47 protein-coding genes and 1 pseudogene (1 of these 48 running past the window's edge) are annotated in these 57,671 nt (G+C 71.3%); 22 read left to right on the top strand and 26 right to left on the bottom strand.

Annotated features, from left to right (window positions below; all coding sequences use genetic code 11):
• Nucleotides 1-957, bottom strand: partial view of a polyribonucleotide nucleotidyltransferase gene (locus ACF1AG_RS33355; protein ID WP_359601182.1) — the start only. The gene continues 1,257 nt to the left of window position 1, outside the view; the window shows 957 of its 2,214 coding nt (coding positions 1-957); it begins with the start codon at nt 955-957; its stop codon lies off the left edge, out of view.
• A 435-nt stretch (nt 958-1,392) separates the two neighbouring features.
• Nucleotides 1,393-1,680: a 30S ribosomal protein S15 gene (gene rpsO, locus ACF1AG_RS33350; protein WP_006130415.1), complete on the bottom strand. Its 288-nt coding sequence runs from the start codon at nt 1,678-1,680 to the stop codon at nt 1,393-1,395.
• A 267-nt stretch (nt 1,681-1,947) separates the two neighbouring features.
• Between rpsO and ACF1AG_RS33345 the strand changes: the two genes are divergently transcribed.
• Nucleotides 1,948-2,226 carry a DUF397 domain-containing protein gene (locus ACF1AG_RS33345; protein WP_359601183.1) on the top strand — a complete coding sequence of 93 codons (279 nt, stop codon included), beginning with the start codon at nt 1,948-1,950 and terminating at the stop codon, nt 2,224-2,226.
• Nucleotides 2,227-2,281: 55 nt separating this feature from the next.
• On the opposite strand, the gene eccD is transcribed toward ACF1AG_RS33345, so the two are convergent.
• On the bottom strand, nt 2,282-3,796 hold the full coding sequence (gene eccD / locus ACF1AG_RS33340; protein WP_391810935.1) for a type VII secretion integral membrane protein EccD: 1,515 nt from the start codon (nt 3,794-3,796) through the stop codon (nt 2,282-2,284).
• Between the two features lie 301 nt (nt 3,797-4,097).
• On the opposite strand from eccD, the gene eccCa reads away from it, so the two are divergent.
• The 8 genes from eccCa (at nt 4,098) to ACF1AG_RS33300 (ending at nt 16,434) form a co-directional block, all read left to right on the top strand.
• Nucleotides 4,098-8,075: a type VII secretion protein EccCa gene (gene eccCa, locus ACF1AG_RS33335; RefSeq protein WP_391810934.1), complete on the top strand. Its 3,978-nt coding sequence runs from the start codon at nt 4,098-4,100 to the stop codon at nt 8,073-8,075.
• 91 nt (nt 8,076-8,166) lie between these two features.
• Nucleotides 8,167-8,640, top strand: coding sequence for a hypothetical protein (locus ACF1AG_RS33330; RefSeq protein ID WP_359601186.1), 474 nt, complete (start codon nt 8,167-8,169; stop codon nt 8,638-8,640).
• A 17-nt stretch (nt 8,641-8,657) separates the two neighbouring features.
• Complete coding sequence (locus ACF1AG_RS33325; RefSeq protein ID WP_359601187.1) at nt 8,658-10,994, top strand: DUF6571 family protein; 2,337 nt, start codon at nt 8,658-8,660, stop codon at nt 10,992-10,994.
• 14 nt (nt 10,995-11,008) lie between these two features.
• Nucleotides 11,009-11,533, top strand: coding sequence for a hypothetical protein (locus ACF1AG_RS33320; protein ID WP_359601188.1), 525 nt, complete (start codon nt 11,009-11,011; stop codon nt 11,531-11,533).
• Nucleotides 11,534-11,776: 243 nt separating this feature from the next.
• Nucleotides 11,777-12,121: a hypothetical protein gene (locus ACF1AG_RS33315; protein ID WP_391810933.1), complete on the top strand. Its 345-nt coding sequence runs from the start codon at nt 11,777-11,779 to the stop codon at nt 12,119-12,121.
• 73 nt (nt 12,122-12,194) lie between these two features.
• Nucleotides 12,195-14,438 (top strand): hypothetical protein, encoded by a 2,244-nt coding sequence (locus ACF1AG_RS33310; RefSeq protein ID WP_391810932.1) that lies wholly within the window; start codon nt 12,195-12,197, stop codon nt 14,436-14,438.
• 358 nt (nt 14,439-14,796) lie between these two features.
• Entirely contained in the window at nt 14,797-15,459 is a 663-nt protein-coding gene (locus tag ACF1AG_RS33305; protein WP_391810931.1) for a hypothetical protein, read from the top strand.
• A gap of 330 nt (nt 15,460-15,789) precedes the next feature.
• Nucleotides 15,790-16,434 (top strand): hypothetical protein, encoded by a 645-nt coding sequence (locus tag ACF1AG_RS33300; RefSeq protein ID WP_359601192.1) that lies wholly within the window; start codon nt 15,790-15,792, stop codon nt 16,432-16,434.
• Nucleotides 16,435-16,524: 90 nt separating this feature from the next.
• Here ACF1AG_RS33300 and ACF1AG_RS33295 read toward each other — a convergent pair whose 3' ends face one another.
• The 7 genes from ACF1AG_RS33295 to eccB form a co-directional block, all read right to left on the bottom strand.
• Complete coding sequence (locus ACF1AG_RS33295; RefSeq protein ID WP_033277429.1) at nt 16,525-16,827, bottom strand: WXG100 family type VII secretion target; 303 nt, start codon at nt 16,825-16,827, stop codon at nt 16,525-16,527.
• Nucleotides 16,828-16,872: 45 nt separating this feature from the next.
• Nucleotides 16,873-17,214 (bottom strand): WXG100 family type VII secretion target, encoded by a 342-nt coding sequence (locus ACF1AG_RS33290; protein ID WP_359601193.1) that lies wholly within the window; start codon nt 17,212-17,214, stop codon nt 16,873-16,875.
• Between the two features lie 87 nt (nt 17,215-17,301).
• Nucleotides 17,302-18,420, bottom strand: coding sequence for a S8 family serine peptidase (locus ACF1AG_RS33285; protein ID WP_391810930.1), 1,119 nt, complete (start codon nt 18,418-18,420; stop codon nt 17,302-17,304).
• 198 nt (nt 18,421-18,618) lie between these two features.
• Nucleotides 18,619-20,262: a hypothetical protein gene (locus ACF1AG_RS33280; protein ID WP_391810929.1), complete on the bottom strand. Its 1,644-nt coding sequence runs from the start codon at nt 20,260-20,262 to the stop codon at nt 18,619-18,621.
• Nucleotides 20,262-20,645, bottom strand: a complete 384-nt coding sequence (locus tag ACF1AG_RS33275) for a hypothetical protein (protein ID WP_359601196.1) — start codon at nt 20,643-20,645, stop codon at nt 20,262-20,264. The genes ACF1AG_RS33280 and ACF1AG_RS33275 overlap by 1 nt, the downstream gene beginning before the upstream one ends.
• Nucleotides 20,646-20,921: 276 nt before the next feature.
• Nucleotides 20,922-22,190, bottom strand: coding sequence for a type VII secretion-associated serine protease mycosin (mycP, locus tag ACF1AG_RS33270; RefSeq protein WP_391810928.1), 1,269 nt, complete (start codon nt 22,188-22,190; stop codon nt 20,922-20,924).
• A 14-nt stretch (nt 22,191-22,204) separates the two neighbouring features.
• Entirely contained in the window at nt 22,205-23,740 is a 1,536-nt protein-coding gene (gene eccB / locus ACF1AG_RS33265; protein ID WP_391810927.1) for a type VII secretion protein EccB, read from the bottom strand.
• A 204-nt stretch (nt 23,741-23,944) separates the two neighbouring features.
• On the opposite strand from eccB, the gene eccE reads away from it, so the two are divergent.
• From eccE to ACF1AG_RS33225, 8 genes are all read left to right on the top strand, one after another.
• Nucleotides 23,945-25,261 carry a type VII secretion protein EccE gene (gene eccE, locus ACF1AG_RS33260; protein WP_359601199.1) on the top strand — a complete coding sequence of 439 codons (1,317 nt, stop codon included), beginning with the start codon at nt 23,945-23,947 and terminating at the stop codon, nt 25,259-25,261.
• The gene (locus tag ACF1AG_RS33255; RefSeq protein WP_359601200.1) at nt 25,258-26,082 is read left to right on the top strand and encodes a hypothetical protein; all 825 of its coding nucleotides are present in this window, start codon (nt 25,258-25,260) and stop codon (nt 26,080-26,082) included. Before eccE ends, ACF1AG_RS33255 begins: the two co-directional genes overlap by 4 nt.
• Nucleotides 26,083-26,350: 268 nt before the next feature.
• A complete protein-coding gene (locus ACF1AG_RS33250) occupies nt 26,351-29,821 on the top strand; it encodes an SCO5717 family growth-regulating ATPase (protein ID WP_391810926.1) in 3,471 nt (1,156 codons plus the stop codon).
• 390 nt (nt 29,822-30,211) lie between these two features.
• Complete coding sequence (locus ACF1AG_RS33245) at nt 30,212-32,185, top strand: ABC transporter substrate-binding protein (protein ID WP_391810925.1); 1,974 nt, start codon at nt 30,212-30,214, stop codon at nt 32,183-32,185.
• A gap of 15 nt (nt 32,186-32,200) precedes the next feature.
• The gene (locus ACF1AG_RS33240) at nt 32,201-33,277 is read left to right on the top strand and encodes an ABC transporter permease (RefSeq protein ID WP_359750030.1); all 1,077 of its coding nucleotides are present in this window, start codon (nt 32,201-32,203) and stop codon (nt 33,275-33,277) included.
• Nucleotides 33,274-34,212 (top strand): ABC transporter permease, encoded by a 939-nt coding sequence (locus tag ACF1AG_RS33235; RefSeq protein WP_359750032.1) that lies wholly within the window; start codon nt 33,274-33,276, stop codon nt 34,210-34,212. Before ACF1AG_RS33240 ends, ACF1AG_RS33235 begins: the two co-directional genes overlap by 4 nt.
• A complete protein-coding gene (locus ACF1AG_RS33230; protein WP_359601205.1) occupies nt 34,209-35,240 on the top strand; it encodes an ABC transporter ATP-binding protein in 1,032 nt (343 codons plus the stop codon). Before ACF1AG_RS33235 ends, ACF1AG_RS33230 begins: the two co-directional genes overlap by 4 nt.
• Nucleotides 35,237-36,220 (top strand): ABC transporter ATP-binding protein, encoded by a 984-nt coding sequence (locus ACF1AG_RS33225; protein WP_359601206.1) that lies wholly within the window; start codon nt 35,237-35,239, stop codon nt 36,218-36,220. The genes ACF1AG_RS33230 and ACF1AG_RS33225 overlap by 4 nt, the downstream gene beginning before the upstream one ends.
• A gap of 15 nt (nt 36,221-36,235) precedes the next feature.
• Here the strand turns inward: ACF1AG_RS33225 and ACF1AG_RS33220 are convergent, their stop codons facing one another.
• The 9 genes from ACF1AG_RS33220 to rimP form a co-directional block, all read right to left on the bottom strand.
• Entirely contained in the window at nt 36,236-37,198 is a 963-nt protein-coding gene (locus ACF1AG_RS33220; RefSeq protein WP_359601207.1) for a bifunctional riboflavin kinase/FAD synthetase, read from the bottom strand.
• A gap of 141 nt (nt 37,199-37,339) precedes the next feature.
• Complete coding sequence (locus ACF1AG_RS33215; RefSeq protein ID WP_391810924.1) at nt 37,340-40,747, bottom strand: trypsin-like peptidase domain-containing protein; 3,408 nt, start codon at nt 40,745-40,747, stop codon at nt 37,340-37,342.
• Between the two features lie 593 nt (nt 40,748-41,340).
• Entirely contained in the window at nt 41,341-42,249 is a 909-nt protein-coding gene (gene truB / locus ACF1AG_RS33210; RefSeq protein WP_359601209.1) for a tRNA pseudouridine(55) synthase TruB, read from the bottom strand.
• Nucleotides 42,246-42,695 carry a 30S ribosome-binding factor RbfA gene (gene rbfA, locus ACF1AG_RS33205; protein WP_191883324.1) on the bottom strand — a complete coding sequence of 150 codons (450 nt, stop codon included), beginning with the start codon at nt 42,693-42,695 and terminating at the stop codon, nt 42,246-42,248. Before rbfA ends, truB begins: the two co-directional genes overlap by 4 nt.
• 33 nt (nt 42,696-42,728) lie before the next feature.
• The gene (locus tag ACF1AG_RS33200; RefSeq protein ID WP_359601210.1) at nt 42,729-43,022 is read right to left on the bottom strand and encodes a DUF503 domain-containing protein; all 294 of its coding nucleotides are present in this window, start codon (nt 43,020-43,022) and stop codon (nt 42,729-42,731) included.
• A gap of 175 nt (nt 43,023-43,197) precedes the next feature.
• Complete coding sequence (gene infB, locus ACF1AG_RS33195; protein WP_359601211.1) at nt 43,198-46,218, bottom strand: translation initiation factor IF-2; 3,021 nt, start codon at nt 46,216-46,218, stop codon at nt 43,198-43,200.
• 184 nt (nt 46,219-46,402) lie between these two features.
• On the bottom strand, nt 46,403-46,684 hold the full coding sequence (locus tag ACF1AG_RS33190; protein WP_078541316.1) for a YlxR family protein: 282 nt from the start codon (nt 46,682-46,684) through the stop codon (nt 46,403-46,405).
• Nucleotides 46,685-46,785: 101 nt separating this feature from the next.
• On the bottom strand, nt 46,786-47,772 hold the full coding sequence (gene nusA / locus ACF1AG_RS33185) for a transcription termination factor NusA (RefSeq protein WP_359601212.1): 987 nt from the start codon (nt 47,770-47,772) through the stop codon (nt 46,786-46,788).
• A 2-nt stretch (nt 47,773-47,774) separates the two neighbouring features.
• Nucleotides 47,775-48,293, bottom strand: coding sequence for a ribosome maturation factor RimP (rimP, locus tag ACF1AG_RS33180; protein WP_359601213.1), 519 nt, complete (start codon nt 48,291-48,293; stop codon nt 47,775-47,777).
• Nucleotides 48,294-48,514: 221 nt separating this feature from the next.
• On the opposite strand from rimP, the gene ACF1AG_RS33175 reads away from it, so the two are divergent.
• The 3 genes from ACF1AG_RS33175 to ACF1AG_RS33165 are packed head-to-tail and all read left to right on the top strand — an operon-like array spanning nt 48,515 to nt 50,523.
• Nucleotides 48,515-49,105, top strand: coding sequence for a hypothetical protein (locus ACF1AG_RS33175; protein ID WP_359601214.1), 591 nt, complete (start codon nt 48,515-48,517; stop codon nt 49,103-49,105).
• Nucleotides 49,102-49,566, top strand: coding sequence for a ferritin-like domain-containing protein (locus ACF1AG_RS33170; RefSeq protein WP_359601215.1), 465 nt, complete (start codon nt 49,102-49,104; stop codon nt 49,564-49,566). The genes ACF1AG_RS33175 and ACF1AG_RS33170 overlap by 4 nt, the downstream gene beginning before the upstream one ends.
• Before the next feature lie 51 nt (nt 49,567-49,617).
• Entirely contained in the window at nt 49,618-50,523 is a 906-nt protein-coding gene (locus ACF1AG_RS33165; protein WP_359750054.1) for an aminoglycoside phosphotransferase family protein, read from the top strand.
• A 262-nt stretch (nt 50,524-50,785) separates the two neighbouring features.
• On the opposite strand, the gene ACF1AG_RS33160 is transcribed toward ACF1AG_RS33165, so the two are convergent.
• The 3 genes from ACF1AG_RS33160 to ACF1AG_RS33150 are packed head-to-tail and all read right to left on the bottom strand — an operon-like array spanning nt 50,786 to nt 52,745.
• Nucleotides 50,786-51,268 (bottom strand): hypothetical protein, encoded by a 483-nt coding sequence (locus ACF1AG_RS33160; RefSeq protein ID WP_391810923.1) that lies wholly within the window; start codon nt 51,266-51,268, stop codon nt 50,786-50,788.
• Nucleotides 51,265-52,146: a BN159_2729 family protein gene (locus ACF1AG_RS33155; protein ID WP_391810922.1), complete on the bottom strand. Its 882-nt coding sequence runs from the start codon at nt 52,144-52,146 to the stop codon at nt 51,265-51,267. The genes ACF1AG_RS33160 and ACF1AG_RS33155 overlap by 4 nt, the downstream gene beginning before the upstream one ends.
• Nucleotides 52,143-52,745 carry a sigma-70 family RNA polymerase sigma factor gene (locus ACF1AG_RS33150; protein ID WP_359607629.1) on the bottom strand — a complete coding sequence of 201 codons (603 nt, stop codon included), beginning with the start codon at nt 52,743-52,745 and terminating at the stop codon, nt 52,143-52,145. The genes ACF1AG_RS33155 and ACF1AG_RS33150 overlap by 4 nt, the downstream gene beginning before the upstream one ends.
• A gap of 412 nt (nt 52,746-53,157) precedes the next feature.
• On the opposite strand from ACF1AG_RS33150, the gene ACF1AG_RS33145 reads away from it, so the two are divergent.
• Entirely contained in the window at nt 53,158-53,583 is a 426-nt protein-coding gene (locus ACF1AG_RS33145; RefSeq protein WP_359607631.1) for a helix-turn-helix transcriptional regulator, read from the top strand.
• Nucleotides 53,584-53,726: 143 nt separating this feature from the next.
• A complete protein-coding gene (locus tag ACF1AG_RS33140) occupies nt 53,727-53,972 on the top strand; it encodes a hypothetical protein (RefSeq protein ID WP_033277405.1) in 246 nt (81 codons plus the stop codon).
• A gap of 243 nt (nt 53,973-54,215) precedes the next feature.
• Here the strand turns inward: ACF1AG_RS33140 and ACF1AG_RS33135 are convergent, their stop codons facing one another.
• The 4 genes and pseudogenes from ACF1AG_RS33135 to ACF1AG_RS33120 all read right to left on the bottom strand — a co-directional run.
• Nucleotides 54,216-55,919 (bottom strand): proline--tRNA ligase, encoded by a 1,704-nt coding sequence (locus ACF1AG_RS33135; protein ID WP_359607633.1) that lies wholly within the window; start codon nt 55,917-55,919, stop codon nt 54,216-54,218.
• A 73-nt stretch (nt 55,920-55,992) separates the two neighbouring features.
• Complete coding sequence (locus tag ACF1AG_RS33130; protein WP_359607635.1) at nt 55,993-56,559, bottom strand: GNAT family N-acetyltransferase; 567 nt, start codon at nt 56,557-56,559, stop codon at nt 55,993-55,995.
• A 27-nt stretch (nt 56,560-56,586) separates the two neighbouring features.
• The gene (locus ACF1AG_RS33125; RefSeq protein WP_359607637.1) at nt 56,587-57,435 is read right to left on the bottom strand and encodes a GNAT family N-acetyltransferase; all 849 of its coding nucleotides are present in this window, start codon (nt 57,433-57,435) and stop codon (nt 56,587-56,589) included.
• 102 nt (nt 57,436-57,537) lie between these two features.
• Nucleotides 57,538-57,671: pseudogene (locus ACF1AG_RS33120) on the bottom strand (4-hydroxy-3-methylbut-2-en-1-yl diphosphate synthase); the annotation flags it as partial.

Below are 57,671 nucleotides of genomic sequence, written 5' to 3'. Positions count from 1 at the left end.
GGCGGAGATCTCCTTCTCGCGGCCCTCGAACTCCGGCAGGAGCTTCTCGGCGGCGAGACCCTTGACGCGGTCCAGCTCGGCCTCGCGCTCCTGCTTGCCGGCGATGGTGAGCGCCTGGGCGAGCTCGGGCTTGACGGCCGCGGTGAGCGCCTCCAGGACGTCGTCCTGGAAGTCGAGGAAGATCGGGAACTCGCCGGTCGGCTTGGCGGCCTTCGCGGCGAGGTCGGCCTGGGCCTTGCAGAGCACCTTGATGAAGGGCTTCGCGGCGTCCAGACCGGCGGCGACGACCTCCTCGGTCGGCGCCTCGGCACCGCCCTCGACGAGCTTGATCGTCTTCTCGGTGGCCTCGGCCTCGACCATCATGATCGCGACGTCGCCGTCCTCGAGGACGCGGCCCGCGACGACCATGTCGAAGACGGCGTCCTCGAGCTCGGTGTGCGTCGGGAAGGCGACCCACTGGCCGCGGATCAGCGCGACGCGGACGCCGCCGATCGGGCCGGAGAAGGGCAGGCCGGCCAGCTGCGTGGACGCGGAGGCGGCGTTGATCGCCACGACGTCGTACAGGTGGTCGGGGTTGAGCGCCATGATCGTGGCGACGACCTGGATCTCGTTGCGCAGGCCCTTCTTGAAGGACGGGCGCAGCGGGCGGTCGATCAGGCGGCAGGTGAGGATGGCGTCCTCGGAGGGACGGCCCTCGCGGCGGAAGAACGAACCGGGGATCTTCCCGGCCGCGTACATCCGCTCCTCAACGTCCACCGTGAGGGGGAAGAAGTCGAGCTGGTCCTTGGGGTTCTTGGAAGCGGTGGTGGCCGACAGCACCATGGTGTCGTCGTCCAGGTAGGCCACGGCGGAGCCGGCGGCCTGACGGGCCAGACGGCCCGTCTCGAAGCGGATGGTGCGGGTGCCGAAGGAGCCGTTGTCGATGACGGCCTCGGCGTAGTGGGTCTCGTTCTCCACCAGCGTTTTCTCCGTTACTTGTCGTCTTTCGTCCCTCTCACCCGTGTGGCGGGGGGACGGGGCGGAGAAGCGCGCCACTGGTGCGGGCCGGTCTTCGATCGAAGCACCCGGGGTTGACTCTCCCGGGGGCCACTACCGAGGACCGGCGGCGGCGGGGTGCGCTTCCCCTCGTACGGGGGACGTCGGGTGACGTCCGGGGTGGACGCCGGGACGGCGTCCACTGTGGACGCCGGGTGACGTCCGGGGTGGACGCCGGGTGACGTCCGGTGTGATGGTCCGTGGGTCGCATACCCGATGCGGCGCGGGTCATCACGCTGAGTCGTAGTTCTTGCGTTCTTGCGTTGTGCTACCACACTACAAAGGCGCGGTGACACTCCGCACGTACAGCAAAGGGAGCGGTCCCCTTGTCCCGGGAACCGCTCCCCTCACGGTGTCTTACTTGGCGCCCGCCGCACCGCGGCGGATGCCGAGGCGCTCGACCAGCGCACGGAAGCGCTGGATGTCCTTCTTGGCGAGGTACTGCAGGAGCCGGCGGCGCTGACCGACGAGGATCAGCAGGCCACGGCGGGAGTGGTGGTCGTGCTTGTGGGTCTTCAGGTGCTCCGTCAGGTCGGAGATCCGACGGGACAGCAGAGCGACCTGGACCTCGGGGGAGCCGGTGTCACCCTCCTTGGTGCCGAACTCGGAGATGATCTGCTTCTTCACTGCGGCGTCGAGCGACACGCGTACTCCTCATGATCTGTGAGTGGCCACCGAGTGCCCCCGGTCTGCTTCTCGGGGGGTCTTCCATGACTCGGAAGGCGGGGATCCGCTGGGCGCGGCCTCCAGGGCGGGTGGCTCCGGGGGTGCGTACACATACGGCCGTCGCCCAGAGTACCAGGTGGTTACGGGCCGCTTTCCCCCGGTCGGTGGAACCCGTCGGAAGGGCGTGAGCAGGCCACTAGGGTGAGCGCTCGCATCGATCGTACGTCGGGAAGGGGTCGCTGGGGCATGGCGGAGACGGCTGAGGAGATCAAGGCACGCAAGGAGCGGGAGAAGAACGAGCTCTACGCCCTCGACATCTCCGGTGTCGAGTGGCTGAGCGCGCCGGGCACGGAGGAGCACGAGGAGCGGGTGGAGATCGCGTACCTGCCCGGCGGCGCCGTGGCCATGCGGTCCTCCCTGGACCCGGACACCGTCCTGCGGTACACCGAGGCGGAGTGGCGCGCGTTCGTGCTGGGCGCGCGCGACGGAGAGTTCGACCTGGAGCCGACGGAGCACGAGGCGTGATCCTCCGACCGAGGGCGCGGCGTCCGACGGAATCCCCGGCGGAGGCCGCGCCTCGTCATCCGGTCAGGGACCGCACCGTGGTGTAGACGTCGAAGACGGCCAGCGCCAGAGGCACCAGCGTGAGCAGCACGAAGCCCTCCGCGATCTCCAGGAACCGGCCCCAGAAAGGGGTGGGGCCGCTGTGCGACGCCTTCAGGCCGATCAGGGTGATCAGCGCGGCAGCCGCGGCGATGGCGGTGACCAGCCAGACCGCGCGGAGGTCGAGGCCGGCGCGGTCCCCCGCCAGCGCGTCCCGGACCAGGGCGTCCGGCGGGTTGAGCGCGAGGCCCAGGCCGAGTGCCACCAGGGAGGCGAGTCCGGCGGCGAGGAGCGTGGCGACCTGCGCGGTGTAGCGGAACAGCTGCGCGCGCATCAGCAGGGCCACTCCCGTGGCGAGGGCCAGCAGCTGTGCCCAGAGTCCGCCGGAGAAGCCGAGCACCAGGGCCGCTCCCGCCGCCACCAGCGAACAGCCGCCGACCAGGCCGACGAGGAGCTCGTGACCGCGCCGGGCCTGGGCCCGGATGCGTTCGGCGTCCACCGGCTGGTGGGGCGCGGGATCGTTGCCGTACGCGCTGGGCGGGGCGGTGTCCGGCGTCTCGAAGCCGATGGGCAGCCGGGCGAACCGCAGGGAGATGCCCGGCAGGAAGGCGAGGGCGCCGACGGCGACCGGCGCGCACAGGGCGGCGGTCTCGGCCGGGGTCCAGTTCCTCAGCAGAGCCGCGAAGGAGGCGAGCAGCGCGAGGGCCGAGGCCACGGAGACGGCGACGAACGGGCCGTCGCCGCTCGGGGAGCACAGGGTGAGGATCACCGAGGCCACCAGCACGGCCGCACAGGCGAGAAGGAACTGCAGCTTCCCGATGCCCTGCCCCTCGGAGAGCGACAGCAGCCCTGAGCCGGCCACACCCACGTTGGGCAGCGCGCCGAGGCCCAGCGCCACGGCTCCGGCGCGGTCGTCGTAGACGCGGGCACGCACGCAGCCGAGGACGACGAGCAGGAGACCGGCGACACCCGCGAGGACACCGGGCAGGCTGTGCATGTCGTGCCGCGGATCGGCGGTCCAGGCGACGAAGGCCAGCAGGGCGGGCAGCACACCACCGCCGATCAGGCCCGCGGCCCGCGTGAGGTCGCCGTCCCACAGGGACCTGTCCCGGGACACCGCGGAGGCCACCGCTTCGGAGACGTCGTCGACGACGGCGGGCGGCAGGGATTCGGAGAAGGGACGAAGGGTGAGCAGTTCGCCGTCGAGAATGCGCTGTGCCGCGAAGGAACGGGAGCTGTCGAGGACGGTGCCGTCGCGGCGTACGAGGTGGTAGCCGACCGGGGCGCCCTCGGCCGGGGTCTGCCGGGAGAGCCTGAGGATCTCCGGATAGAGGTCGGCCACCGGCACGTCGTCGGGGAGCGCCACATCGACCCGGCTGTCGGGCGCGACGATGGTGACCCGGCAGAAGCCGAGCCCCGTCACCGCCCCGGTATGGGCTCCCCGGCCCGGTGCGCCGGTGCCGGTGACCGCCGTGGAGGCCGTCGTGCTCACCTTCTGATCCCCCTCAGTGATGCTGTGTCAGCTGGAGTGACGGGTCGGTGTCTCCCCCTCGCGGCCCGCAGCGGGTCGGGACGACCGGAGACGATTCCACCGGGCACGCCGTGTGCACGCCGCGTCGAACGCGCGAGGTGACGTGCGCCCTTCGGAATTCGCATGTGCTCACGCGAACCCCCGGCACCCTACCGCCCGCCATCGCCGGGTGCGATCAGTAGGATCACGCGGCGGCCCTCGTGCGCCTGACACGGGGAGGCGGACGACAAACCCAGCGGGCCGGCAAGGGAATTGGTGGGCAGTGAGCCAGATCGTCGTGAAGCGTCCTCCTCGGGCGCTGCCGCCGGAAGTGCCGACGAGCGAGGTCGTCGTGCAGCCGCCGCCCGAACTGCCGCGGGGACACCGGGAAAGCGTGCTGATGCAGCTGCTGCCGACCCTCGGCATGGGCGGTTCGGTCGTCTTCTTCTTCACCAGCGGGCAGCCCTTCATGCGCATCATGGGCATGGTGATGATCGCGTCGACGATCGCCATGTCGGTCGCCATGGTGATCCGCTTCCGTCGAGGCTCCCAGGGACAGATCGCCGACCTCCGCCGCGACTACCTGGGTTATCTGTCGCGGACCCGCCGGACCACCCAGGACACGGCACGGGCGCAGCGTGACGCCCAGTACTACCTCCACCCCTCCCCGGAGCAGTTGTGGGCGCTGGTCGCCGAAGGCAGCCGCGTGTGGGAACGGCGTCCGAGCGACGAGGACTTCGCCCAGGTGCGCATCGGTCTGGGCCCGCAGTCGCTGGCCACTCCGCTGGTCGCCCCGGAGATCGGCCCCATCGATCAGCTTGAGCCGCTCACGGCGGGCGCGATGCAGCGGTTCGTCGCGATGCACAGCACCCTGGACGACCTGCCCATGGCTGTCTCGCTGCGCGCCTTCTCCCATGTGGTGCTCGGTGGCGAGGCTGAGGCCGTACGTTCCTGCGTCCGAGCCTTGACCGGGTCACTCGCCTCCCTGCACTCCCCCGAGGATCTGGTCGTCGCGGTCGCGGCGGGACGGGAGTCCCTGCCGCACTGGGAATGGGCCAAGTGGCTGCCGCACGTGCAGCTTCCCGGCCTCACGGACGGCGCCGGATCCCGCCGTCTGATCAGCAGTGATCCCCTCGAGCTCGACGATCTGCTCTCCTCGCGTCTCATCGGACGCCCCCGCTTCCACCCGAACGCCGCCCCCCTGCCCGACACTCCGCACGTCGTCGTCGTGCTCGACGGGGTGTCCCTGCCGCCGACGTCCCTGCTGGCGAGCCCCGAGGGCCTCCAGGGTGTGACGGTAATCGAGGTGACCCGTGGAGAACCGGCGGGCGCCCAGGGTGACCTGTCCGTCATCGTGCGGCCGCACACGCTCTACCTGGAGTCGGCGCACGGCGAGGTCTACGAGGGGAAGCCGGACTCCCTGTCCTACGAGTCCGCGGAGGCGCTGGCCCGGCAACTGGCTCCGCTGCGGGTGGCCTCGGGCGGCGACGACGACGAACCCCTGCTGGCGAACCTGGAGTTCACGGACCTGCTGAACCTGGGCGACGCCGCCTCCGTCGACACCCGGCGCACCTGGCGGCCGCGGTCGCAGGCGGAACGGCTGCGGGTGCCGATCGGCGTCGGTGAGGACGGGCGCCCGGTGATGCTGGACCTCAAGGAGGCGGCGCAGGAGGGCATGGGCCCGCACGGTCTGTGCGTCGGCGCCACCGGTTCCGGCAAGTCGGAACTGCTGCGCACGCTGGTGCTGGGCCTGGCGGTCACCCATTCCTCGGAAACGCTGAACTTCGTCCTTGCGGACTTCAAGGGCGGTGCCACCTTTGCCGGGATGGCGCAGCTGCCGCACGTGGCGGCCGTCATCACCAACCTGGCGGACGACCTGACCCTGGTCGACCGCATGGCCGACTCCATCCGCGGCGAACTGAACCGGCGCCAGGAGATGCTCCGCGACGCGGGCAACTACGCCAACATCCACGACTACGAGAAGGCCAGGGCCGCGGGCGCGCCGCTCCAGCCCATCCCCTCCCTGCTGCTGGTCATCGACGAGTTCAGCGAACTGCTCACCGCGAAGCCGGACTTCATCGACATGTTCGTGCAGATCGGCCGCATCGGCCGGTCTCTGGGCGTGCACCTGCTGCTGGCCTCTCAGCGGCTGGAGGAGGGACGGCTGCGCGGCCTGGAGACGTATCTGTCGTACCGCATCGGTCTGCGCACGTTCTCCGCCGCCGAGTCGCGCGCGGCCCTGGGCGTGCCGGACGCGTACGAACTGCCGAACGTGCCGGGGTCGGGAATCCTGAAGTTCGGCACGGACGAGATGGTGCGTTTCAAGGCGGCGTACGTCTCGGGCGTCTACCGCCCGGGAGGACAGCGGGACGCGTCCGCGGAAGGGCCGCTGCCGATGGACCGGCGCCCTGTGCTGTTCACGACGGCGGAGGTGCCGGTGCAGTACGTGCCGGTGCCGCGGCAACGGACCGGCGCGGCGGACGGCGCCGGCGAGACGGACGACGCCCTGGCGGACACCGTGCTGGACGTGGTCGTGCGCCGGCTGGAGGCGCAGGGCCCGGCGGCCCACCAGGTGTGGCTGCCGCCGCTGGACAGCCCACCCTCACTGGACGGGCTCCTGCCCGGCCTCGCCGCGGTGGAGGGGCGGGGGCTCACGCAGCCGGGCTACGAGGGCGCCGGGCGCCTGGTGGTTCCGGTCGGCCTTGTCGACAAGCCGTACGAGCAGCGTCGTGACCCGCTGTGGGTGGACTTCTCGGGCGCGGCCGGCCATATGCAGATCCTTGGCGGTCCACAGTCCGGCAAGTCGACCCTGCTGCGCTCGCTGATCTGCTCCTTCGCGCTGACGCACACCCCGCACGAGGTGCAGTTCTACGGCCTGGACTTCGGTGGCGGTGGCATGTCCGCGCTGGCCGGACTGCCGCACGTCGGCGGTGTCGCCTCCCGGCTCAACCCGGAGCAGGTGCGACGCACGGTGGCGGAGGTGTACGGCCTGCTGAACCGCCGTGAGGAGTACTTCCGCACCGCGGGCATCTCCTCCATCGCCGAGTTCCGGACCCGGCGCGCCCGCGGCGACATCTCAGTCACCGACCAGCCCTGGGGCGACGTGTTCCTCGTCATCGACGGATGGGGCAACTTCCGCGCCGACTACGAAGCACTCGATCAGGTGATCCTCGACATCGCCGCCCGCGGCCTCGGCTACGGCGTCCACCTGGTCCTCTCCGCCTCCCGTTCCATGGAGGTCCGGTCCGCCCTCAAGGACAGCCTGCTGAACCGGCTCGAGCTGCGCCTCGGCGACACGATGGACTCCGAGATCGACCGCAAGGTAGCCGCGAACGTCCCCACCGGCGTGCCTGGGCGTGGTCTGTCGCCCCAGAAGCTGCACTTCATGGCGGCCGTGCCGCGCATCGACGGTCTGAAGTCCGACACCGACCTCGCGGACGCCACGGCCGCGCTGGCCGCGGAGGTGTCCCGGCACTGGGAGGCGCCGGGGGCGCCGAAGGTGCGCCTGCTGCCGCGTGAATTCCCGGCCGGTCACCTGCCTCCGGGCGACCGCTTCCCTCAGCGCGGCGTCGCCTTCGCGCTCGACGAGGACAACCTCGAGCCCGTGTTCGTCGACTTCGACCAGGATCCCTTCTTCCTGGTCTTCGGGGAGAGCGAGTCCGGCAAGTCGAACCTGCTGCGCCTGCTGATCAAGCAGCTCACGACGCGCTACCCGGGCGACGCGTGCAAGCTGTTCGTCGTGGACAACCGGCGCTCGCTTCTGGGTGCCACCCCGGACACCCACCTCGCCGAGTACATTCCGATGTCCAATGCCATGGAGCACCACATGGTGGCTCTGGCCGACCTGATGAAGCGGCGCACCCCGACCGCCGACGTGACCCCGCAGCAGCTCCGGAACCGCTCCTGGTGGCGAGGCCCGACGGTGTACGTGGTCATCGACGACTACGACCTCGTCGCCACGTCGAGCGGCAATCCGCTCAGCGGTCTGACGGAACTGCTGCCGTTCGCGCGGGACGTGGGCGTGCGCTTCGTCATCGCGCGGTCCACGGCCGGCGCGAGCCGCGCCTCGTACGAGGCCTTCATGCAGCGCATCAAGGAGCTGGGGGCGCAGGGCGTCGTGTTGTCGGGCGACCCGTCCGAGGGCGACGTGCTGGGCGGGGTGCGGCCGCGGCCGATGCCCGCGGGGCGGGGGGTGTTCGTCTCCCGGCGGCGTGGGCGGCCGTTGGTGCAGACGGGGCTGGTCGAGGAGGAGAGGTTCTGACGACGGGAACCGGTGTGATTGCTCACGGAGCCTTCGCAGGGCAGGCAAGTGGTACGGCTGAGTTCGGCTGAAGCCGAGGAGGAGCGGATCCATGGCATGGGACGAGTGGGAGCAGCTGAAGTCTCAGGCTGCCGACCGGCAGCCGGCGCAGATGCAGTTGAACGGGGCGCCGGCCCAGGGGCCGGGCGGCGGAAAGCTGGACCTGGTCGCCCGCCAGGACGACCTCGGCGCCGTGGGCCACGAGGCGTTCGTCCTGCACGGTGACCTCGAGAAGAAGGTGGACATTGCGGGTGCCGGAATGAACGCCGACCATGCCGGTTCCACCCACCAGGCGGCGACGACGCTGTCCGGCTCCGGCTTCACCATGGGCGACGAACTCATGACGACTCTGTCCGTCTGGGAGAGCCAGGTGAAGGCGGTCCGCCAGGCCTGCGCCCATATCTCCAACCACCTGGACTTCAGCAAGAAGCTGCACGCCAACGACGATGCCGAGATCGCCGCGTCCATCATGCGGCGTGACGGCACCGCGCTGCCCGCCTCGGAACTCGAGAAGTACTTCAAGTAGCACGGGGGAAGTCAGGCATGTCCATCACCTACGGCGACCTGATGCAGGTCGACCTCGGCAAGCTGGGCACCTCGGTGTCGGACTGGAAGAAGGTGGTCAGCAACCTCAAGCAGCTCGAGACCGATGCCCGTGACGGGCTCAAGAAGAAGTCGGACCGCGCTCGCTGGGAAGGTGTGAACGCCGGCGTCACGCGGAAGTTCGTGGACAAGACCGTCAAGGAGTTCGCGGACCTCCACACGGAGGCCAACAGCATCTTCCAGGTGCTGGAGGACGCCCATCGTGAGCTGGTGAGTCTGCAGAAGGGTGTACGTACTCTCACCGCCGAGGCGAAGGAGAAGGGGTACACCGTTCAGGACAACCGTGACGGCACGGTGAGTGTGGGTCTACGGCCCGACGCCGACGCCAAGAAGAGCAAGGACGGCAAGGACGACACGAAGGCGGACCGGCAGCACTACGCCGACTCCATCACCCGGAAGGTCGCCCATGCTCACGACATCGACGTCTCCGCCAAGCTGGCGCTCAAGCGGGCGCACGGGAGCGACCTGTACAACGCCGGGCACGCGAAGTACGACTCCCTGAACGACGCCCAGGTCGAGCGTGCCCTGGAGCTCGCCAAGAAGCGGGAGGACATGTCCGACCGCGACCTGGCGGAGCTGAACAGGCTGCTGCGTCACAACGGTCGTGAGAAGGACGGCGAGTTCGCGACGGAGTTCTTCGAGGGCCTGGGCGGACCACGGCAGACGCTCGAGTTCTACGCGGCGCTGTCGATCGACGGGACCGGTCAGGACGCTTCCAAGACCCGTCTGGCCGGGGTGCAGGATCTGCAGAAGTACATGGGCCACGCCTTGGCCAACGCCACCGATCCCTACACCCCGCAAAGCGTCCGCGGCGACCGGCAGCATCTTCCCTCATGGTGGGGCGCGGAGTTCCGCAAACTGGGCACCCAGGAGATCGAATGGGAGCGTGGCATGTGGAGCAAGCCGTACGGCTACCAGGTCCTGGGGGGCTTGCTCCGTTACGGGAACTACGACCCGGCGTTCCTGACGCCTATCGCGGAGCATGTCACCCAGCTGCACCAGGAGGATCCGAAGCGGTTCCTCTCCAACAGGCCCGCCGGCAGCGACGATCGCTACGGTTTCAACCCGTCCGGGAAACTGGGCAGTGGCAACGACCCGCTGAACAGTGTGCTGGAGGCGTTGGGCCACAGCCCTGAGGCGGCCGAGCAGTTCTTCACGGAGAAGCCGACGGCTTACAACGAGGACGGCACGGTCAAGTCAGGGGCCAAGACAGACTTCAAGTCCTACCTCGATCTTTTCGCCGACAAGGACTTCGAGTGGACGACAGACAGAAACGCCTCCAACATGGGGTTCGATTCGGAGGCGACGGACAAGGCCCGTAACTACGGCCCCGATGCTCTGGGCCACGCTCTCGAGGCCGCCGCGACAGGCCGCCCCTACGACAGCGACGTCGTCGATCCGTCGGTCAAGCACAGCAAGGCGCAGGCGGAACTGGTCCACGACATCGTGGAGAAGTTCTCCAAGAACCCGGATCTGCTGACGCACAACATGAACGGGGACCTGGAGGACGAGGAGACCGGTCCCCTGTATGCCCTGCGCGACAGCCTGGGCAACATCGCCGCCGACTACATGGGCGACTTCCAGCGGACGATGTACATGGAGGACGTCGACAGCAAGGTGTTCCCGGTCAACGGTGCGCCGGCCGATCTCGGTTACGGAGACGCGCAGAAGTTCCTCGGGCTCGTCGGACAGGACCCGGACGCGTACAGCGCCATCACCGCCGCGCAGCAGGCCTACACGACGGCTGTGGTTCACCAGTTCTTGGACGCGGAGGGCAAGGGTCTCACAGCGGAGGACGCCTCCCGCGTCGGCGACCTGGTCGCACCGGGCGCCGCCATCGCGGGAATCATGAGCAACGCGCGGGCTGACGCGATCTACGACTACCACACGGCTTCGGACACGGAGTACAACGAGGCTGTCGCGGACAATGCGAAGTGGGTGGGGCGGTTCCTTGGATTGGGGACGGGCGCCATTCCACCGCCCTTCTCTGTCGTGACGGAGCCTGTCAACTGGCTTGTCGAAGACGTCACCGAGAGCGTCGTAAAGAGCGTTGAGCAGGACACCACGGAAGAGGCTGAGCGCGACGCAGGCAACCAATACTCAGATGGCCGGGAGGCAGTAGCGTCGGCCTCATCGCTAGCCGTAACCACCTTTTTTGAGCAGCATAGAGAGTTCGACCAGAAAACGATGGACGCCATCAACCGCGCCGCGCGAACGGCAGCTGGCGTAAGCCACTCCGACGGCGCCCAGTGGAATTCTTCGGGAGACGGCACGTGACAAGGAATCACCGAGTGAACAGCTCCTCTATGAGGGCACTCACCACAGCCATTCTGTGCACCCTCCCACTCACCGCTTGCAGCTCTACGAAGGATGGTCTCTCCTATCAGGTACCGGACAATATCTGCGGGATTTCCGCGGACAAGCAGATCCTTGGAGATCTCCTCCACGACGGTGACGAACTAGGACAGGACACGGGGCACTTCACCCTCGAAGAAGGACAGTTCTGCCACATGTACGTTGATGGCAACGACTCCGTAGTCAGCGACGCAGATTGGAATGAGAGCGGGTACACACTGCGCGACTACTTCGACCTCTCCGCGAGGAAGGGAACGCGCTACTTCGCAGGAGGTAAGTACGCATCATGGGAGAACGGCGTCGTAACGGTTATACCCTGCCCCGGAGTCAGCGAGGAGGGTGATGTCCTGACCGTAGCCGTAAAAGACATCCGCTGGAATAGAGATTCCCAGTCTCTACTGGAGAAGCTCGGACCGCCCTACTTCGATGCGTACAAAAAGAAGCTCGGTTGCCCCTCCTGAGGCGTGATGCGTTCTCAGCAGCGATATGTGGGGAGCGAGATCGTTCTGGTGCGGCCTCCGGTGAGCCGTTCGTCGGTCCGATTGTTAGCCTGTCGGACGAACAGTGATCGACTGAACGGGGTGGCGCAAGTCGTGGTGGGGTCTGGCGCGGCGGACCAGTACGGGACCGTTGGCGGGGCTGAACAGCCGGTCGGGATGCGGCTGAATCAGTACCCCGCGGACACGGGAGGTCCCACGGGGCCGGTGGGGGCAGGCAGGAAAGACCTTGCTTCCTCCCCCGCACAGAAGAAGGCCGCGGCCAAGGCCATCCAGGACAATCTGCAGCCCGACACCCGCAAGGCCGGTGACCTGGCGGACGACGAGACCGGCGCCGCGGTCAAGGCCTTCGCCGCGAAGGACGGCGACGGCTGGGTGACCTCCACGGCGCTGAAGAAGGCCCACAAGACGTGGGGCGAGCAGGTGCAGGCCCTGATGAACCGTCTGGGCTCCGAGAAGGAGGCCCTGCGCAGCACCAACATCCTGCTGCAGAACACCGACTTCGGTGTCGGCCTGGGTATTCGCAAGTCGTCGAGCCTCGACGGCTACTGATTCACACCCGCCACCACCGACCGTTCACGCCGACGCGCACCACGGGGGACCCGTGCCGACGTATCACGAGATCATGACGACAGACCTGGGCACGCTCACCACGGCGGCCGATGCCTGGGACGGCATGGCAAAGGAGTTCAGCAAACAGGAGAAGGCCTACAAGCGGGATGTCCACGGCATATCCATGGGCCCGGCATGGATAGGTCTGAGCGCAGACGCCGCGAACCGCCGCTTCGACATCACTCTGCAGGAGTACCAGAACGCCCAGACCGAGGCGAAAGCCGTCTCCTCGCTCCTGCGAGACGCCCACATCCAGTTCGTGGAGCTGCGCGGGAAGCTCAAGGCCGCCCGTCAGGACGCGGTGGCCAACGGCATGAGGGTGTCGGACCAGGGCGTCGTCACGTACGACACCGCCTCGCTAGACGAGGGCACCCGCAACGCCTACCACCACGACCCCGATTTCCAGGAGAGCGTGCGCAAGCAGGTTCAGGCCTCGCAGAACCGCATCGATCAGCTCGTCAAAGACATCACCGACGCGGACAAGGGCGTCCAGCTCTCCCTCAACGCCGTCGTCGTCGACTCCAACCTCCTCGACGGCACCTCCAACGGCTTCAACGGGCAGGCTCAGGGCGACATCGAGAAGTACGAAGCCGAGAACGCCGAGGACATCGCCAACCGGCTCGCGGCCGGCGACAAAGTGTCCGCCACCGAACTCGCCGAACTCCGGCGGGCCTTCCGCGACAACTCGGACGACAAGGTGTTCAGCCAGACCCTGCTCAAAGGGCTCGGCCCGGACGGCACCATCAAGTTGACCAACGAGCTGAACGAGCTCGCGTACGACGACGACAAGAAGCACAAGGCCATATACCTGGAGCTGCAAGGCGGTCTGGCCGACACCGTCGCCAAGGCCACCCAGGTGCCCGGCTCGGTCGCCGACGTGCCCCCGGGATCACAGAAGTTCAAGGACTGGGTGGCCAGCGACGACGGCCGGTTCTACCGCCAGTGGATGGATGACCTCGGCAAGCACGGAACCAAGAACTACGGATCCAACACCCAGCCGCTCTACGGGTACCAGTCATTCGTCAGCCTGATGCAGCATGCCGACGCCAAGTACGACGACCAGTTCCTCTACGAACTGGGCGACGAACTCATAGCCGCTGAGAAGCACCAGCCCGGTATCTACACCGAGTGGGGCGCCGGGCACGACGGCATTCGGGCAGACGCCCTGGACGGGCTCCTCGGCGTCATGAGCAAGAACCCCGACGCAGCCACCTCCTTCTTCGACCCCGCAGGCAACGGTACGGGGTCCGATCATGTGGCCAATGACCATGTGAAGTACCTGCTGCACGAACGCGAGTGGCCGCAACACAGCACAGTCGCCGGACCCACGGTCGTCACCATGGACGACCCACTCAGCCGCCTCGGGCTCGGCCTGGCCCTTGAAGCGGCGACCACCGGCCGGGAACCCGATGGCACCGGCGCGTCCTTCGACCACCACACCGAAGCACAGGCTCGGGTGATGCAGGAGACCATCACCCAGTTGGACAAGGACGACGCCATACCGCAGAACATGAAGGTTCCCCTGGGACGCGCTCTCGCCGACTACACAATGGACACTCACGCGATCCTCAGTGGCACCGAGCCGAGCAGCCCCGACGGGCTCGATCACATCAACGCTGATGGTGACGAGTCCAGCATCGCGAACAGCAAGCACAGCTTGCTCCGCGTAATGCGCGGGGTGTCCGACGCCGCCTACGGAACGACCCCCGACGGGGACCCCGTCCTCGTTTACGACCTCCTGTACGAGAACCAGAAGGTCTACTCGGCCGATTACCTCGACACAGCAAGGGACGCTCCCTCCGAGCAACAGAACAATGTCGTCGGCGACTGGGACAACAAGGCCCGGCACGTGGGCGAGGTCTACGGATCCATGACGGCGATCGGGTCCGACATGATTCTCGACGACCGGGACACCAAGATCGGCAACCTCAACGACACCATGCGCTACACGTACCACGGGGTGGGTGGGCTGTTCACTCAGATTCCCGTGGTGGGGGATCCGGTCCAACGCATGATCGACGCAGCCACCTACGAGTACTCCAAAGACGTGACGGCCGCAGCCGAGGACGTGGCCAGGTCCGAGGACAGTGCTGAGACGTCCGCGGGCGTCGGTGGCACGAACGCGCTGCTCGACGCATGGGGCACCACCCACGACATCAAGGGAACCGAGGCCCACGAACACGCCAAGGGCGAGGCCAAACAGAGCTTCATCACAGGGCGTGAGGACGCGTACTCGGCTTTGCGTACGAGGAAGTGACATGGCGGACAAGAGTGGCCGGGCACGTCTCGGACGCAGGATCATCGCACCCGTTCTTGCGGTCACCCTGCTGACGGCAAGTGCTTATCTGTGGCTGAACACGAACGTGCTGGGCCGTGGAGACCTTTGCGGAGGACTCGTGTCCGGGAACACGGCCGAAGAGGTCTTCCCTCGTTCCGGGCGCCTCTCCGACGGCCCCGGATTGGACGGGTCGTCAAGTGATCGCGTGACTTTCGCCTGCATGGTGGAGAGGTCGTCCTTCCTTCTGGGGCCGGACACCGATCAACTGAGGGTTTCGGGAAGCCGCGAGAGAGGTGATTTCCCCTTCCGCGAAGAAGGACGGTGGCCCAGCCCCGCCATGATGTCGTTCTTCTCCGATGGCGCCACCGGTGGGGTGGGCCAGGACCACGGCTGGGTCCTGCTCCCGGAGGCCTGCATCGACGACAACGGGCCGGCGATCGTGGAGGGGTACGCCCCGCAGGGAGCGGACCCGCTCGCACTCGCCCGACTGCTGACCGAGGTGGCCAACAACGCGGCGCAGCGCGGAGGCTGTGCCTCCGACGAGCCCATGTCCGCCCCCGAGGCCCTGGCCCCGGCTCCCGCAGCACGCCCGGTGCGGGACGACACGGTCTGCGGCATCGCCGGTCTGACGTTTCCGGGTCCCGCTACCCGGGAACGCGCCGGGACCACGGAGACGGTCCAGCGCGACGGGGGTCCTGTCTGGTCGTGTGAGGTCGACAACCACGCCACGTACGCAGTGACGCAGGAAGCCCGCCTCATCGCGGGCATCCGCTCCTCCCCCGGGTACACCGAGCAGCGGCGCGTGGCCGGCCACGAGGTCATGGGAGCTGATCCCACCCACGTCGTCGCCGACTGCGGCGGCGTTCCCACCTACTTCGCCATGGAAGTCCATGAGGGCTACACAGCCGCCCTCGAAGAGTCCGGTGCCCCCGGCCTGCGCTCGCTGTACGACAACTTCGTCGATGTCGCCGGCGAGCGCTTCGGCTGCACCACTTCGTGATCACAACAGCTAGGAGGACCTGTCTTGGGCGCCACTTCGACCACGCCGGTCGGTGGTCGTGGCCGTCGTTGCCGCCACCTCGAACTCCCAAGGTCGGCTCAGCCGCCGCGTGGGACGGGAAGCCCGCCAACCGCCCGGCCTTGGAAGAGAACGTGAAGGAGTCCGACCCCCTGGATCCTCGGCTGGCCGGCCCTTTCGCCAAGGCGCTGAGCTCTCAAGACGTCCTTCAGCGCGCAGAGCAGCACACTGGGCAGGCTCGACCGAGCCAACGACGGAGGCCCGAGCAGGGGCCTCACACGCGCCGAGACACACGACATCTAGGAACGTCACGTGACACTTTCACGACACCGTGCGGTGACGGCGGCCGTTCTGGCGGCCATCGCCCTGCTCGCCGGCTGCCAGAGCGGCACGGAATCCCTCACCGCGAGCGGTCTGACGGAGACCGCGGACGACATACCGGAGGAAGGGGCGAGCAGTTGTCCGCTGCCCTATGACATGGCCGCGGCCGCCGAGAGCGCAGGGCTCGAGGGGGAGGCCGGTTCCGGGCCGGTGCGAGAGGACGGTGACACTCCCGTCGCGACCTCCGAGGGCGGCAAGCGCGCCGAACCCGGTGACCCGCTGGCCGAACATCCCGGTGCCCTGGTGAGCTGCACCTTCCACATCGGGCGCCGCGACCTGCAGGTGCACACCATCGCCACGCGCAAGCCGAACGCCATCACCCCCCTCGCGCCGGTGGCCGCGGCACTGAGCCGGCTCAGCGGCTCGGAGACCGTCGACTACGTCAACGGAGCCGCCAAGGCCGAAACGGGCGAGGTACTGGTGGCGAGCAGCGGCAATGTCGCCACCGTGCGTCTGAAGCTGAAGGGTGAGGGGGACGCCGCCCTCCTGGTGGGGTTCGAGGAGTCCTCCACGGCCGCTCCGAGCCCGAAGCAGGTCGAGGAGCTCACCGTGGCCCTGGCGGACCAGGTGCAGTGAGACACGAAAGGGTGGACACCTCCCGTGCGTGTCCACCCTCGTCGTGTTTCCACGAGCGGCGGGCCGAACCCGGCGCTCGCGCGCTGCCCCCTACAGGAAGTAGCTGGCGCCCTTCAGGTCGCCGCCGCGGTAGTCACCGCCGGCGGTGCCGACCCGCTGGGCGATGCTGACCAGGGCCTGGTGGATGCCGCTGGCGTGGCGGTCCCACTCCTTGGTCTTCTTGGTGAACTCCTCGTACGCCTCGCCGCCCCAGCCCGCGGCGGCGTCGAGCACCGCCTTCTTGAGCGCCTCGAGGTCCTCCTCGAGCTTCCTAGCCTGGTCGCCGAGCTCGGTGGCGAGCGCGTCCATGGTGCCGAAGGAGACGGCGAGTTCGTCGTAGTGCGCGCCGGACATGTGTTCCTCGTTTCGTCGAAACCGGACGGTGGTGGGTGGCTTGCCTCAGTAGCTGCTCAGCGCCGAGGTCTTTCCACCGAGGTCGTCCACCGAGATCTTGGTGATGTCGGCCTCGATCTGGCTCTCGAGGTTCCGCTTGTCCTTCTTGTTCAGGTCGATGCCCTCGAGGAACTCGTCGAGCATCCGGCCGATCGCGGCCATGTGGCCGTTGATCTCCGTCTGCTTCTTGTCGAACGCGATGGCACCCTGCCCGGTCCAGTTCTTCTCGATCATGTCGATCGTTCCCTGGAGCCTGGCCAGCGACTGCCTGATGGAGTCGTACCGGTCGATGACGTTCGTCTGGAGCGTCTGTACCTGGGCCTCGTAAAGCTTGCGGCCTTCAGCCATGTCGGCGGTCCCTTCCGTGAGATCGGTGGTGCGATGTGAAGCGGCACCTGTGGTGGTCGTGCTCTCCCTGTGGCGGCTTGCGACTCCTCACGCGCCTCGCCGTGAACGGATCACGGCGAAGGCGCCCGCCCCGACCACGAGGACCGCCGCTGCGGCTCCCAGGGCGACCCAGAGAGTGGTGGTGCCGGTGGAGTCAGTGTCGGAGGCGACTGCTGACGTTCCGTCGTCCTCGGCGCCGGGGGCCGAGGACGCCGTTCCCTTCGAGGGAGCGGGGGACGGGGAGTTCGCGGGTTTCACCGGCTTGCCCTCGTCGTCCAGGAGACCGACGGCGTTCTCCCGCGCGAGGGGGTCGGTGTCCGCCGGGCCCGGATCGAAGTTCTTGTTCTCGAGCACCTTGCGGGGGCGGATCAGGCCGTAGCCGAGGTACGTACTCGGGTCGTCCCTGGCCCAGTCACGGCCGGCCGTCTCGATGAGGCTGTTGAGGACCTGGTTGGCGGTCCAGTCAGGGTGGGCGGACCAGACCAGGGCGGCGGAGGCGGAGGCGATTGCAGTGGCCATACTGGTGCCCGCCCCGGTGCAGTAGTCGCGCAGATCCTCATCGCACCATCTGGGGATGTCGAGTCCTGGAGCAGCGAGGTCGACATAGTTGCCGTGCTGAGAGAATTCGGCCACGGTGCCAGACTCGTCTGATGCGGCCACTCCGACCACGTACGGGTATGCGGCCGGATAGCCCGTAAACCTGGTCTCCTTGGCGTCGTTGCCCGTACCCGCGAACAACAACTTGCCCTTGTCGTGCGCGTATTTGATGGCCTCACGGACGCCAGGAACTTCGAACCTCGCGCCGAAGGCCATGTTGACGACTTTCACATCACTGTCAGCGATCGCCCTGATGATCTCCGCGAGATGGGGAGCCTTCCGAACCTCCGCCTCGTCGAGCCCGGTGAGCGCAACCCGGTAGGGAACGATCTCCGCACCCGGTGCCAGCCCCTTAAGCGTGCCGTTCTTGCCGGAACCGGCGATCAGCTCAGCCATGGTGGTGCCGTGGCCGGAGTAGTCCTCAGTGGCTTTGTAGGAGACGTTTTGCGGGACTTCCGAGGCCAGCACCTTTCCCTTCAAAGCAGGTGTGCTCGGGTTCACCCCCGTGTCAACGACGGCAACTTTGACGCCTTCGCCTGTGCTTACTTTCCACATCTCCTCAGCCTTCATCGCCGGGAGGTACCACTGCTCCGACTGCGCGTCCGCAGCGTCAGCGACAGGAGCTGTGGCCACCGACAGGGTGGCCACAGCGGCAAGCACGGAACAAACGCCGACGCCCCGTCTCCTGCGCCGCTCTTGAGGGGGCGCGTTCCGTACGCCGCGCGGGCTGAACCTTGACACCATGCTTCCGTCTGTCCTCCGGTCCGGTCAGTCACTTACCGTCTTGTTGTCACGCCGCTCGTTACGCCGCGGACGACCATTGGCGGGGCCACGGCCGTTGCCTACGACTCCGCCTTGCCAACGCGACACCTGACCGCCGTTCGACGTCGTGGTAGGTGCTCCGATCACACCCCGCTGCCCCGGCCGTTGCCCGTTCGTGCGTGGATCAGGTGCGCGCTCGCCGCCGACGACCGTGCCGGGCTTCAGCTTTGAGTTCTGACCACTGGACGTGCCGCCAGTGACGGGGCGGCCGCCCACCACACCTTCAGCGCCGCGCCCGGTTACACCACGACTGGGCGGTGTGGATCCCATGGCCATGGGTCCGCGAGGGGCACCACCGACCTGTCCGACCGTCCCTGTGGATCGCGGCATGCCGCCGACGACACCGCGTGCCACGGGGCCACTCGCGGGGTTCCTCACCTGACCTGGCACGGCTGTATGGCCTACTGGCCCCGTAGGACCAATCCCCCGGCCCACCGCGGATCCAGGTGTCGCGGCACGTCCGGGCTGCGCTGGGGGGACGGCGCCCGGGCGAGCCGTCGGACCGTCGCCAGTCGCACTCGTCGCCCGCCCCTGCGCCGCCGAAGGCAGCTTGACAGCAGGAATGCCGCCGGGCCCTGTGGATTTGCCGGTAGCACCCCGGAGAACAGGCGGGACCGCACCAGGTACCTGTGGGCCGACATTCCCTGTACTGACCGGGTTGGCCGTCGACGGTGGCATGGAAGCAACCGGCTTGGTCGGCTCCTGAGGAGGCAATGTACCGACGCTGTTGAGTTCCGTACCCACACCGTGCCGGACGGAGGTGTCCGCTCCGTTGGGCGTGGACAGCTGCTCCTTCGAGCCCTGCTCCGTCGCAGCGCTGCCAGGGGAGCCATACAGGTCCCCCCTACGCACGCCCCCCGCCGGAGTCTCGTACGCACCGACGGTGAACTCATCACCGAACCCGGGCGCAGGCCCCGGCACCCCCACATCCGGCATCTTCGGAAACACCGGTTCCTCCGCCGACTTCATCGTGTCCGCCGACACGGTGTAGTACGACGCCAGGCGGTACATCTGGTTGATGGCCTCCTGGCGGTTCTTCTCCGCCTTGAGGGCCGCCGTGTAGTCGGCGTTGCCGTCGACCTGGGCGACCGCCGGGATGTCGTCGACCGTCTTGCGGTCGGGGCGGGAGTCGCGCGGGGGCATGGACTTGCGGACCGAGGCCAGGCCGGAACTCGCCGCCAGCACCTGGGTGCCGACGACGTCGGCGTAGTCGGCGATACCCTCGGCCGTCTTGACGAGGCTGTCCGCCCACTTGGTGAAGGCGGTGTTGGACTCGCCCTTCCAGTCGACGCCGCCGATGTCCTTCTGCAGTTCCTCCGCCGCTGTCCGGATGGCGTCCCGCGCCTGGACGAGGGCCTCGGCCGCCGACTCCAGCAGTTCGGGGTTGGCCGACTCGACGATGTCGACCATGTCGTTGAGGTCGTAGCCCTCGAAGTTCGTGGAACCGAAGTGGATGCCCCGGTGGTGGAAGGGCCCGAACGGAACGGAGAGCCGCGTCATGTTCGTGACCGCGTCGAGGACGCCGTTCTGCTGCTGGGCCTCCTGGCGTTCCTCCAGGAAGGGGTCCGGCTTCTTCTCGTGCCCGCTCATCAGTACCCCGCGTCGGTGTGATCGGCCCGGTTGCCCCTCTTGACCTGCTGGTCCAGCATTTCCTCACGCGTCTGGTTGACCTGGAGCCGGATCTCGTGGAAGCGCCGGCGCTGTTCCTCTTCGAGGTTGTCGAAGGTGACGTCCACGCCGTGCACTGCGATGCGCATGGCCTCCAGTTGCATACCGAGCTGCTTGGAGAGCGCGGTGATCCGCTCGTGGACCCGCTCGTACTCCAGGTGCAGCCGCTTGCCCTCCGGGAAGGCACCGCCGCCGAAGGCGTTGGCCGGCAACTCGTGGGATCCGACCTTGGACGGCCCGCCCGGCGACTTCTCGAAAGCGGCCAGCAGGTCGTCCACGCGCTTCTTGAACGTGGACAGTGCCATGACGCCGCGACGTAGGTCCGCGGTGCCCCTGCCCGTCTCGTCAGGAAGCCCCACTGCATTCCTCCCCGTTTTCCCCGTTGCGCGGTCGGCTGTGCGCCCGTCCCGCGTGGGCACACCTCTGAACGATCTCAACCGCTTCGGACCACTCTAGTAACGGGCGCTGACAGTCCCAACTGCCATATTCACGCGCTCACCTGACAACTGGCCGACTTTCGCCTCCTCGCCCGGCGGAACCGTAGGCGGGCCACGAGGTCCGGACCGTGCCTGAGGTCTTCGTCACGTCGCGTGTTCCCCGTGTCTCGCCCTCCCGCGAGCGCGTCTGCGTGCGTCCCTTATCGCGACCGCGGTCCCGCCGAGACCCGCGACCAGGATCACCGCGCCGACGGTCGTATAGGTCGCCAGACGGGCGTTGCGCTCGTCGGCGGTCTCTCCGAGTGGCAGCGGGGCTGCGGCAGGGGGCCTGGCGCTGACCAGGCCCTCCTGGGGGCGGGGGGATTCGATCGGCCGGTCGTCCTCGGTGAGCGCGCGCACGGGGTCCACGACTCCCCAGCCGACCAGGCGGTCCCGGCCGACGATGCTGCGTTCGGCGGTCTGTTCGATCTGCGCGACGACCTGACGTTGCGTCCAGTCGGGGTGCTTGGCCTTGATAAGGGCCGCCACGGCGGCGACGTAGGGCGCCGAGAAGCTGGTGCCGTTGTCCGCGCAGTGGCCTCCGCGCGGGACCGTGGAGATCATGTCGACGCCGGGTGCGGCCACGTCGACGAAGTCCCCGGACTGGGAAAAGGGCGCGCGCTCGTTGTTGCGGTCGGAGGCGGCGACGGCGAGAACACCCTCGAAGGAGGCGGGGTAGGTCTTCTTGACGTTGCCGCCGGCTCCGTCGTTGCCCGCCGACGCGACGATGACGATCTCGTGCTCCAGTGCCTCGTTCACGGCTGCCTCCAGATCCGGGGAGGGCTGAGCGGCGTCGGAGGTGTCCTGGGAGATGTTGATGACGTCCGCCTCGGCGTCGACGGCGTGGCGGATCGCCTTGGCGAGGGAGCTGGTGTCGCCGTGGCCCTCCGCGTCGTTCTGGGCGATCGGGATGACGGTCGCTTCGGGAGCCAGACCGACGAAGCCGGTTCCTGACGCGGGGCGGGCCGCGATGATGCCGGCCACCTTCGTGCCGTGGCCGACGGGGTCGGTGGTGCCCTTCTCGCTGCCCCGCTCGACAGGGTCGCCGTTCTCGTCCTTGAGGTTCTCGGGCAGGAAGTTGCTGCCGCTCTTCGTGTCCACCGCGTCCTTCAGCTGCGGGTGCCGCACGTCGACACCTGTGTCGATGACGGCGACCCGCATGCCCTTGCCCCTGGACTGGCTCCACAGCTCGTCGAGCTGGACCCGCTGGAGGGACCAGGGACGGCCCGGGTAGGGGGCGTTGGGGTATTCGCACTGGCCGGAGAAGTCGTCCGCGGAGGACGGTGACGCGAGGGCAACGGAGCTCGCGAGGCCCGTCAGCAGGACGGTCGTCGCGGCCGCCGCGCGGCGGAGGGGCAGGCATGTGTGTCGCATCGCGGTCTCCTCCGCTACGAGCCCTGCGGCTGGCGTGCCGCTGCCGTGGACAGGCGGGGGCCGGTGGGCAGGAACGCGGACCAGGCGGCGGGGATCGGCGCGGGGTCCACGTCGGCGTATCCGAGGCGCGTCTGGGCCTGCCGGGCCTCCTGCTCCAGCTGCTTGCGCTCTTCGGCCGACATGCCGATACCGGCGTCGTCGGTGGCGCTGTCCGCGTTGGACTGAAGCACGTAACGCAGGCCGGTGTCGGTCACCAGGAAGACGGGGCCCGCCTTGGTCTCCTTGCCCTGGAACTGGCGGAAGAGCTGGCCGGAACCGGGGGTGACGTAGGCGCTGGAGGACCCGGTGGGGAGGTCGGCGGGGAAGTCGGTGCCCGCCCAGGTGCTGAGCGCCGTGGCGCCCTTGTCGCCGACGCCCCTCAGGACGTTGCAGACCGTGTTGCGGCTGCCGTCGGCGTGCGAGGCCTCGTTGACCGGGCGGGGAGCCCCGGTGGGCCAGTCGTGCTCGGTGCCGAAGGGCTTGCCGGGCACGATGGCGCCAGGGCTCGTCTCCAGCGCCTGCCCGGCCTGTCCGACCTGGGCCAGATCCTTGCTGAACAGCAGCAGCTGGGCGACAAAGGCGGAAACCGGTGCGACCCGGCCGGGCAGCACGACGTAGTACTGCTCCTTGTCGTTGTCGAACGCCTTGAGCACGGTGCCGACCCGGTTCGCCGACGCGTCGAGCTGTCCCGGCGCTTCCGCGGGGTCGCCGGGAACTCCGTCGATCTCCGGGAAGGTCACCGGGTCACCCTGGTGCAGGGTCGCGAGCCACTCCTCGGATACCCTCTGGGGCTCACGTCCCGAGCCCACGACTGTACGGAGCAGCAGTTCCAGGTCGTCACCGGTGTCCAATTCGTCGACCCGGTACGCGGTGCCGCCCGCGTCCACGACGAAGCGGTGCTCGTCGGGGTCGCTCACGTACAGCAGCTGACCGCCCCTCAGTCGCTGCTTCCCCTCGGTCAGCTTCTTCTCACGGTCGGCGAGGACCAGTGCCGCCTTCTGGACGGACCGGCCGCCCGCCGTCGGACGCTCGCACACGACCCACTGCTTCGCGGCTCCCGCCTCCTTGTCGGAGGGCAGACGATCCGGGGCGTACGGGATACCGATGGTGGGGCCGTGCGGAATCTTCCCGCTGTCGAGGAGCGACTCGCTGACGGTGACGACGTCTCCCTTGCCGGGCGCCAGGAGCAGCTTGGCGGAGGCCATGTTCAGCACAGGATGCAGCTGGACCTTGTCACCCGTTTTGAGGACGACGTACCGGGTGGTCGACTTGCTGGCGATGATCACCTTTTCGTTCGGCACGTCCCAGCCCTTGGGTGCCGCGGGCTTGAACATGCCCCAGGCGCCGAACACGGCCATGACGACCACGCCGACGAGGATCCCGGGTACGACACCCCGCAGCGGGCGCGGCGCCCCCTCTTCCGAGCCCTGCGGCGTCGACTGGACGAAAGCCGCGAGCAAGCGGCGCTTCGCGAAGGTGTAGGCGTTGAGCTGGTCCCGCCGAGATGCCATGAATGCGTGTCTCTCCCCGTGTTCCGCCCGAGTTCCGCCCAGGAGGCGCCGGGGCCGCTGTCCCGCGCCCGCCCCTGTCGGACCGGCCCCCTACTATGCCTGGTAGGCAGGGTGACTTGAGGAGCGGGTAGGGTGCCTGGGCCCTCAAGGGCCTGATGCCGTGCCGGAATTCCGGCCGACGGCGAGAGAACGGGGGATGGAGTGATGGCTTCCGGGACACGGACGGTGAACCGTGGCCGGGTCCGGGCGGGCGGTGTTGGAGAGGCCACGGCGGGAGCGGCACGGTCGACGGCCGCGCGCGACGGCCTCCATCTCAAAGTCCGCGCCGGCAGGCCGGGGTCGTTCCGGCTGCAACGGCTCGTTCTCCTGGAACTCGCGGCGGCCGGCCTTCTCACGGGGTGGGCACTCGGCCCGTTGTGGCTCGTTCCCGCTGTCGCCGTCGCTGTCGTCCTGGTGCTCCTGGCGGTCGTCCGCCGACGCGGCCGTTCGCTGCCCGAGTGGATCGCCACACGCCAGGATCTGCGCTCCCGGAGGAAGAGCGCGGCAAAGCTGGTGGTGCCACCTGAGACGGAGCCGGGGCTGGTCCCGGCCGTGGAGTGCGACCCGGCCCTGCGCACCTGCTCCCACGGCGCCCGCGACCGTCGTCCCGTCGGGATCATTGGGGACGGGACCTTCGTCACCGCTGTGGTGCAGGTGGAGGCCGACGCCACGGCGCTGCGGGCCGAGCGGAGCCGGCGGCCGTTGCCGTTGGCGCTGGTGCGGGACGCGCTCGAGGTGGACGGGATCCGGCTGGAGTCGGCGCAGGTGGTGCTGCACACCCAGCCCGCGCCGGCGCTGCATCTGCCGCCCCGGTCGGTGGCCGTCACCAACTACGGGCCGCTGCAGGCGCAGACCGGCGCTCCGGCGGTGCGCATCACCTGGATCGCCCTGAAGCTGGATCCCGAGCTGTGCCCGGAGGCCGTGGCCGCCCGGGGCGGCGGTCTGCACGGCGCTCAGAAGTGTGTCGTCCGCGTCGCCGACCACCTGGCCAGCCGGCTGACCGGCGCCGGGTTCCGTGCGACGGTGCTCGACGAGGAGGAGTTGATCTCCGCCGTCGCGACCTCCGCCTGCGCCAACCCCCTGGTGACGGCCGAGGCGGGGCGTGCCGACCGGCGGGAGCGGCGTACCGAGGAGTCCAGCCGCAGCTGGCGTTGCGACAACCGGCGGCACACCACGTACTGGATCCGCAAGTGGCCCTCCCTGGGCGGCGACCGGGGCACGTCCCTGCACCAGTTCGTCGCCCGGGTCACGGGGGTGCACGCACTCGCGACCACGATCAGTCTCACCCTCGCCCCCGGCGACCGGCGGGAGATGTCACTGACGGGTCATCTCCGGGTGACCGGACGCAGCGCCGAGGAACTGACCGGGGCGCGGCGCGCGTTGGAGGCGGCTGCCCGGGACGCGGGCGCGGCGCTGACCCGGCTCGACCGGGAGCAACTGCCCGGCGTGCTCGCCACTTTGCCGCTCGGGGGTGCCCGGTGACCGCTTCGACGACACAGACCGCCCAGGGGGCAGGCGCCTACGGCGTGCCGCCGCGTACGGACGCATCGGCGGGCAGCGGACGGACCGCCCCGGACGCGGGTGGGCGGCGGGCGCGGGGCTCGTTGCGGTCCGGTTTCGGGCTGTTCGGGCCTCGCCACGGCCGGCACACCCTGTCCGCGGACGACCTGGACGGCCTCGCGCTGCCCATCGGGGACGACGGTGTCGTCATCGGGGTGGACGCAGAAGGTCAGCCCGCCGTCCTGGGGTTGAACCGGCCCACGCCGTACGACGTCGTGCTCATCGGTGGTCTGTGGACGGCGCAGGTACTCGCGCTGCGCGCCGCGGCGACCGGCGCCCGGGTGGCCGTGGAGACGGGCCGGCCCCAGGCCTGGACGCAGATGATGCACGCCATGGGCGGCGGCCAGAACGGGCTCTCGGTGTACGACGTCGGACGCGTGCCCCCGCAGGGCGCGTCGGCCGGCACGCCGGTGCTGGTGGTGCGGGACTGCGGCATGCGCCCTCCGCGCGGGCGCGTGGTGGCCGGACCGTGGCAGTCGGTGCTGACCCTGCTGCCCTACCTCAGCCCTGTCGCGCCCCGCCTGGTCCGGCAGGCCCGGCTTGTGGGCGTTCAGCGGATATCTCCGGACGAGGCCGCCGAACTGGGGCGCACGATGGGGCTGCCCCGCGCCGACGTCGACGCCCTGCCGACCCTCGTCGACGGCGTCACCCTGTGGTGCTCCGACCGCGACCGGCAGTACGTGACGACGCAGCCGACCGATGCGGAAGTGGGGCTGCTCGGTACGCCCCGGCGTATGGACTGACGTCCCGATTCCGGGATTTCGGTACCGTCGGCCCGCTTTCGTCCGGTTCCCGGGGGCGGGCCGCCCTTGCCGCGCGGACGTTGACGCAGGTGTGTCACCGGCGTCGGAAACCGAGCGGAGGGCGGGCCTCCCGGGGGGACCGCCGTGGTGATTAGGCTGGTACCGGTGTGACGCCAGAACCTGTCGTACGGGTACTGGCGTCCTGACGGGGAGGGCAGATGGTCGCCCCCAGCACGGCACAAGGGTGCTCGACCAACCAGGAGGAACTGTGAGCAGCGATCGGGACGGTACGCACGGGAGCTGGGCGACCCCCGGCGATGACCAGCCCGACGCGGAGTCCGCCGTCGAGACGACGGGCGAGTTCACCATCGACTACGCGCCGCCGGCCTGGTACACGCAGAACGCCTCGGAGACGTCTTCCCCGGCCTCGGCCGCCGGTTCCTCCACTTCCGCCTCACACTTCGACGACGAGTCCGAGTCCGATTCCGGCTCGGGCTCGGGCTCGGGCTCCGGTGACTCGTCCGGTTCGCCTGCGGGTTCCGGTGATGCGGGTGCTCCGGGGGGTTCCGGAGGTTCTTCCTCCCTGTCCGCCGGGGCCATTCCGCCGCTTCCGGGGCTGACTCCGCCCCCGCATGCCGTGGGGGCCTCCGGTCCGTCCGCCCTTCCTACGCCTCCGTCGCCCCCGGCGCCGGCGCCCGGAGCACCCTTCACCCCGCCCGCGCCCGCTCCGGGCGCCCCGTTCACGCCGCCCGCGCCCGCGCCCGGTGCGCCGTTCACGCCTCCCCCGCCGCCCTCCGGCGGGCCTGTCGCCGTGCCCCGGCTGCCGGTGGGGAGCGGCTTCGAGCCCCAGCCGCCGGAGCCGAGCGCGCAGGAGGAGAAGAAGCCTGAGACGGCTTCCCCGGACGCTTCTTCGTCTCCTGCCGCCGTGCCCGTCATGCCGGTCGGGCAGGAGCCGTCGCAGCACATCGAGCCCTCCGACGGCACCGACAGGGGCGACATCGAGAGCGGCGCCACCATTCGCTTCTCCGCCGCCGCCCTGAAGCGTGAGATCGCCGAGCGCGACGCGGCGGCCGCCGAGGCGGAGACGGCCGAGGAGGAAGACGCCTCCGCGGCCGGCGACGGGGCCGAGTCCAATGCCCGGACCGAGTCCGACACCGACACCAACACCGACACCGGGGCCCAGTCCGACGCCGTTTCCGAGTCCGTTCCCGACTCCGACGGCCGCGTCGGCATCGGCGACTCCGAAGCTTCGGTTGAGCCTGTCGTCGCCGAGGACAAGTCTTCCGACGGCTCGGCCGAGTCCGGTGACGACGCCGACGAGCGTGAGGGGCTCGACGCCGACTCCTTCGGTCCCGAGGACGTCGAGAGCGCCGCCTCGGTCGACGAGGACGACAAGGACGAGGAGGACGACGCGTCTGCCGACGTCGCGGACGACGTGCCAGCAGTGGCCGAGGACGAGGGCGAGGCCGAGGACGAGGACGAGCCCCAGGACTCCGTGCCGACCGGCGGTGAGCCGGAAGACTCCGTTCCCGCCGGCGCGGACCAGCAGAGTGACGAGCCCGAGGATGCCGTTCCGGCGTCGGTCGACGCTCCTCAGGCGCCCTCGGTTCCGCCCGCGTTCCCGAGCGCTCCGCCGGCGGGCGGCGACTGGTCCGTGCGGCCCCCGCAGCCGCAGGCGCCGGAGAGCGCGCCCGCTCCGCAGGCGCCGTTCCAGCCGCAGGCGCCCCAGCCGGCGCCGACTGCCTGGAACCCTCCGCCTGTTCCTCCGGCTCAGCCGACACAGCCGGCAGCGGCCGCTCAGCAGCCGCCGCAGGCTCCGACGCCGACCGCACCCCCCGCCGGGTACGGCTTCCCGCCCGCCGGACCCGCACAACCGCCCGCCCAACAGCCCGGATACGGATTCCCCCAGCCCGCCACACCGGCGCAGCCCCAGGCCGAACCGCCCGCGCCCACCGCCCAGCAACCGCCGCAGGCCCCGACACCACCCGCGCCCCCGGCCGGATACGGCTTCCCGCCCGCCGGACCCGCACAACCGCCCGCCCAACAGCCCGGATACGGATTCCCGCAGCCCGGTTCGGCCGCCGGCGCTCCGGCTGCGCCCACTCCCCCGGCCCAGCCCAGCGGTTACGGCTTCCCCCAGCAGCCCACCCCGCCCGCACAGCCGCAGCCGCAGCCCGGCCAGCCCCAGCAGGCCCACCCCGGCGTCCCGCCCCAGGCGCAGCCCTCGCAGGCGCCCCAGGTCCCGCAGGCGCCCCAGCCTCCGCAGCCGCCCGTCGACCCGCGGACCGGCACCGCCTGGCCGCAGCCCGTGCAGCACGACCAGCGCCAGCCGGTCAACCCCGGTGCCGCTCCCCTCGGTTACACGGCCGCCGTCGAACTGTCGTCGGACCGCCTGCTCAACAGCAAGAAGCAGAAGGCCAAGAGCAGCCGTCCCGCGACCGGCGGGTCGCGGTTCAAGCTGGGCGGGAAGAAGGAGGAGGCCGAGCGGCAGCGGAAGCTGGAGCTGATCCGCACGCCGGTGCTGTCCTGCTACCGCATCGCCGTCATCAGCCTCAAGGGCGGCGTGGGCAAGACGACCACCACCACCGCGCTCGGCGCCACGCTCGCCAGCGAGCGGCAGGACAAGATCCTGGCGATCGACGCCAACCCGGACGCCGGTACGCTCGGCCGCCGTGTGCGACGCGAGACCGGGGCCACCATCCGTGACCTCGTCCAGGCGATCCCGTACCTCAACTCCTACATGGACATCCGGCGGTTCACGTCGCAGGCGCCCTCCGGCCTGGAGATCATCGCCAACGACGTCGACCCCGCGGTCTCCACGACGTTCAACGACGAGGACTACCGGCGCGCGCTCGACGTGCTCGGCAAGCAGTACCCGGTCATCCTCACCGACTCGGGCACGGGTCTGCTCTACTCCGCCATGCGCGGGGTGCTGGACCTCGCCGACCAGCTCATCATCATCTCCACGCCGTCCGTGGACGGTGCGAGCAGCGCCAGCACCACGCTGGACTGGCTGTCGGCGCACGGATACGCGGACCTCGTGTCCCGCTCCCTCACCGTCATCTCCGGTGTGCGCGAGACCGGCAAGATGATCAAGGTCGATGACATCGTGTCGCACTTCGAGACGCGCTGCCGCGGCGTGATCGTCGTGCCGTTCGACGAGCACCTCGCCGCCGGTGCCGAGGTCGACCTCGACATGATGCGGCCCAAGGTGCGCGAGGCGTACTTCAACCTCGCGGCGATGGTCGCCGAGGACTTCGTCCGGCACCAGCAGTCGCACGGGCTGTGGACGTCCGACGGCAACCCGCCGCCGGTCGCCGCCCCGCCGATGCCGGGTCAGCCCATGCCGGGCCAGCCGGTCCCGGGCCAGCCCTACCCCGGTCAGCCGGTTCCCGGACAGCCCGCGCCTGGACAGCCCGCTCCGGGACCGTACGTGCCGGGTCAGGCCGTCCCCGGCCAGCCGGGCGGGTACCCGCAGCAGCCTCAGCCGCCGCAGCACCCCCAGCAGGCGCCGCATCCCCAGCAGGTGCCGCAAGCCCCACAGGCACCTCAGGCCCCGCAGCCCCACCCGGGCCAGCCCTACGCCCAACCGGGCCACCCGGGACACCCGGGCCAGCCCCCTGCCCACCCGGGCCAACAGCCCCACCCCGGCCAGCACGCCCAGCCGGGTCAGCCCGCCCACCCGGGCGACCAGCCTGAGCCGGGTCCCCCCTACCCCCAGGCCCCCGCCCAGCAGTAGGCGCCGGGGCGCAGCCCGACCCCACCCCGCACCGCCCGTGAAAGAAAGCGGCCCCTCCCATACGAGGGGCCGCTTTCACATGTCCGCGCCCTCGAGCGCCAAGCGCCAACCGTCGACCGCCCGCCACCAACCGCCGACCACCAACCACCAACCGCCGACCGCCAACCGCCGCCGGACCGCACCGACCACCACCGACCACCGCCAGCCGTCCACCAGCACCGCGTCACCGGTCCAGACCAATGTGCGCAAACTCTACGTCAACTCAACGTTTCCGCAGGCCACATGGGGTGCATGCGCCGTTGACGGCCGTACGGACCGCTGATAGACACACCCTCACTCATCTGATCAACCCGTCCCACCCGTGCGATCGACGACACGAGGTCTGCGCCCATGGACACGAACGATCAGTACGGCGGTCACCCCCGCACCCCTCGCCGGCAGCCGGCCCGGCTCGGCAGCGAGCGGCTCGGCGGCGCGCCCCTCGGCAGCGCCCCGCTCGGCAGCGCCCCCCTCGGCAGACCCCGGCTCCGCAGGCCCCGGCTCCGCGAAACCCGGCTCGTCGTGGCGGCCGGCGCCGCCGCGCTCGCGCTCAGCGCCGGGCTCGCCACTCCTCTCGGTCCTGCCGCGCAGCAGGCCCACGCGGCCGACGGCGACGGCAAGGTGCTGACGGTCGCGGTGGCGCAGAGCGTCGACTCGCTCAGCCCGTTCCTCGCGGTGCGGCTGCTCAGCACGAGCATCCACCGGCTCACCTACGAGTACCTCACCAACTACGACCCCGAGGACAACAGCGTCGTACCTGGGTTCGCCACGAAGTGGGAGTCCTCCCCGGACAAGCTGACCTGGACGTACACCATCCGTTCCGACTCGAAGTGGTCGGACGGCGAGCAGGCCACGGCCGAGGACGCGGCGTGGACGTTCAACACGATGATGACCGATTCGGGCGCGGCCACCGCCAACGGCAGTTTCGTCTCCAACTTCGAGACGGTGACGGCCCCGAGCCCCACCCAGCTGGTCGTCAAGCTGAAGAAGCCGCAGGCCACCATGACGGCGCTGGACGTGCCGATCGTGCCCAAGCACGTGTGGGAGAAGGTCGACGACTTCTCGAAGTTCAACAACGACAAGGACTTCCCCGTGGTCGGCAACGGGCCGTTCGTCCTCACCGACTACAAGCCCGACAGCTACGTACGGCTGAAGGCCAACAGGGACTTCTGGCGTGGTGCGCCGGAGTTCGACGAGCTGGTCTTCCGCTACTACAAGGACCAGGACGCGGCGGTGTCGGCGCTGCGCAAGGGCGAGGTGTCGTTCGTCGCCGGGTCGCCCTCCCTGACGCCCGCCCAGGCGGCCGCGCTCAAGGGCGAGGAGAACATCCACGTCAACGACGCGCCCGGCCGCCGCTTCTACGCACTCGCCACCAACCCGGGCGCCAGGGCGAAGAACGGCGAGACGATGGGGGACGGGCACCCCTCACTGCTCGACCAGCGGGTGCGCAACGCGCTGTTCAAGGCGGTGGACCGCAAAGCCATCATCGACAAGGTGTTCCAGGGGCACGCCGTCGAGGGCGCGGGCTACGTCCCGCCGCGTTTCTCGCAGTACTTCTGGAAGCCGTCGCCCGGTCAGGAGCTGACGTACGACCCGGAGGAGGCCGGCCGGATGCTCGACCGGGCCGGGCTGAGGAGGAACGAGGACGGCAGGCGCGTCGGCGAGGACGGCAAGCCGATCACCTACCGCGTGCTGTGCCACGCAACCGACCCGAACGACAAGGCGATCGGCCAGTACCTCCAGGAGTGGTGGGGCGAGCTGGGCATCGGCGTCACCCTCAACTGCCTGGACAACGTGACCGATCCGTGGCTGGCCGGCGAGTACGACCTCGCCTTCGACGGCTGGTCGGTCAACCCCGACCCGGACTTCGTGCTGTCGATCCACACCTGCGCCGCGCTGCCCGCCACCCCCGAGGAGACGGGCGCGACCGACAACTTCATCTGCGACAGGACGTACGACGAGCTGTACGCGCGGCAGCTCGCCGAGTACGACCCGGACAGGCGGGCGGCGATCGTCAGGCAGATGGAGTCGCGGCTGTACGACCTCGGGTACATGAACGTCATGGCGTACCCGAACGCGGTGGAGGCGTACCGCACCGACCAGATCGAGTCGATCACGACGATGCCGGCGAAGGCGGGCAACATCTACGGACAGGACGGCTACTGGAGCTGGTGGTCGGCGGTGCCGGCGGAGTCCGGGGACACCTCCGGCGGCTCCTCGTCGACGGGAGTGGTCGTCGGGATCGTGGCCGGTGTCGTGGTCCTCGCCGGTGTGGGCGCCTTCCTCGCCGTGCGGCGCCGGGCGACGGCCGACGAGCGTGAGTAGCGGGCGGGGATGCCGATGACCGCCGACGCGGCGTCCGCACCGGTCGAGAAGCCGGGTGCCGCCGGTCCGGTGACGGACGGACCGGCGGCGCCCCGCGGGCCGCGCGCCCGAACCACCGCCGCGTATCTGCGGTACGTGGCGGGCAAGCTGGCGGGCGCGGCGGTGTCGCTGCTCGCCGTGCTCGTCACCAGCTTCTTCCTGTTCCGGCTGATCCCCGGCGACCCGGTGAAGTTCATGACCGGGGGCCGGCAGGTGTCGGCCGAGCAACTCGCCAACTACCGCGAACAGTTCGGACTCGACCTGCCGTGGTGGCAGCAGTTCACCGACTACTGCGGCAAGGCCCTCACCGGTGACCTGGGGACCTCGTACCAGTTCAACGCCCCGGTGATCGACAAGATCACCGAGGCGCTGCCCAACACGCTGCTGCTCACCGGCACCGCCTTCGTGATCTACACCCTTCTGGGCATCTTCCTCGGCACGCGGTCGGCCTGGCGGCACGGGCGGCTCGGCGACCGGCTCAACACCGGTCTGGCGCTGGCCCTGTACTCCGTGCCGTCGTTCTGGCTGGGGCTGCTGCTGATCGTCACCCTGTCGGTCGGGATCGGGCCGCTGCCGGGGCTGTTCCCCACCGGGGGCATGGAGTCGGGCGGTGAGGAGGGCTTCGCGTACGTCCTGGACGTGGCCCATCACCTCGTGCTGCCGGTGGTGACGCTGGTGGCCGTCGAGTACGGGCAGACTCTGCTGGTGACGCGGTCGGCGCTGATGGACGAGATGGGCAGCGACTATCTGACCACGGCCCGCGCCAAGGGGCTGCGGGACGACCTCGTGCGGCGGCGCCACGCGGTGCCGAACGCGCTGCTGCCGACGGTGACGCTGATCTTCATCAATCTGGGCCGGACGGTGGCCGGGGTGATCCTGGTGGAGACGGTGTTCTCCTGGCCGGGTCTCGGCGGGCTGTTCTACCAGGCGCTCAGCGTGCCCGATCTGCCGCTGGTGCAGGGGCTGTTCTTCGTGTTCGCCGCCGCGGTGATCGTGATGAACACGCTGGCCGACCTGATCTATCCGCTCCTCGACCCCCGGGTGGGCCGATGACCACAGAGAACGGGACGGCCAAGGGGCGGGCGGCGGCACCGACGGCCCGGGCGGGTTCGCTCGCCTGGCGGCGCCGACGGGACTCGGCCGCACGTTTCTGGCGGCAGTACCGCACCCACCGGGCCGGGTTGTTCGGCCTTGCGGCCCTGCTGCTGTTCGCGGTTCCGGCGCTCGCCGCTCCGCTGCTGGTCGGCTCCGACGTCGGCAACGTGACCGACGCGCCCGGCCGCCCGCTGGAGGACCCGAGTGCGCGATTCCCCTTCGGCACCGACCGGTTCGGGCGGAACCTGCTCGGTCTGGTGATCTGGGGCGCGCGCGTGTCACTGCTGGTCGGACTGCTCGCGGCCGTCCTGTCGGTGGCGATCGGCACCCTGATCGGGGTGACTGCGGGGCACTTCAAGGGCTGGTACGCGACGGTGGTGATGCGGATCACCGACTGGTTCCTCGTGATGCCGACGCTGGTGCTGGCGATCGCGCTGGCCACGGTGATGCCGCGGTCACTGTTCACCATCGTGGTGGCGATCGGGGTGACCACCTGGCCGACCACCGCCCGGCTCGTGCGGGCGCAGACGCTCGCCGTGGAGACCCGGCCGTACATCGAGCGGGCGCGGGCGCTGGGCGGCGGGCACGGGCACATCATGTCCCGGCACGTGCTGCCGAACGTGATGCCGCTGGTCCTGGCGCAGACGACGCTGATCATCTCCACGGCGATCCTCGCCGAGGCCACGCTCGCCTTCCTCGGTCTCAGCGACCCGACGGTCGTGTCCTGGGGCGCTCTGCTGCAGGACGCGCGGGAGGCGGGCGCGGTGAGCTCCGGGCACTGGTGGTACCTGGTGCCGCCCGGAGTGGCCATCGCGCTGGTGGCGCTGGCGTTCACGCTGTGCGGGCGGGCCGTGGAGCAGGTCCTCAACCCGCGGCTGGGGGTGTCCCGGTGAGCCTGCTCGAGGTGAGGAACCTCACGGTGACGTACGCGGGCGGCGCGGCGGCCGTGCGCGGAGTGGACCTGCGGCTGGACGCGGGGAGCAAGCTCGGGGTCGCCGGGGAGTCCGGCTGCGGCAAATCCACGCTCGCGCTGGCGCTGCTGCGGCTGCTTCCCGCGGGCGCCCGTGTCGGCGGGGAGATCCTGCTGGACGGTGAGGACGTGCTGGCCATGAAGTGGGGCCGGGTGCGGGCGGTGCGCTGGGCCGCCGCCTCGATCGTCTTCCAGGGCGCCATGCACTCCCTCAACCCCGTTCACCGCATCGGCGACCAGATCGCCGAGCCGGTCCTGCTGCACGGCCGGGCGACGTCGGCCGGGGCCCGCAGACGGGCCGGGGAGCTGCTGGAACAGGTGGGCCTGCCGGCCGCGCGCGCGTCGGCGTACCCGCACGAGCTGTCGGGTGGTCAGCGGCAGCGGGTGATGATCGCGATGGCGCTGGCCTGCGACCCGCGGCTGATCGTCGCGGACGAGCCGACCACCGCGCTGGACGTGATGATCCAGGCGCAGATACTGCGGCTCGTCGAGCAGTTGGTCGCCGACCAGGACGTGGGGCTGATGATGATCAGCCACGACCTGGCGGTGCTCGCCGACACCTGCGACCGGCTCGCGGTGATGTACGCGGGGCGGATCGTCGAGGAAGGGCCCGCCACCCAGGTGTACGAGGACGCCCTGCACCCCTACGCGCGGGCCCTGTCTGCCGCCTTCCCCCGCATCGGCGACCCGTCCTCGCGTTTCGCGCCGCGCGGCCTGCCCGGTGACCCGCCGGACCCGTCGGCGCTGCCGGGCGGCTGCACGTTCCATCCGCGCTGCCCGGTGGCGCTGGACTCCTGCGCGGTCGAGGACCAGCCGCTGCGCGAGGCGCGGGCGGGATGGCGGGCGGCCTGCGTACGGGTCGGACGGGACGGACCCGAAGGGGCGGGGCCCGACCGGCGGCGCGAAGGCGTCCCACACACCGGCGAGGAAGCGAGGCCCCCCACCCCATGACCTCAGTGAAGACCGCGCTGCTCAGCGCCAACCGCGTGCGCGTCGCCTTCCCCGGGCGGCACGGCGTGCCCGACGCCCGGGCCGTGGACGGGGTCGACCTCGACATCCGGCGCGGCGAGATCGTCGCCCTGGTCGGTGAGTCGGGGTGCGGCAAGACCACGCTGGCCCGCGCGCTGCTGGGACTCGTCGCTCCGACCGGGGGCGGCGTCGTCTTCGACGGGCGGCCCCTGGAGTACTCCGGACGCTCCCTGAAGGCGTACCGGAAGCGGGTGCAGCTGGTGCTGCAGGACCCGAGCGGCTCGCTCAACCCACGGCACACCGTGTACGACGCGGTGGCCGAGGGGCTGCGCATCCACGGGCACCGCGGTGACGAACAGGCGGCAGTGGCAGCGGCGTTGTCCCGGGCGGGGCTCCGGCCGCCGGAACGCTTCTTCCTGCGCTATCCGCACGAGCTGTCCGGCGGCCAGCGTCAGCGGGTGGTGATCGCGGGCGCGCTGGTGCTGGAGTCCGAACTCCTCGTCGCCGACGAGCCGGTGGCGTCCCTCGACGCGTCCGTACGCGGCGAGATCCTGGCGCTCCTGCTGCGTCTGCGCGACGAACTCGGGCTGTCCGCGCTGGTCGTCACGCACGACCTGGGGCTGGCCTGGAACATCGCCGACCGGGTGGCGGTGATGTATCTGGGCCGGATCGTGGAGACGGGCCCGGTGGAGCAGGTGCTGACCGCTCCCCGGCATCCCTATACGCAGGCGCTGCTGTCGGTGCTCCCCGAGGCGCCCGGCGGACCGGTGGTCCTCACCGGTGAGCCGCCGGACCCGTCCCGCGTCCCGTCCGGCTGCCGGTTCCACGCGCGCTGCCAGATCCTGGCGGGCGGCGAGGCGGAACGGGCGGGAGTGGCCGAGGCGTGCCGGACGCGCGACCCGGGGGTCCTGAGCGGGGACGACACCGCTCAGGTGGCGTGCCACTGGGCGGCGGCACGCTGACCGGAGGGCGACGGCTCAGGCGTCCTTGTCCTGCTCGGCGGCAGCGACGAGTTCCTTGCAGCGCTCGACGTCCCGGCCCATCTGCGCCAGCAGATCGTCCAGCGTGTCGAACTTGGCCTGGCCGCGCACGAACGCCAGGAAGTCCACGGCGACGTGGAGCCCGTACAGGTCGAGGCCGACACGGTCGATGGCGTACGCCTCGACGGTCCGCTCGGTGCCGTCGAACTGCGGGTTGGTGCCGACGGAGATCGCCGCCGGCATCGCCTCGCCCTGCGCGTGCAGCCAGCCCGCGTACACCCCGTCGGCGGGGATCGCGGTGTGCGGGAGCGTCTCGACGTTGGCCGTGGGGAAGCCGAGGTCGCGGCCGCGCTGGGCGCCGCGGACGACGACGCCTTCGACGCGGTGCGGGCGGCCCAGGATCTCGGCGGCGCCCTCGACCTGGCCCTCGGCGACCAGCCGGCGGGTCAGCGTGGAGGAGAACGGCTCGCCGCCGCCCGCCTCACCGGACACGAACAGGTCGACGACCTCTACCTCGAAGTCGTAGACCTTTCCCTGCTCGGCGAGGAACTGCACCGTGCCCGCGGCCTTGTGGCCGAAGCGGAAGTTGGGGCCCTCGACGACGGCCTCGGCACGCAGCTTGTCGACGAGCACCTTGACCACGAAGTCGGCCGGCGACAGCTTCGAGAACTCGGTGGTGAAGGGCAGCACCAGCACCGCGTCCACGCCCAGGTCCGCCATGAGCTCCGCGCGCCGGTGGTGCGGGGCGAGCAGCGGCGGGTGGCTGCCGGGCCGGACCACCTCGCTGGGGTGCGGATCGAAGGTGACGACGACCGCGGGGACGCCGAGCTCTCGGGCGCGGTCCACGGCGTGCCGGATGATCAGCTGGTGCCCGCGGTGCACTCCGTCGTAGGAGCCGATGGTGACGACGCTGCGCCCCCAGTCGTGGGGGATGTCCTCCAAGCCGCGCCAGCGCTGCACTGTGACTGCTCCTTGTCGAAACCTTGTCGGACGAACCCGAGTCCGTGGACTTCTCTGCGCAGCTCTAAGAGTGCCATGCCGGACCGTCCCGGTTCGCATCGGCATGGGGGCTGTGTGACGACGTGCACGCGCCGGGTGGCGTCAGACGGGTACGGCCGCGCCCGTCAGCTCGTCGATCACCTCCCGGGTGGCGGGTCCGACGAGCGGTCCCCAGACGTGCGGGGCGTCCGTGAGCCAGCCGGCCACGGCCGCCGCGAGGCCCGGCACATGGCGGGCCAGGTCGGCGAGGGTGCGGTCGAGACGGACGGCGCCCTCGGCGGTGCGGACCAGCAGCAGTGCGGTGCGGTGGACGAGCACCCGCAGCTCAGGACCGGTGTTGCGGGCGGCGGAGCGCAGCACCGCGTCGAGGACGCCGGGGTCGGCCTCCCGGTCGAGGAGCGTGTCGAGCAGGCCGCGGCGCAGGGCGCGGGAGGCGGAGGTGCCGGGGGCGGCGAGGACGCCGGCGAGGGCCTGCCGCAGAGGGCGCGAGCCTCCGTCGAGCAGCTCGGTGAGCAGCAGGCGCAGCACCGCGCGGGCGGCGGGGCCGAGGTCGAGGCGGCGGTCGGCGTATCCGGCGAGACAGCCGGTGAGCTCGGGTCGCCGGACGGTCGCCTCGCGGACAAGGGCGGCGACCGGCCGGGCCAGGGCGGGCGTGGTGGCGTCGGCGAGGGCGCGGAAGGTGTCGTCCGGGTCCGTGCCCTGCGTGAGCCGGGTGCGGAAGGCGTCGAGGACGGGCTCGGTGTGGGTGGTGAGGGCGTCGGTGAGCGCACCGGGCGGGAAGTGCGGGTCGCCGGCCGCGAACCGCTCCAGGGCGCGGGCCAGGTGGCGTCCCCTGCTGTCCGGGTCGCGGACGAGGAGGGCGAGGGCGCCGCCGTGCAGGGCGCGGTCGGCGGTGCGCACCAGGACCGCGAGGGCGGCGTACCGCAGCAGGGTGCGGTCGCCGAGGTCGCGGACGTACGGCGCCACCCGCAGGCCGTGGGTGACGGCCGCGGCGCGGCGGGCGGGGCGCGGGTCCTCCGCCCAGCGGTCGACGGCCCGGCACAGGGCGCCCGGCTCCTCCTCGGCGAGCACGGCGAGGAGTTCGTCGGCGCGGCGGTGCGGGCTGTCGACGAGCGCCTCGGTCAGCGCGTCGGGCGCGGCGTGGCGGTGGGTGTGCAGCAGGGCCTGCGCGGCGGTCGCCACGGTGGCGTGCGGGGTGGCCGGCAGTGGCCGCTCGTCGTCGAACCATCGGGTCAGGTACGGCAGGACGGTCGCGGGGTCGGCGGTGAGCAGTCCGGCGACGGCGTCGAGGAAGCGGGGGCCGCTCTCGCACGGGGGCCCGTCGGCCAGCACCAGGCGGCGCAGCAGGGCGCAGCGCGCTTCCACGGGCAGCCGCAGTCGCGTCCAGAAGGCGGGGCCGAGCTCGGGTGGGACGGTCCGCCGCTGCTCCCGCCAGGCCACGACACGGTCGGCGAGCAGCCGCAGCACGTCCGTGTACGGGCTCGCGTCGGGGACGCGGGTGAGGGCGCCGGTGAGCAGGCGGGAGGCCCACCAGGAGCCGGGGTCGGCGTCCAGGGCGTGCGTCAGGTCCGCGAGGCGGGAGGCGAGCCGGGCGGGGCCGTGCCGGCCGGCGAGGCACAGCAGCGCCTCGACGACGGGGCCGATGCGGTGCCGGGGCACGGGGTCGGTGTCGGTGTCGGTGTCGGCGGCGTGCACGAGGGTGTGCAGGGCGCCGTCGAGATCGAGGTGGGCGCCCTGGAGCCGGTCCGCGAGCTCCTCGTGCCCGAACCGGTGACCGTCCCCGGCCGGGGCGAACAGCCCTTCGGCGAGCACGGCGTCCGCCCATCCGGGTGCCGTGCCGCCGTGCTCGTCGAGGGCGGCCCCGGGTCCGGTCGCGGGGAACAGTTCCTCGAACGATGCCCGGTCCAGCGTCCCGTCCTCCGTGCCGAGGCAGCGGCGGGCCGCCTCGTGCGTCTTCCCGGCGGCCCGGGCGGCCAGGCGGCGTACGGCGGTGCCGCGGGCGCCGAGTCCTCCGGCGAGGCGCTGGGCGATCCGCAGGCACGTCAGGTCCAGGTGGGCGGCGAGCACGTCGTCGCGGTCGACGGGGCCGTCGGGCGACGTCGCGGCGACGTCGGAGCGGACCTCGGCGAGCAGCCGCAGGGTCAGCGGGTGGGCCGCGTCGGCGTCGGTGACGGCGCCTTCGGGGATGCCGTGGCGAGCGCGGGCCTCGCGTGCTTCGTCGGCGGTGAGGTCGCCGAGGACCACGCACGGCGGGAGGCCTTCGGGGCCCGCGCCGCCGTGGTGCAGGAAGGCGGGCGGGTAGCCGGCCTCCTCCCAGTGGGCGGCGCCGCAGGACACCACCAGACGCGTGCCCGCCGCGTGCAGCCGGCGCACGGTCTCCTCGGTCCACGCGGCGCGCCTCCGGTACAGGCCGGGCGCCATCTGCTCGGGATCGTCCAGGAGCAGCAGCAGGGGGCGGCCGGCGGTGCGGGCGAGCGCGGCGAGACGCTCGGGCGCGAGGTCTCCGAAGTCCCGCGGCGGGAACGGCAAGGAGGCCGTCACGTCGACCGCGGCCCGCTCCAGGGCGCGGCGGGCGGCGTCGGCGAGCGAGGTGTCGTCCTCGCGCAGGTCGGCCCCGCGCAGCCACAGCGTGGGCAGGCCGGCGCGGTGGCGGCGGGCGGCGAGCGCGGCGAGTTCGGTGCTGCGGCCGCTGCCGGGCGGCCCGACGAGGCCGAGGACGGTCGCCCCGCCCCGCTCGAAGTCGTACAACTCGGCGCGGACGCCGGTCCGTTCGACCGGTTCCACGAGTGGCTGCGGGCCGTGGCGGGCCGCCGAGGCGGCGGTGAGCCCGACCAGCCCGGCGAGGTTGAGGTCGGTCCCGTACGCGGGGACCGTGGCCGCGTTCTCGACGAGCAGCGCGGCGAGGGCGGGGACCGTGGGGCGCAGGGGGACGGCGAAACCGACGTCGGAGGCGGCGGTGTGCAGCGCGGTGCCGAGGACGCCGACGACGGTGCCGGTCTCCGGGTCGAGCACGGGGCCGCCCGTCGCCCCGCCGCCGAGCCGCAGCGCGTCCCGCCCGGCGGTGCCGACGGCCAGCTCCAGGGCGCCGGGGACGCGGTGGGCGCGGTCGGTGGCGGTGTACGTGACCGCTGTCGTCCCGAGCACCCGCGCCTCGCGCCAGCCTCCGGCGGGGATCCGCACGTAGGCGCCGGTGCGCACGGTGTCCCGTGAGGTGACGGGGAGCGGGGCCACGCCGAGGTCGCCGCCGCGGACCAGGGCCAGGCCGAGGGCGGGAAGCGGGATGACGGCGTCGGCGGTCACGATGCTGTGGCGGCCCTCCGCGCCGTGCAGCACGAGGCGGGGCAGGCCGTCGACGGCCTCGTGGCTGGTGATCACGGTGCCGTGGCGGTCGGCGACGAAGCCGGTGCCGCGGGGGCGGCCGGCCAGGTCGTGGAGCGCGACCAGCCCGGGGTCCGCGGCGGGCCGGAACCGCTCGAGGGCGTACCCCGGGGCGTCGAGCGACGGCATCATGGAGCCTCCTGCCGTGCTGTGCCTGGTGCCTTGCCCGCGACCTTAGGGCCCCGAAGATCAGCAGCGCAGCGCGGCAGAGGAACGCGCCCCCTTCCACTCCCCCGCTTCACTCCGAGCGCCCGCACATGAGGGTGAACAGGGAGGGGGTGATGGATAGACCCTAGGGGTGGGGGAACCGAGGGGGGCCGTGGAGCGGCGCAGAGCCGACCCCGTGCCGCGCCGCTCCACGGACGGCCTCCGGCGGTTCCGCGACACGGGGTCGGCTCTGCGGGGCCCCGGCCGCCCGGAGAGTCGCCCCGCCGCCCCTTCCCGTCCGGTCCCCGGGGCTGCGCCCCAGCCCTTTTCATCCGGGCCCCGCTGGGGTCGGAGAAGTCGGGCACGACGTACAGGGCGCGGGGGCGCAGCCCGGCTGCCCGGGCTGGCCTCGTCCTCGAGCGCCGGACGGGCCGGAAGCAGCCCCCCCTCCTCCGCGCCTTCGGAGAACGAGGCCGGACGGGCTGGAACCAACCTCCCCCGGGCCTTCGACGAACGAGGCCGGACGGGCTGGAAGCCGGCGTTCGGGGAGCGGGGTCCGGGGCGGAGCCGCGGGGGCCTCAGCTCGCGAAGACCGCCACGCTCTTCGCCTTCCCCCGCTGCTCCTCCACGAGCGCCAGGAACCGTCCGGCCGGACCGAAGACCGCCACCGGCCCCCGGCCGGCGTACTCTTCCGGCATCTCCAGGCGGACGCCGTTCGTCAGCAGCTTGGCGCGGCGTTCGTCGACGTCCCAACGAGGGAACGCGGCCGCCGCGGCCTCGGCGATCGGCATGACCGTCAGCTTCTCCTGGAGCTCGTCCAGGGTCTTCGCCGCGTCCAGCCGGTACGGCCCGACGCGGGTGCGGCGCAACGCGGTCAGATGACCGCCGACGCCCAGTCCCGCGCCCAGGTCGCGGGCGAGGGCACGGATGTAGGTGCCGGAGGAGCAGACGACCGAGACGACCAGGTCCAGCACCGGGGTGCCGTCCTCGGCGACGGCTTCGCGGACGTCGTACACGGAGAACGACGAGACGCTGACCGGCCGGGCGGGGATGTCGAAGTCCTCGCCCTCCCGCGCGCGCTTGTAGGAGCGCACCCCGTTGATCTTGATGGCGCTGACCTTGGAGGGCACCTGCATGATGTCGCCGGTCAGGGCGGCGACCCCCGCGTCGACGGCCTCGCGGGTGACGCGTGAGGCGTCGGCGGAGGCGGTGATCTCCCCCTCGGCGTCGTCGGTGACGGTGCTCTGGCCGAGCCGGACCGTGCCGAGGTACTCCTTCTCGGTCAGCGCCAGGTGGCCGAGGAGCTTGGTCGCCCGCTCGACCCCGAGGACGAGCACGCCGGTCGCCATCGGGTCGAGGGTGCCGGCGTGGCCGACCCGGCGGGTGCGGGCGATGCCGCGCATCTTGGCGACCACGTCGTGCGAAGTGAAGCCCGACGGCTTGTCGACGATGACAAGGCCGTCGGGCGGGGTCTGCTTCTGGGTCATTCGGCGGTGTCGTCCGTCTCGTCGTCTTCCGGCTTGCGGTACGGGTCGGCTCCGCCGGCGTACGCGGCGCCCGCGGACGCCTCGCGCACCTTGGCGTCGGACTGGCGCGCCTTGTCGAGGAGGTCCTCGATGTTGCGCGCGGTGTCCGGCAGGGCGTCCATGACGAAGGTCAGGGTGGGGGTGAACTTCACGCCCGCCGCACGGCCCACCTCGGAGCGCAGCACGCCCTTGGCGGACTCCAGGCCGGCCGCGGCCGCCTTCCGCTCCTCGTCGTCCCCGTACACCGTGTAGAAGACGGTCGCCTCCCTCAGGTCACCGGTGACCCGGGTGTCCGTGATGGTGACGTGCGAGCCGAGCCGCGGGTCCTTGATCCCGCGCTGCAGCTTCTGGGCCACCACCTCTCGGATGAGGTCCGCCAGCCTCTTGGCACGCGCGTTGTCGGCCACTGGTCCGTCTCCTTAAGTGCTTAACGTCTTGCTTCAGTCTTCGTCGCTGTGGAGCCTGCGTCGAACCGAGAGCAGTTCCACCTCGGGCCGTCCGGCGACCAGCCGCTCGCAGCGGTCGAGGACGTCGGTGAGGTGGTCCCATTCCCCGGAGACCACCGCGAGGCCGATCTCGGCCCTGCGGTGCAGGTTCTGGTTCCCGGTCTCCGCCACGCTGACCGCGTACTTCCGCTGCAGTTCGGCGACGATCGGACGGACGACGGAGCGCTTCTCCTTGAGCGAGCGGACGTCGCCGAGGAGCAGGTCGAAGGACAGAGTCCCCACATACATGTGTGCATCCGGATGACCCGCCGGTTCGGGATCAGGGACCTCCCCGGCCCGGACGGAGCCGGTACCCCGGGGAAGGGCGCCGCAGCGGCGCCGGTACCGGAACCGTACACGCAACGGCCGGGGCCGATCGACGGAAATACGCTTCCGCCGACCGGCCCCGATCGTGCTGCTGCGGTCAGACGCGCGGCTTCTCGCGCATCTCGTACGTCGCGATGACGTCGTCGACCTTGATGTCGTTGAAGTTTCCGAGGTTGATACCGCCCTCGAAGCCTTCGCGGATCTCGGTGACGTCGTCCTTGAAGCGACGCAGACCCTCGATGTTGAGGTTCTCCGCGACCACCTTGCCGTCGCGGATGAGGCGCGCCTTGGTGTTCCGCTTGACCTCGCCGGAGCGGATGAGAACACCCGCGATGTTGCCCAGCTTGGACGACTTGAAGACCTCGCGGATCTCCGCCGTACCGAGCTCGACCTCCTCGTACTCCGGCTTGAGCATGCCCTTGAGGGCCGCCTCGATCTCCTCGATCGCCTGGTAGATGACCGAGTAGTACCGGACGTCCACACCCTCGCGCTCGGCCATCTGCTGCGCACGCCCGGCGGCGCGCACGTTGAAGCCGATCACGATGGCGTCGGAGCCCATCGCCAGGTCGATGTCGGACTCCGTGACCGCACCGACGCCGCGGTGCAGGACGCGGATGTCGACCTCTTCGCCGACGTCCAGCTGGAGCAGCGAGGACTCGAGGGCCTCGACCGAACCGGAGGCGTCACCCTTGATGATCAGGTTCAGCTGCTGTACCTCGCCGGCCTTGAGCACCTTGTCCAGGTCCTCCAGCGACACGCGGCGCGTGCGCTTGGCGAACGCGGCGTTGCGCTCACGGGCGGCGCGCTTCTCGGCGATCTGACGGGCCGTACGGTCCTCGTCCACGACGATGAAGTTGTCGCCCGCACCCGGGACGTTGGTCAGGCCCAGGACCTGGACCGGCGTCGAGGGTCCGGCCTCGGCGACGTTGTTGCCGTTGTCGTCGAGCATGGCGCGCACGCGGCCGTAGGCGTCGCCCACCACCATCGTGTCGCCGACCCGCAGGGTGCCTCGCTGGACGAGGACGGTCGCCACGGCACCGCGGCCGCGGTCGAGCCGGGACTCGATCGAGATGCCCTGCGCGTCCTGCGTGGGGTTGGCACGCAGGTCGAGCGAGGCGTCCGCGGTGAGGATGACGGCCTCGAGGAGGCTGTCGATGTGCAGACCCTGCTTGGCGGAGATGTCGACGAACATGGTGTCGCCGCCGTACTCCTCGGCCACCAGGCCGTACTCGGTCAGCTGACCGCGCACCTTGGTCGGGTCGGCGCCCTCGACGTCGATCTTGTTGACCGCGACGACGATCGGGACCTCGGCCGCCTTGGCGTGGTTGAGCGCCTCGACCGTCTGCGGCATGACGCCGTCGTTGGCCGCGACGACCAGGATCGCGATGTCGGTCGACTTGGCACCACGGGCACGCATGGCGGTGAACGCCTCGTGACCCGGGGTGTCGATGAAGGTGATCTTGCGATCCTCTTCGTTGACCTCGGTCGTGACCTGGTAGGCACCGATGTGCTGGGTGATGCCGCCGGCCTCGCCCGCGATGACGTTCGTCTTGCGGATGGCGTCGAGGAGGCGGGTCTTGCCGTGGTCGACGTGACCCATGACGGTGACGACCGGCGGACGGACCACCAGGTCCTCCTCGTCGCCCTCGTCCTCGCCGAACTCCAGGTCGAAGGACTCGAGCAGCTCGCGGTCCTCCTCCTCCGGGCTGACGACCTGAACCGTGTAGTTCATCTCGTCCGCGAGGAGCTGGAGCGTCTCGTCGGAGACGGACTGGGTCGCGGTGACCATCTCGCCGAGGTTCATCATGACCGCGACGAGCGACGCCGGGTTGGCGTTGATCTTCTCCGCGAAGTCGGTGAGCGACGCACCGCGCGACAGGCGAATGGTCTCGCCGTTGCCGCGAGGCAGCATCACGCCGCCGACCGACGGGGCCTGCATGGCCTCGTACTCCTGGCGCCTCTGCCGCTTCGACTTACGGCCGCGACGCGCGGGACCGCCGGGACGGCCGAAGGCGCCCTGCGTGCCACCGCGGCCACCGGGACCGCCGGGACGGCCACCGAAGCCGGGACGGCCGGCGAAGCCACCGCCGCCACCAGGACGACCGGCACCGCCGCCGCCACCGGGACGACCGGCGAAGCCACCGCCGCCGCCACCACCGGGACGACCGGCGAAACCGCCGCCGCCACCGGGACGACCGCCGCCACCGCCGGGACGACCCGCACCGCCCGGACCACGGCCGCCGGGGCCGGGACGCGGGCCGGCAGCGGGACGCTGCGGCATCATGCCGGGGTTGGGACGCGGGCCGCCGGGGCCGCCGCCGGGACGGGGACCGCCCTGCGGGCGGGGCATGCCGCCCGGAGTGGGACGCGAACCGCCCGGAGCCTGCGGACGGGGACCGCCGCCCTGGCCGGGGGCCTGGGGACGAGGACCGGCGCCGGGGGCACCGGGACCAGGACGCTGGCCCTGCGGGCGCGGAGCCTGCGGACGGGCCATGCCGGTGGAGCCACCCGAGGTGAACGGGTTGTTGCCGGGGCGCGGACCGGCCGGGCGGGCACCCGGACGCGGAGCACCGCCGCCGGGACGCTGGCCCTGGCCTGCCGGACGGCCCTGGCCGCCCTGGCCCTGACCGGCGGGACGGCCGCCGGGCTTGGGAGCGCCGGGACGGGCGCCGCCGGGCTTCGGCCCGGACTGGGCCGGGGGCGCCGCGGGCGGGGCCTGGAACTCCGGAGCGGCCGGAGCCGGACGCGGCGCGGGGCGCGGGCCCGGCGTCGGACGCTGACCCGCGGGGGCCGGCGCGGGCGCCGACGGAGCCGCCGGCGGCTGGGCCGCGGCGGGCTTGGATGCGGCCGGCGGCTTGGGAGCAGCCGGACGGGCCGCCTGCGCCGGAGAGGGCGCGGCGGGCCTGGGGGCGGCCTTCTTGGGCGCGCCGGGCTTCGCGGCGGACTTGCCGTTGCCCCCGCCCTGCTGGAAGGCGTCAGTCAGCTTGCGTACTACGGGCGCTTCGATCGTCGAAGACGCCGAACGGACGAACTCACCGAGTTCCTGGAGCTTGGCCATGACGACCTTGCTCTCCACACCGAACTCCTTGGCGAGTTCGTAGACCCGGACCTTAGCCACTTCGCTCCTTTGAGGTCCGGGTTGCGTCCGGACCGTCGCTAGTTCATGGGCGTACTCATCGCGTACTCATCGAGTGCTCATCGCAATCTCGACCTGCTTTCGACTCGCGAGGTACCAGGCCGCACGGGGGTTTCCGTACGGCAAGTTCTTACGTGTTGCCTGTCAGTCGGCACGGAGCCACTGCTCAGCAACCTTGTGCCTGCTCGACGTAGTGGCGCAACGCCTTTACGTCGAGCGGTCCCGGGACGCGGAACGCCCGCGGGAACGCCCTTCGGCGCACCGCCTGGTCGAGACAGACCGGTACGGGGTGTACGTACGCACCCCGGCCGGGCAGCGTACCGCGTGGATCAGGGACGCACGCATCCTCGATCACCACGATCCGCAGCAGCTCGCCCTTGACCGCTCGCTCGCGGCACCCCACGCAAGTGCGCTCGGGGCACACGCCAGCCTGTGTCCGGCCAGACACTCCTCAGTCTACCTCCCCGGACCGACCTCACCCCTCCGGGGCAAGAATCGAACACCGCAACGAGCAAAGCTGTCGTGATCTCAGCCCATCGCGGCCTGGATCTATTCCCCGGCCTGCTCCGTGTCCGGCCGGATGTCGATCCTCCAGCCGGTGAGACGGGCGGCCAGACGGGCGTTCTGCCCCTCCTTGCCGATGGCGAGCGACAGCTGGTAGTCCGGCACGGTGACCCGGGCGGACCGGGCCGCCAGGTCGACGATCTCCACCTTGGAGACGCGGGCCGGGGACAGCGCGTTCGCCACCATGTCGGCCGGGTCGTCGGACCAGTCGACGATGTCGATCTTCTCGCCGTTCAGCTCCGCCATGACGTTGCGCACACGGCCGCCCATGGGGCCGATGCAGGCTCCCTTGGCGTTCAGCCCGGAGCGGGTGGAGCGCACGGCGATCTTGGTGCGGTGGCCCGCCTCCCGGGCGATCGCGGCGATCTCCACGGAGCCGTCGGCGATCTCCGGCACCTCGAGCGCGAACAGCTTCTTCACCAGATGGGGATGCGTACGCGAAAGAGTGACGGACGGACCGCGCACGCCCTTGGCCACCCGGACGACGTACGACCGCAGGCGCGTGCCGTGCGGGTAGGTCTCGCCGGGCACCTGCTCCTGCACCGGCAGGATGGCCTCCAGCTTGCCGATGTCCACCAGCACGTTCTTCGGGTCGCGCCCCTGCTGGACCACGCCGGTGACGATGTCGCCCTCGCGGCCGGCGTACTCGCCGAGCGTCGCGTCGTCCTCGGCGTCGCGCAGGCGCTGCAGGATGACCTGCTTGGCCGTGGTGGCGGCGATACGGCCGAAATCCGACGGGGTGTCGTCGAACTCGCGGGGCTCCTGGCCCTCCTCGAGGTCGTCGGGGTCCTCCTTCGCCCACACGGTCACATGTCCGGTCTCCCGGTTGAGCTCCACGCGCGCGTGCCGGCGGCTTCCCTCGGTGCGGTGGTAGGCGATGAGGAGGGCCGACTCGATCGCCTCGACCAGCAGGTCGAAGGAGATCTCCTTCTCCCGTACCAAGCCCCGCAGGGCGCTCATGTCGATGTCCACGGCTACGCCTCCTCTTCCTTCTTGTCGTTCTTCTCGGACGCGTCGTCCTTGCGGTTGAACTCGACCTGGACACGCGCCCTGGTGATGTCGGCGAAGACGAGTCGGCGCGCGGTGGCCTTGCGGCCCTTGACGCCGGGCACCTCGAGGTCGAGGCCGTCCTCGTCGGCCGCGAGGATGCGGGCGACCAGCTCGCCGCCCTCGGCGAGCTGGAACCGCACCAGGCGGCCGGTGGCGCGCACGTAGTGACGGTGCTCGGTCAACTCGCGCTCCGCGCCGGGGGTGCCGACCTCGAGGGTGTACTCCGCGCTGCCCATCGCGTCGGTCTCGTCGAGCTTCGCCGAGAGCGCGCGGCTCACATCGGCGATCCGGTCGAGGTCGGCACCGGTGTCGGAGTCGACGACGACGCGCAGCACACGCTTGCGGCCGACCGTGTCCACGGCGATCTCCTCGAGATCCAGGCCCTGGGAGCTGACGAGCGGCTCCAGAAGTTCTCGAAGCCTCTCGCTCTGGGTCGTGCTCATCCGGGTGACTCCTCGGCCGCGTGTGCTGTTGTGGGACGGTGCGCGTGTCTGCACAAAGGGTATCCGGTCGCAAGGGGTGTTGCCGTCCACCCTTGCCGTCCACCCGGTCGGCGAGGTGCCGCTGAGGGGCGCCGGGCGGGCCTGCGGGTACCGTGATCGCGGGCCCCGCCCGATCTCCTGTTCCCGCCCCGTTCGTCACGAGCCCCCCGAGGACGTCTGCCGTGTCGTTCCCCCTGTCTCCGCGCGCCCGTTCGGGGCCGCGCAGAAGGAGTCTGCTCGCCGCCGCTCCGGCGGCCCTGCTGGTGGCGGGCTGTTCCGCCGGCTCCGACGATCCGGGCGGTCCCGCGGCCGCGCGGCCCTCGGCCGCCGAGCGGATCCGGGCGCGCGCAGCCCGCGACAGCCGGGTGCTGGCCGCGCGGTACGACGCGGTCGCCGCGGCGCATCCGAAGCTGGCGGAGCGCCTGCGTTCCCTGCGGGCCGACGTGGTGCGGCACGCGGAGGCGTTCGAGGCGGGCGCGGACGGACCGGCGTCGCCCGCGCCGTCGGGCTCCTCTTCGTCCGCTTCTTCCGCTCCCGCGTCTCCTTCGGCGGGGGCGACCGCGGCGGCCGCGCCCTCGTCGGCTCCCGCCTCGCCCGCGGTACCCGCCGACGAGAAGGACGCGCTCGCCCAACTGGCCGCCGCCGAGCGGGAGATCGCCGACCGTCGGGCCGAGGAGCTGGTGACCGCGCCGGCCGAGCTGGCCCGGCTGCTGGCGTCGGTGTCCGCGTCCGGCGCCGCGCACGTGTACCTGCTGACGGAGGCCCGACGGTGAGTGACGCGCAGGACAAGGAGCTGCGGGCGCTGCAGGCGGCGCTCGCCGCGGAGCACGCGGCGGTGTACGGCTACGGCGTGGTCGGCGGACGGATCGGCGAGCAGCGGCGCACGGAGGCGCGCACGGCGTACGACGCGCACCGGGCGCGCAGGGACGCGTTGGTGCGGGACGTGAAGGACGCCGGGGGTACGCCGGTGGCCGCGGCGGCCGGGTACGCGCTGCCGTTCCCGGTGCCGGACGCGGCCGCGGCGGTGCGGCTGGCGGCGGAGCTGGAGATGCGGGTGGCGGGCGTCTACGCCGACGTGGTGCGGTCGAGCGGGGGCGAACGGCGCAGGTCGGCGGCCGAGGCGATGCGTGAGGCGGCGGTGCGGTCGGTGCGCTGGAGCGGGAAGAGCGTAGCCTTCCCTGGGCTCGCCGAGCGGAGCGGAACGGCTCCGGGCGGTCTGGCGCCGGCGCCGTGACATGACGGGGGGCTCCGGCACCGTGTGACATCAGGAAGGAACGACTCGCGCATGGCATTCGAACCGCCGCGGCGTCTGGTGAGGGCGCTCGGTGAGACGGCGCCCGAGGGTGACGGCTGGCTGGAGAAGCTGCCCGGGCTGGCGCGTGAGGCCGTGGACCGGCGCGAGTTGGCGGTGGAGCGGGTGCAGTTGCCGGGCGGGCGCAGCAGCCTGGTGGTGCTCGTCCGCACGGCCGACGGCACGCCCGCCGTGCTGAAGCTGGCGCCGCCCCGTGCACGTCCGGAGAGCGAGCGTGTGGCACTGGCCCACTGGGGCGGGCTGGGAGCGGTGCAGTTGCTGGAACCGGTGTCCGAGGGCACCGAGGGGGTGCTGCTGCTCGAGCGGCTGCATCCGGACGTGTCGGTGCGGACGCTCCCCGAGGCGAAGGCGCTGCTGGAGGCGGCGGGCACCCTGCGCAGGCTGTGGGTGGACCCGCCGGAGGACCACGTGTTCGAGACCGTGGCCGAGCGCACCGGGCGGCAGGCCAAGGCGATGCGGGCAGGGGCGGACGCGGCGCCCGAGGTGGCCCCGCTGGTGGACGCGGCGCTGTCGGTCCGCGGCGAACTGCTGGACTCGCCGCCGGAACACCGGTTGCTGCACGGCACGTTCCGGCAGAGCAAGGTGCTCTCCGGGGAGCGGATGCCGTGGCTCGCGGTGGGTCCCGACCCGGTGGTCGGCGAGCACGCCTTCGACCTGGCGCGGCTGGTCCGCGACCGGGTGGAGGACCTGATCGCCCAGCCGTCGGGGGCGACGACGACCCGCCGCCGGGTGCGGCGCCTTGCGGAGTCGCTGGAGGTCGACCGCGAACGCCTTCGGGGCTGGACGCTGTTCCGAGCGGTCGAGTCGGGCGTCCGCGCGCGGCGGGTGGGCCGCGAACGGGACGCGGAACTCCTCCTGGAATTCGCGACCTGGCTGTAGTCCGCCCCGTCAGGGGCGCGGGGAACTGCGCAGTCAACCCACCACAACCCGCAGCTGCCCGACCACGGGAATGTGCCCCGTCAGGGGCGCGGGGAACTGCGCGATCAACCCAACACGGCCCGCAGACGACGTCGGCGGGCCGGGGGTGCGCCCCCCTGCACGGGCAGGGGGGCGCTCGGGGTCCGGTCGGCGTGCCTCCCGAGCTTGCCGGCCGGAGTCTCTCGGCCGTGTCGTGCCATGTCGTGCCGTGCCCTACCGGAGGTCAGGGGGCCCGCCAGGCCAGGCCCGCCTGCACCGCTCCCTCCATCCCCAGCAACCGCACATGACGGCGGATCAGCGCACCCTGGTCCACGGCGTCCGGCACGGGATGCGCGTCGACGGACTCCGCGCGGAACGGCACGTGGGCGAACAGCGCGAGGTCGGCGGGCGGTATGTGCCAGGACAGATGCCAACCGCCGGCGATCAGGCACAGCCGGTGCGTCCCCTCGTGCTCCGGTCCGGTCAGCGGGGTGAGCACCGCGCTGGCGGGGTGCAGCGCCGCGAGCCAGGACAGCAGGTGCGCCCGTTCCCGCTCGGCGTCGCCCAGCCGGCGTTCGTAGGCGTCGGCGTGCTGCTGCCAGCGCGCCAGCCGCAGGCGGCTGACGGCCAACTCGTACTCGAGGCGCGGCCGGTCCACGGATCCGGCCGCGGCGCGGCGAGGGCGCACCAGTCGGCCGAGCAGGCCCTCCCGTGCGTGCGTGGTCATCGGTCCCCTTCGTCCGGGACCGGTTCCGAGGACGGTTCCGTCACGGGGGTCAGCGGACCGGCGTACTCGGCCACGTGGGCCAGCGAGCACCTCTCCGGGCGGCCGTCCAGCGACATCAACGGCATCCCGTCGTAGGCGCGCTGCCCCTGGAAGTACCAGGTCTCGCCGTGCACGTCGCGGTACGGCAGGGCCAGGTCGTACGCCGTGCCGCCGAGCAGGAAGGGGCGCACGAGTCCGGCCGGTCCGGGCGGCTGCGGGCCGTCGAGGTCCGGCTCGTCCGCCTCCCCACCCGCCGGGTGGGGCTGCGCGGCGTCCGGGGTTTCCTCCGCCCCGGTGTCCGCCCCCCTGGCGTGAGTCTCCTCGGGCCCGCCGTCCGGGCCGGACGGCAGCGGCTGGACCGCGGCGGTGACGCGGACCCCGTCCCGGCTGCCCTCCCCCGCCAGGATGTGCGGCGCGGTGCACTCGGCGGCGGCGGTGATGCCGAAGTAGGCGCACCAGCCGGGCCAGCGGGCGTACGGCGGTTCGAGGCGGAGCAGGACGTGCACGGCGTCGCCGTCGGCCCGCACGGCGCGGACGTCCGGGTGGGTGCCGACCTCCCGCTCGATGGTCAGGGCGACGGACCGGGCGCGTGCGTGGGCCGCGTCCCAGGCGAGAGCCTGGCGTTCCAACTCGGTCGGCGGGAGCGTCCCGGGCGGGTGACCGCCGTCGACGCCGGGCGGCACGGCGCCGTGCGGCGGGAGGAGACTCGGGTGCGGCAGGGCGCCGGCCGGCAGGCCGAGTACCTCGGGTGGCGAGGAGGAGGCGAGGTACACGTCGCGGAGGCCGGGCACGGCCACGGTCACGCGGAGGACGGGAACGGCGTCCGGGTACTCGTTCACGCGTGCACCGCCCCCGCCGCCCAGCGCAGCCGGCACATGGCGCGGTGCGTCAGCGCCTTGACCGCGCCGACGGTGCGGCCCATGGTGTGCGCGGTCTGCTCGATCGACAGCCCGCCGAGGAACCGCAGTTCCACGCAGGCCCGTTGGGACGGGGCGAGGGCGCTCAGGGCGCGGTGCAGCGTCTCGCGGGCGTCGACGGCGTCCAGGTCGCGCAGGACCAGGGTCTCCGGCTCCGGGCCCGGCTGTCCGGGGTCGCCGAACTCGGCGACCAGCATCTCGCGCCGGTGGCGGCTGCGGCCCAGCTCGTCGAGGTGGATGTTGCGGGCGATGGTGGTCAGCCAGGCGGCGGGGTCGGTGCCGCGCCAGGCGAAGCCGGAGATGTTCCGCAGGGCGCGGGCGAAGACCTCCTGGGTCAGGTCCTCGGCCAGGTGCCGGTCACGGGTGCGGGCCAGCAGATAGCCGTACACCGTGCCGCGGTACTCGCGGTAGAGAAAGGCGAACGCCTCCGGGTCCCCGGTGCGGGCCCGGGTCAGCCATGCCGGCTCCGGGGCGTTCGGGTCGGTTCTCTCCGCGGTGGATGAGGTGGTCGCTAAGGACACGTTCGTTGCTCCTCGGTAAGGGGTGGGCAAGGACGGGCGGGCCGCCCGGCACGATCGCGCGACGTCTGCGATCTTCATGTAGATGTAGATTTTGCGCGGGCGTCCGGGGCGGGCCGGCGGACCGGTAAGCGCGCACGCCGGGACGGGTTCGGCGGGCGCGGACGACCGTCGACGCAAGGGGTTCCGACTCCCGAAAGCATCTACAGTCTTCATGTAGATGAAGATCGGGTCAAGGTTGGCGGGGCATATTCCGACCGACGGGTGAAAGGGCGCAGAGGGGGCGGACGGAGGAACGAAGGGCGGGGCAGGGTAGCGCGAGCGCGCCCTAATGCACCGGCGTACACCCCCCGATCCGGCCGTCGATCTGCAATCTACTTGCGCTTGTAGATGGGCATGACCGATGCTCGGACGCGTGACGAGCCGACAGACACTGCCTCCTTCGCCCGGGACCGCCGAGGGCGGCCCGGAGTCCCCGGGCGAGGATCTGGCGGCGCTGCTGGAGCGCCTCCTCGCACTTCCCCAGAGCGGTACGCAGAAGGACCTCGCGCGTGAGGCCGGCATCTCCTATCCGACGCTGAACGCCTGGATGAACCGCACGCGCGGCACGTCCCGCATCCCGCCCGAGAAGCTGCGGGCGATGGTCGAGGTGTTCCGGCGGTGGGGTGTGGGGACGACACCCAAGGAGTTCTTCGAGGCGGTCGGGCGTCCCGTGCCGGGACCCAGCCGTGACGAGCGCGAGGCGCGGCTCCTGAAGCTGTACCGGCAGCTTCCGGAGGCCCGGCAGCGTGCGCTGATCAAGGACGCGGAGGCCATGCTGCAGGTCAGCAGGATCACCTGATCCTCCCCGGGCGGCCGGAACCTCCCGACGCTCCACGAATGTCCCGAAAGCCCCACAGGTGCGCACCGGCATCGCTACGATCGGAAGCCGCTGGCCTCCCGAAGCGGAACACCGTGCCCTTGCGCACCCCTGGGGAGACAGTCATGTGCATTCGCGTTCACACGGCGGACGACCTGCCGGACATCGTGGTCTGGGACCCAGACGAGGTCAGCGTGCTAGTGGCGCGCGGCGCCCACCTGCTCGACGTGGTCCGCGAACTGCGCGCGCTCCTCACGATCGACCTGGGCGCCCCCGAGGGCACGGGCACGGCCCTCCTCTGTTTCTGCGGCGAACACGTCGACCTGCCGGCGAGCATCCTGAGCCGCGCGCTGACGGCGGAGGCGTGCTGAGCAACACCCCTACGGCGCGGCGCCCCACGAACGGCCTCCGCCCACGGCGCCGACCACCCGGGACAACGCATGTCGCCGGGCACCCGCCCGCCCGGGACGACGCATGCTGCGCGGGACGCGGGCCAGGGCGTCCTGGAGATCAGTAACCCTGCCGCCCAAGTGCACCGCCCGGACATGCGTCGTCCCGGCCGCGGGTGGTGCGCTGTCCGTGGCCGGGACGATGCCGGGGCCGACCCGTGAGAGTCAGCGCGCCGTCAGGCGGGCGACGGCCTCGTCGACCGTCAGTTCCTCGCGCTCGCCCGTGCGGCGGTCCTTCAGTTCCAGCACGCGGTCGGCGGAGCGGCGGCCCGCGACCAGGATCTGGGGGACGCCGATCAGTTCGGAGTCGGTGAACTTCACGCCCGGGGAGACGCCCGCACGGTCGTCGACCAGGACGCGGACGCCCGCGGCGGCGAGCTTCTCGGAGACCTCGAGCGCCAGCTCGGTCTGGAGCGCCTTGCCGGCGGCGACCACGTGGACGTCGGCCGGGGCGACCTCGGCGGGCCAGCACAGGCCCTTGTCGTCGGCGGTCTGCTCGGCGAGGGCGGCCACCGCGCGGGACACGCCGACGCCGTAGGAGCCCATGGTGACGCGGACCGGCTTGCCGTTCTGGCCGAGGACGTCGAGCTTGAGGGCGTCGGCGTACTTGCGGCCGAGCTGGAAGATGTGGCCGATCTCGATGGCGCGGTCCAGCTTCAGACCGGTGCCGCACTTGGGGCAGGGGTCGCCCTCCTCGACCACCACGACGTCCACGTACTCGTCGACCTCGAAGTCACGGCCGGCCACGACGTTCTTCGCGTGGGTGTCGGCCTTGTTGGCGCCGGTGATCCAGGCGGTGCCGGGGGCGACGCGCGGGTCGGCGACGTACTTCACCTTGTCCAGGCCCTGCGGGCCGACGTAGCCGCGCACCAGGTCGGGGCGGGCGATGAAGTCGGCCTCGGTGACCATCTCGACCACGGCCGGGGCGAAGTGCGCCTCGACCTTGCCCAGGTCGACCTCGCGGTCACCGGGCACGCCCACGGCGACGATCTCGCCGTCGACCTTGACCAGCAGGTTCTTCAGCGTGGCCGAGGCGGGGACGCCGAGCTGCGCGGCGAGGGTCTCGATGGTGGGGGTGTCGGGCGTGGCGATGTCCTCGGCGGCCGGCGCCCCGGCGGCGTCCACCGGCTTCAGCTCGTACGAGACGGCCTCGGTGTTCGCGGCGAAGTCGCAGTTGGGGCAGTCGGCGAAGGTGTCCTCGCCGGCCTCGGCGGGTGCGAGGAACTCCTCGGACTTGGAGCCGCCCATGGCGCCGGCGGTCGCCGCGCAGATGCGGTAGTCGAGGCCGAGGCGCTCGAAGATCCGCTGATAGGCCTGACGGTGCAGGTCGTACGACTGGGCCAGGCCGTCGTCGTCCAGGTCGAAGGAGTACGAGTCCTTCATCAGGAACTCGCGGCCGCGCAGGATGCCGGCGCGGGGGCGGGCCTCGTCGCGGAACTTCGTCTGGATCTGGTAGAGGATGACCGGCAGGTCCTTGTAGGAGGACGCCTGGTCCTTCACCATCAGCGTGAAGATCTCCTCGTGGGTGGGTCCGAGGAGGTAGTCGCCGCCCTTGCGGTCCTGGAGGCGGAACAGCTCGGCGCCGTACTCGTCCCAGCGGCCGGTGGCGTCGTAGGGCTCGCGCGGCAGGAGGGCGGGGAGCAGCACTTCCTGGGCGCCGATGGCGTCCATCTCCTCGCGCACGATCCGCTCGACGTTGGCGAGCACCTTCTTGCCGAGGGGCAGCCACGTCCAGATGCCGGCGGCGGTGCGGCGGACGTAGCCCGCGCGGACCAGCAGCTTGTGGCTGAGGACCTCGGCGTCGGCCGGGTCGTCGCGCAGCGTCTTCGCCATCAACTGGGACATGCGCTGGACCGGTGCGTTCGCCATGGTTCTCGTACTCCTGCTGCGTCTAGGTGATGAAGGCGAGGTTAGCCGGGCGGGACGGGACGGCGGAAATCGGTTAGTCGCGCGGGAGCGGCAGGGGGGCGCCCATGACGGCGTAGGGGGTGGGCGCGCTCGGGAAGTGGACCTGCCGGGCGAGGTCCTCGTAGCCCAGCGAGCGGTAGAGGTGGCGGGCGGGGCTCTCGATGTCCAGCGCGGACAGCAGCGACCGACGCTGGCCGGCGCCGTCGGTGATCGTGGTGATCAGGGCGCGGCCGATGCCGTGTTTCTGGTGCCGGGGGTGGACGTGCAGCTCGGTGATGACGAAGGAGTCGTCGAGCCAGTCCTCGTGGCCACGGGCGCGCAGGTACGGCTCGACGACGGTGGACCACCAGTGGGAGCGGTCGTTCGGCATGCCGTAGACGAAGCCGACCAGGCGTCCCCCGACGGTGGCGCCGAAGGCCCGCGCGCCGGGGAAGGTCATGTGACGCAGCACGATCTGCCGGCGTACGGCCACCTCGTCGGGGCCGAGCCCGAACGCCACCGCCTGGACGGCCAGCGCCTCGTCGACGTGGCCGGGGAGGTCGAGGGGGCCGATCACGATGTCGTCGGGCTCGGGGCGGCCGTGACCGGGAAAGCGCAGCATGCCGGGGAGACTACAGGGACACGCCCGTCAGAACAGCACGCTCATGAAGGCGCCGACCTCGCGGAAGCCCACCGTGGCGTACGTGCGGCGGGCGGGGGTGTTGAAGTCGTTGACGTAGAGGCTCACCACGGGGGCGACGTCGGCGAGGGCGTGGCGCAGGACGGCGGCCATGCCGGGGGCGGCGACGCCTTTCCCGCGGTGTTCGGGGGCGACCCAGACGCCCTGGATCTGGCAGGCGCGGTCGGTGGCGGCGCCGATCTCCGCCTTGAACATCACCTTGCCGTCGGCGTCGAAGCGGGCGAAGGAGCGGCCGGAGCCGACCAGCTCGGCGACCCGGGCCTGGTAGAGCAGTCCGCCGTCGCCTGCCAGCGGGGAGACGCCGACCTCCTCCGTGAACATGGCCACGCACGCCGGCATGATCGTCTCGAGTTCGTCCTTGCGGACGCGGCGGACGTACGGGTCGGGCGCCACGGTGTCGGGCATGCGGTCGGTGACCAGCAGCGGCTGGTGGCCGCGGACGTCGCGGGCGGGGCCCCACTGGGGTTCGAGCAGCTGCCAGAGGACGGCGGTGGGCTCGGCCGGGCCGACGATGGAGGAGCAGCGGCGGCCGGCGCGGCGGGCGCGGTCGGCGAAGGCGCGGACGGCGCGGGGGGTGGCGCAGATGGGGACGAGGTTGGCGCCCGCGTAACACATCGACGTGAGGATGCCGTCCTCGTACCAGCCCCACATCTCGCCGCCGAGCCGCCACGGGTCGAGACCGGCGATCTGCACGCGCGCGGCCACGAAGGCGTTCGCCACCGGGTCGCGGTCGAGTACGGCGAGGGCGGCGTCCAGGTCGCTCGGTTCGAGGACCCGGGAGGTGGTCTGCGTCAACACGTGCGGGGCCTCACACAAAAGGGTTCTGCCTGATTTCCGCACTGTACCCGCGGATGCCTGGGGCCGCCGCCCCCGGCATCCGCGGATGCCTGGAGGGCCCGGTCAGCCGGCCACCGCGATCTGCGGCTCGCCGGAGGCCACACCGTCCTTCTCCATCTGCTCGGCGATCTTCATCGCCTCTTCGATGAGCGTCTCCACGATCTTCGACTCGGGCACGGTCTTGATGACCTCGCCCT

The organism is Streptomyces sp. NPDC014764 (assembly GCF_043082785.1).
GTDB classification, from domain to species: domain Bacteria; phylum Actinomycetota; class Actinomycetes; order Streptomycetales; family Streptomycetaceae; genus Streptomyces; species Streptomyces althioticus.
The sequence above is the reverse complement of the archived record's forward strand: the minus strand, read 5'-3'. Positions and strand labels throughout refer to the sequence as shown.

Excerpts from the sequence above, each read along its gene's own strand:
- ACF1AG_RS33165 (WP_359750054.1), top strand. The coding sequence starts at position 49,618 with ATGGCATTCGAACCGCCGCGGCGTCTGGTGAGGGCGCTCGGTGAGACG.
- ACF1AG_RS33310 (WP_391810932.1), top strand. The coding sequence starts at position 12,195 with ATGACGACAGACCTGGGCACGCTCACCACGGCGGCCGATGCCTGGGAC.
- ACF1AG_RS33245 (WP_391810925.1), top strand. The coding sequence starts at position 30,212 with ATGGACACGAACGATCAGTACGGCGGTCACCCCCGCACCCCTCGCCGG.
- ACF1AG_RS33295 (WP_033277429.1), bottom strand. The coding sequence starts at position 16,827 with ATGTCCGGCGCGCACTACGACGAACTCGCCGTCTCCTTCGGCACCATG.
- rimP (WP_359601213.1), bottom strand. The coding sequence starts at position 48,293 with ATGAGCACGACCCAGAGCGAGAGGCTTCGAGAACTTCTGGAGCCGCTC.
- ACF1AG_RS33280 (WP_391810929.1), bottom strand. The coding sequence starts at position 20,262 with ATGAGCGGGCACGAGAAGAAGCCGGACCCCTTCCTGGAGGAACGCCAG.
- ACF1AG_RS33225 (WP_359601206.1), top strand. The coding sequence starts at position 35,237 with ATGACCTCAGTGAAGACCGCGCTGCTCAGCGCCAACCGCGTGCGCGTC.
- ACF1AG_RS33290 (WP_359601193.1), bottom strand. The coding sequence starts at position 17,214 with ATGGCTGAAGGCCGCAAGCTTTACGAGGCCCAGGTACAGACGCTCCAG.
- ACF1AG_RS33130 (WP_359607635.1), bottom strand. The coding sequence starts at position 56,559 with ATGCTGCGCTTTCCCGGTCACGGCCGCCCCGAGCCCGACGACATCGTG.
- ACF1AG_RS33240 (WP_359750030.1), top strand. The coding sequence starts at position 32,201 with ATGACCGCCGACGCGGCGTCCGCACCGGTCGAGAAGCCGGGTGCCGCC.
- ACF1AG_RS33345 (WP_359601183.1), top strand. The coding sequence starts at position 1,948 with ATGGCGGAGACGGCTGAGGAGATCAAGGCACGCAAGGAGCGGGAGAAG.
- eccE (WP_359601199.1), top strand. The coding sequence starts at position 23,945 with ATGGCTTCCGGGACACGGACGGTGAACCGTGGCCGGGTCCGGGCGGGC.
- ACF1AG_RS33305 (WP_391810931.1), top strand. The coding sequence starts at position 14,797 with ATGATGTCGTTCTTCTCCGATGGCGCCACCGGTGGGGTGGGCCAGGAC.
- ACF1AG_RS33330 (WP_359601186.1), top strand. The coding sequence starts at position 8,167 with ATGGCATGGGACGAGTGGGAGCAGCTGAAGTCTCAGGCTGCCGACCGG.
- eccB (WP_391810927.1), bottom strand. The coding sequence starts at position 23,740 with ATGGCATCTCGGCGGGACCAGCTCAACGCCTACACCTTCGCGAAGCGC.
- ACF1AG_RS33200 (WP_359601210.1), bottom strand. The coding sequence starts at position 43,022 with ATGTATGTGGGGACTCTGTCCTTCGACCTGCTCCTCGGCGACGTCCGC.
- ACF1AG_RS33160 (WP_391810923.1), bottom strand. The coding sequence starts at position 51,268 with ATGACCACGCACGCACGGGAGGGCCTGCTCGGCCGACTGGTGCGCCCT.
- ACF1AG_RS33235 (WP_359750032.1), top strand. The coding sequence starts at position 33,274 with ATGACCACAGAGAACGGGACGGCCAAGGGGCGGGCGGCGGCACCGACG.
- ACF1AG_RS33140 (WP_033277405.1), top strand. The coding sequence starts at position 53,727 with ATGTGCATTCGCGTTCACACGGCGGACGACCTGCCGGACATCGTGGTC.
- ACF1AG_RS33275 (WP_359601196.1), bottom strand. The coding sequence starts at position 20,645 with ATGGCACTGTCCACGTTCAAGAAGCGCGTGGACGACCTGCTGGCCGCT.
- ACF1AG_RS33215 (WP_391810924.1), bottom strand. The coding sequence starts at position 40,747 with ATGATGCCGTCGCTCGACGCCCCGGGGTACGCCCTCGAGCGGTTCCGG.
- ACF1AG_RS33325 (WP_359601187.1), top strand. The coding sequence starts at position 8,658 with ATGTCCATCACCTACGGCGACCTGATGCAGGTCGACCTCGGCAAGCTG.
- truB (WP_359601209.1), bottom strand. The coding sequence starts at position 42,249 with ATGACCCAGAAGCAGACCCCGCCCGACGGCCTTGTCATCGTCGACAAG.
- ACF1AG_RS33135 (WP_359607633.1), bottom strand. The coding sequence starts at position 55,919 with ATGGCGAACGCACCGGTCCAGCGCATGTCCCAGTTGATGGCGAAGACG.
- mycP (WP_391810928.1), bottom strand. The coding sequence starts at position 22,190 with ATGCGACACACATGCCTGCCCCTCCGCCGCGCGGCGGCCGCGACGACC.
- ACF1AG_RS33285 (WP_391810930.1), bottom strand. The coding sequence starts at position 18,420 with ATGAAGGCTGAGGAGATGTGGAAAGTAAGCACAGGCGAAGGCGTCAAA.